This is a genomic window from Luteibacter sp. UNC138MFCol5.1, from assembly GCF_900110505.1.
Taxonomy (GTDB): domain Bacteria; phylum Pseudomonadota; class Gammaproteobacteria; order Xanthomonadales; family Rhodanobacteraceae; genus Luteibacter.
Genome location: NZ_FODZ01000001.1, coordinates 576,347 through 634,017, shown reverse-complemented (window position 1 = coordinate 634,017; position 57,671 = coordinate 576,347). Strand labels below are relative to the sequence as shown.

Below are 57,671 nucleotides of genomic sequence, written 5' to 3'. Positions count from 1 at the left end.
GGTATTTGAACGGTTCCAGATCGCGAGCTATGTCGTCCCGAAAATACATCGCATGCTCCAGTTCATCCGGCGTCACGACGACCCTGTAGCGATAACCGAACGACTCCTCGAAGGTGACCGATCCGGAAAAAGCGAGCAGCGTCACGAATGCGTCCTCACACCGCACGTGAACCTGAAGCTCCACCGACGTACGGTCATTGCCCATGGGCTCGATACGGCCAGGAACAAAGTCGATATTCCGTTGCGAGTCGTGCGCCGCTCGACCCTTCAAGATAAAACCCATCTATGTCTCCTCACTTCATCCGATCAACGGATCCATCGAACAGGCCCGTCAGTCCCACCACATACCGGGATTCGCGGCGCGTGCCAGCACGTAGCCGCCGGGCGGTTCGTCGTCGTGCGGTGCGGGCAGGCCGCAAAGGTCGAGGACGTCGCAGGTTACGGTGACGACGCATTCGGTCGCGTCGCGGTCGAGACCGGGCGCGCGATATGCGGCGGCGGTGCCGGTGGCGAGGTAGCGCAGGAACGCCGGTGCATCAAGGTCGGGCGCGACGATGTCTCGCGTCAGCAGGTTCGCGTGCAGGCTTTCGAGGTCGAGGCGATGGACGTGGCGGCGGATGGAACCCCTCGTCTCCGACACGTCGCATGCGAAGCCCCAGGCGGCGAGGGGCTGTCCGCGCCGGGTGACGTGGACTTCGATGCGGGTCGACGCGATGTCGCTCGTGGCGGGCACGACCCTCCCGCGGTGGACGAGGATGTCGCGCGCCGGGTCGTACGCGCGTCGCGGCATGGGAATGAAACTCATGCGATCTCCTTGCCTGGACGCGATGCCGCGCCCTTCCATGAATCACCGGCGCGCGCGCCCGGCGGGCCTCGCTACGCGTGCCCGTGTGCTCCCCACACCGGCATGGATGCGGAGACTACACGAGCGCCGCGAGGCGCGTATGAGAATGATCGCCCTTGCATTTTCCAGCGTTCAGCAAACTACGCCGTGACAGCGGTGGCGACTTTGGGCTGCGCGTCAGTCGACCTCGACGGGTACCGGCACGGTGTCCACCAGCCCGGCTTCGTACTCGCGCGCTTCCTCCAGCAGCCAGTCGCGCACCCGTGTCACGCCGGCGTGCGCCTCGGAGCGTTTCGGGTAGACGAGGTAATACGCTTCCGCGACGCGGAGGCGCTCCTTGCACAACACGGTCAGCGCGCCGCATTCGATCAGCGAGCGCGCCATGACCAGTCGGCCGAGGGCGACGCCGAGTCCTTCGAGCACCGCGCGTTGCAGATGTTCGGTGTTGTCGAAGCGCGCGACGTAGCGCGACGGCAACGGCATGCCGAACGCTTCGGCCCAGTCGTTCCAGCGGCCGGAGGGATCGCCGAGCAACGGCCACCCGTCGAGCGACGTCGTGGGCAGGCCGCCCATGCGGCGAACGAGCGACGGGCTCGCGATCGGGACGATGTATTCGTCGAACAGACGCTCGGCCTTCGTGCGCGGCCACGAGCCGAGGCCGTAACGGAACGCCACGTCGACATTCGGCTCGCGGTCGAAATCGACCACCGACACCGACGAGTGCAGGCTGAGTTCGATTTCAGGATGCTTGCCGACCAGGCGCGGCAGGCGAGGGACCAGCCAGCTCGATGCGACGGAAGGAAGCACGCTCAGCGTGACCGCGTCGTGGTGCCGTCCTTCGAAACGCCCCAGCGCGTGCTCGATGCCTTCGAAGTGATGCCCGATGGCTTCCAGCAGATGCGCGCCGTCCGCGGTCAGCGTGACCCCGCGCGGCCCGCGGTCGAAGAGCGTGCGGCCAAGTCGCTCCTCCAGGTTGCGGATCTGGTGGCTGAGCGCGCTGACGGTGAGGTTGAGCTGCTCCGCCGCGCGCGACAGCTTCCCCGTGCGGGCGACCAGGACGAACCCCTGAAGCAGACCGAGTGGCAGGCGGGACATGTGAATAATCCTCAAGGCCGGGTTGCAAACATATCGCTTTCTGCGCCCCCGCGGAAAGTGCACCCTTTAGCCCACGTTGAATCGCAGGCCCTTGCGACACGTCACCCGAGGGAGGTTGCCATGGCATCGATTTTCACCGGTCTTGCGTTCATGCACGGCCACATCGTCGATCGTGAACTGGTCCTTCGCCTTGGTCGCGACGAGGCCCCGCGCCCGCGCGAACGCTCGCCGCAGGCGGCGCCCCGCCCCGTCCAGGAACCGGCAGCCGTGGTGCCTTCGCGAACGGCCTGCGCCACCTGCTGACGGACACGCGGCCTGAACTTCGTTTGCGTCATGATGGATGTTTTCCACCCCATCGGAGATGACGCATGACCCTTCGACCACTTGGCCGTTCGCCGCTGAAGGTGGCTCCCCTCGCGTTCGGCGGCAACGTGTTCGGCTGGAGCGTCGACGAGGCCCGCTCGTTCGATCTGCTCGACGCGTTCGTCGACCACGGGTTCAACCTCATCGACACCGCCGACGTCTACGAAGCCTGGGTGCCCGGCAACGAAGGCGGTGAATCGGAAACCATCATCGGCAACTGGCTGGCGCGCAGCGGCAAGCGCGACAAGGTCGTGATCGCGACCAAGGTGGGCAAGTGGGCCAGGTATCCGGGTCTGTCGCCGGTGAACATCCATGAGGCCGTGGACGATTCGCTGCGTCGCCTGAAGACCGACTACATCGATCTCTACCAGTCGCACGAGGACGACCCGAAGGTACCGCTCGAAGAGACGCTCCGCGCGTTCGACGACCTGGTGAAGGCGGGCAAGGTGCGCGTCGTCGGCTCGTCCAACTATTCGGCGGAACGCCTGAGCGATGCGCTGAAGACGAGTCGTGAGAAGGACCTCGCGCGTTACGAGACCAACCAGCCCGAATACAACCTCATGGACCGCAAGGGCTTCGAGGACGGCCTGCAGAAGCTCTGCGTCGACGAGGACGTCGGCGTGATCAGCTACTACTCGCTCGCCAGCGGCTTCCTGAGCGGCAAGTACCGCGGCGAGGCCGATCTGGAAAAGAGTTCCGCGCGCGCGGCGAAGGTGAAGGCGTATCTCAACGAGCGCGGCTATCGCGTGCTGCGGGCCCTCGACGAGGTATCCGAAGCCCATGGCGCCACGCCTGCCCAGGTCGCCCTCGCCTGGGTGATGGCGCAGCCGGCGACCGCGGCGGCCATCGCCAGCGCGACGACGGTGGCGCAGCTGGACGAACTGGCGAAGGCGGCATCGCTGTCGCTCGGCGAGGCGGAGCTGGCGAAGCTGAAGGCGGCCGGGGACGAGTGATCCCCGCCGGTTCGTGGGAAGCGCGCCGGTGCACGACCGGGCGCTCGCGGCGAGCACCCTTCGCGCGCGAGCGCGCTTCCCACAGGCCGATACTCAGCGGGCGGCGTTCAGGGTATCGAGCGCGGCGTTGAGCGTCGGGCTCGGACGCATGGCCGCGCTGACCAGCGCCATGTCCGGGTGGTAGTAGCCCTTGATCTCGACCGGCTTGCCCTGCGCGGCGATGAGTTCCGCGTTGATCGTCGCTTCGTTCTCCGCGAGCGCCCTGGCCACGCCCGCGAACTTCGCCTTCAGCTCGGCGTCGTCGTCCTGCGCGGCGAGTGCTTCGGCCCAGTACAGCGCCAGGTAATAGTGGCTGCCGCGGTTGTCGATCTCGCCGACCTTGCGCGCGGGCGACTTGTTGCTGTCGAGGAAGCGGCCGTTCGCCTGGTCGAGCGTCTTCGCGAGCACACGCGCGTGGGCGTTGTCGTAGCGCTCGGCGAGGTGCTCAAGCGACGCGGCGAGCGCGAGGAACTCGCCCAGCGAATCCCAGCGCAGGTAACCCTCTTCCACGAACTGCTGCACGTGCTTCGGCGCGGAACCGCCGGCACCGGTTTCGAACAGACCGCCACCGGCCATCAGCGGCACGATGGAAAGCATCTTCGCCGAGGTGCCGAGTTCCATGATCGGGAACAGGTCGGTGAGGTAGTCGCGCAGCACGTTGCCGGTGACCGAGATCGTGTCCTCACCCTTGCGGATGCGATCGAGGGAGAACTTCGTCGCGTCGACCGGCGCCAGCACGCGGATGTCGAGGCCGCTGGTGTCGTGGTCCTTCAGGTAACGCTCGACCTTCGCGATCACCTGCGCGTCGTGCGCGCGCTTCGCGTCGAGCCAGAACACGGCCGGCGTCGACGACAGGCGCGCACGCTGCACCGCGAGCTTCACCCAGTCCTGGATCGGCGCGTCCTTGGTCTGGCACATGCGCCAGATGTCGCCCTGCTCCACCGCGTGCTCGAACACCACGGAACCGTCGTCGGCGAGCACGCGCACGGTGCCGTCGGCCGGGATCTGGAAGGTCTTGTCGTGCGAGCCGTATTCCTCGGCCTTCTGCGCCATCAGGCCGACGTTCGGCACGCTGCCCATCCTCGCGGGATCGAACGCGCCGTGCGCGATGCAGTCCTCGATCACGGCCTGGTACACGCCCGCGTACGAGCGATCGGGAATCACGGCCTTGGCATCCTGCAGCTTGCCTTCGGCGTTCCACATGCCGCCCGAGTCGCGAATCATCGCCGGCATCGAGGCGTCGACGATGACGTCGCTCGGCACGTGCAGGTTCGTGATGCCCTTGTCCGAATTGACCATCGCCAGCGCCGGGCGCTGCGCGTATTCCGCGGTGAGGTCGGCTTCGATGGCGGCACGCGTGTCCGCATCAAGCTTGCCCAGGCGCGCGTACAGATCGCCGATGCCGTTGTTGGCGTCGAAACCGACCTTCGCGAGCGCATCGGCGTGCTTCGCGAGCACGTCCTTGTAGAACTCGCGCACCACGATGCCGAACATGATGGGGTCGGAGACCTTCATCATCGTGGCCTTCAGGTGCAGCGAGAACAGCACGCCCTTCGCCTTCGCGTCGGCGATCTGCGCATCGATGAACGTCGCCAGCGCCTTGCGGCTCATCACCGCCGCGTCGACGATCTCGCCCGCCTTCACGGCGACCTTTTCCTTCAGCACCTTCGTGGCGCCGTCCTTGCCGGTGAACTCGATGCGCAGGCTGCCGGCCTTCTCGATCGTGGCGGACTTCTCGCTGCCGTAGAAATCGCCGCCGTCCATGTGCGCGACGTGCGACTTGGAATCGGACGACCACTTGCCCATGCGGTGCGGATGCTTGCGGGCGTAGTTCTTCACCGAGAGCGGAGCGCGACGGTCGGAGTTGCCTTCGCGCAGCACCGGGTTCACGGCGCTGCCCATCGCCTTGCCGTAGCGGGCGTTCGTTTCCTTCTCGGCGTCGGTCGCCGGGGCGTCGACGTAATCCGGAAGATCGTAGCCCTGCGACTGCAGTTCGGCGATCGCGGCTTTCATCTGCGGCACGGAGGCGCTGATGTTCGGCAGCTTGATGATGTTGGCTTCCGGCGTGGTGGCGAGCTCACCGAGTTCCGCCAGGTGGTCGCCGATCTTCTGGGCGTCGGTCAGGCGATCGGGGAACTGCGCGAGGATGCGGCCGGCGAGCGAGATGTCGCGCGTCTCCACGGCCACGCCCGCGGTACCCGCGAACGCTTCGACGATCGGCAGGAAGGAGGCGGTCGCGAGGAACGGCGCTTCGTCGGTGAGCGTGTAGATGATCTTGGGGGAGCTGGACATGATCGATCGAGCCTTATGCTTGAGTGGGCCAGGTCATGGAGCCGGCCGGCGCAGGCCTCGTGGGGCGCACCGGCGAGCGGAAACCCGCCCATTGTGGCGCGGAACGCGGCGGAGGGGGAAGCGAGCAGCCGGCACAGACCTTTTTCCGGTCCGGCACGAACCGGGACCGGCGCACGGCCTTTCGCCGATGCGATCGGCGATTCAGGCACGCGAAGCGCGCAGCGCGCGGCGCTCCTTGCGGCGCGCCTTGCGGGCCTTCCAGCGCTCGGAGAGGCAGGCGAAGATCACGTACAGGGCCGGCGTGGAGAGCAGCGTCAGGCTCTGCGAGATCACGAGCCCGCCGATCATGGCGATACCCAGCGGACGGCGCAGTTCCGAACCCTCGCCCAGGCCGATGGCCAGCGGGGCGGCGGCGAGGATGGCCACCATGGTGGTCATCATGATCGGCCGGAAGCGGACGAGGCACGCCTCGCGGATGGCCCCGCGGTAATCGAGGCCATGCTCGCGCTGCGCCACGAGGGCGAAGTCGATCATCATGATGGCGTTCTTCTTCACGATGCCGATCAGCAGCACCAGCGCGATCATCGCGATGACGGAAAGCTCCGTGTTCGTGATCACCAGCGCCGCGAGTGCACCCACGCCGGCGGCCGGCAGCGTCGAGAGGATCGTCACCGGATGGATCAGGCTCTCGTAGAGCATGCCCATCAGCAGGTAGACCGTGACGATCGCGGCGAGGATCAGCAGGGGCATGTCGCTCTGCGATTGCTGGAAGCGCCCGAAGTCGCTGCCGGCGTCGAGGCGGATGTCGCCTGGCAGGCGCATGCCGCTGATCGTTTTCTGGATGATCTCCATCGCCTCGCCCATGCTGACGTTCGGCGCGAGGTTGAAGCTGATGCCCATGCTCGTGTACTGGTCCTCGTGCACGATCTGGCTCGGCGCCAGCCCGGGCACCTGGCGGGTCACCGCGGTCATCGGCACCATCGCGCCGGAGCGCGAACGGATGTAGAGCTGGTTGAGCGATTCGGGCGTCGCCGCCATCTGCGGCAGCGCGTTGACGATCACCCGGTACTGATTGATGTCCGAGTAGATCGTGGACACGGCGCGCTGACCGAAGGCGTTGTAGAGCGCGCCGTCGATGTCGCCGACGGCGACGCCGAGACGGGCCGCGGTATCGCGATCGATGACGATGTTCTGGCGCAGGCCCTGCGCGTCGATGTCGCTGCCGACGTCGCGCAGCATGGGGTTCTTCTTCAGCGCGTCGACCAGCTTCGGCACCCACGCCTGTAGCTCGGCGAGGTCGTCGCCCTTGAGCGACACCGAGTACTGTCCGCCCTGCGTGTTGCCGCCGCCACCGCCGGTGGGAAGATCCTGGATCGGACGCAGGCGGAGGTTGAGGTCGGGATACTTGTTGGCTTTGGCCGACAGCCGGTCCAGCACTTCGAACGTCGTTTCCTTGCGTCCCTCGGCGCGCGTCTTCAGTTCGATGTTGAAGAAGCCGCTGGAGCCGGTGCGGCTGGTGCCGAGGCGCGAGCCGACGGCTTCCACCGCGGGATCGGCCAGCAGCATCTCTGTGAGGCGCGCCTGGCGCGTCTTCATCTCCCCGAACGACACCGTGGAGCTGGACGTCGCGCGCGCGCCGATCAGGCCGGTGTCCTGCGGCGGGAAGAAGCCGCCCTTGACCATGCCGAACAGCACGAATGTGACCGCGACGAGCACCAGCGGCGTGAGCGCCATGAGCAACGCGTGCCGCAGGGTCCAGTCGAGTGCGACGCGGTACAGGCCGAGCAGGCGCTCGTGACCGCGCTCCAGCGCGCGGCCGAGGCGCGACTCGGGCTTGTCGTCCTTGTGTGCGGTGAGGAAGTGCGCGCAGAGCGACGGCGTCAGCGTGAGCGACACGAGGGCAGACACGACGATCGCCGCGACCAGCGTCACCGTGAATTCCTTGAAGAACATGCCGATGATGCCCGGCGCCAGCAGCAGCGGCACGAACACGGCGATCAGCGAGCCGGTGATCGAGACGATGGTGAAGCCGATCTCCCGCGCGCCCAGGAGCGCGGCCTCGAAGCGGGGAATACCCTCGTCCATGTGCCGGATCACGTTCTCGATCACCACGATCGCGTCGTCGACGACGAAGCCGATGGCGATGACCAGCGCGAGCAGCGTGAGGTTGTTCAGTGTGTACCCGAACGCGTACATCACCATGAACGCGCCGGCGAGCGACATCGGCACCGCGAGACCCGCGATCAACGTCGGCGCCAGACGGCGCAGGAACAGCGCCATCGTCATGATCACCATGGCGAGGCTGATCAGGAGCGTGGCCTGCACCTCGTGCAGCGAGGCGCGGATGGTGGGCGTGCCGTCGAAAAACGAATGCAGCTGCACGCCGGCGGGCAGCCAGGTCTGCATCACGGGCATGAGCGTCTTGACCCGGTCGACCGTCTCGATGACGTTCGCGTCGGCCTTCTTGTAGACGTACATCAGGATGCCGGGCCGGCCGTTGAACCAGGCCGCCTGGTAGGCGTCCTGCTGACCGTCGTACACCTTGGCGATGTCGGAGAGGCGAATGGGCACGCCGTCCTTCACGCCGATGATGAGATCCGCGAACTCGGACGCCTTGTGCAGCGAGTCGGTGGCGGTGACGGCCATCGTCGTCTGGCCGTCGGTGAGGAAGCCCTGCGGCGAGGTCACGTTGGCGGCCGTCAGCGCGTTGCGCAGCTGGTCCGGCGACAGGCCCATCGAATTGAGGGCGCGGAGGTTCACGTCGACGCGGATCGCCGGCGTGGCGCTGCCGGCGATCTCCACGGTGGAGATGCCTTCCTGCTGACGCAGCCGCTGCGCGAGGATCGAATCCGCGATGTTGTAGAGGGTGGTGGGCGCCACCGAGTCCGACGTGAGGGCCAGCACGATGATCGGGTCGTCGTTCGGGTTGGCCTTCGTGTACGACGGCGCGCTGAGCAGGCCGCTGGGCAGGTCGGGCTGCGCGGCGTTGATCGCCGACTGCACGTCGCGCGCCGCGGCGTCGATGTTCACGCCATTCTGGAAGAACAGCAGCACGAACGTGCTGCCCTCCGAGCTGTTCGAACGCATCGACTCGACACCGGGCACCTGGCCCAGGTGGCGCTCCAGCGGCGCGGCGACCGTGGAGGCCATCGTGCTGGCGTCCGCGCCCGACTGCTGGGCCTGCACGAAGATCGCCGGGAACTGGATGTTCGGCAGCGCGGCCACGCCGAGCAGCGAGTAGCAGATGATGCCGATCACGAAAATGCCGATCGCCAGCAGCGACGTACCGATGGGGCGGCGGATGAACGGACCGGAGATATTCATCGAATGCGGGGACTTAGGTGAGCGCGGCGGCGCGCGGGCATCCCATCCCTAACGCGCCAGCCGGAAAAAGGTTTCGCCGGGCGGTGGGCCGCCCGGCGAATGAGGGTCGAGATGCGGTTGTGTAGCGGGGGCCCCATCAGCTCGCGACGTGGGGTTCGCCGCCGTGGGCCAGCGCGCGTCGTCGCTTGCGCTCGGCCAGCCAGTCGGAGAACCGTTCCATGTACAGATAGATCACCGGCGTGGTGTAGAGGGTGACCAGCTGGGAGAGCAGCAGGCCGCCGACGATCGAGACACCCAGCGGCTTGCGCAGCTCGGAACCGATGCCGTTGCCCAGCGCCAGCGGCAGCGCGCCGAGCAACGCGGCCGCCGTCGTCATCATGATCGGGCGGAAGCGCAGCAGGCAGGCGCGGCGGATCGCGTCGGTCGCGTTGAGGCCGGTGCGCTTCGCCTCGATGGCGAAGTCGATCATCATGATCGCGTTCTTCTTCACGATGCCGATCAGCAGCACGATACCGACGATGCCGTCCACCGACAGGCTCATGCCGCACATCAGCAGGGCCAGCAGCGCACCGACGCCGGCGGGCGGCAGCGTGGAGATGATCGTCAGCGGGTGGATGTAGCTCTCGTAGAGCACGCCCAGCACGATGTAGATCACGATGATGGACGCGAGCAGCAGAAGCACCTCGTCGCCGACCGACGACGAGAACTCCGCCGCCTTGCCGATGAACTGGCCGCGCACCTGCGGCGGGAAGGCGAGTTCCTTCTCCACTTCGTGGATGGCGTCCACCGCCGACGAGAGCGAGTACCCCGGCGCCAGGTTGAACGAGATGGTGACCGCGGGCAGCTGCTGCAGATGGCTGACGACCAGCGGCGCGCTCGTGACTTCCGCGCTGGCGAGCGCCGCGAGCGGGATCGTGCCGCCCGCGCCCACCTGGAAGCCGACGTTGCCGGTGTTGCCGATGCCCGCTGGCGTCGCCGAGTTGCTCGATGCGAGCTGGCCGAAGCTGGTGGCGTTCGAACCGGTCAGGGCGCCGTTGCCATTGCCGCGCACGGTGAGCTTGTTGAGCAGGTCGGTGCTGGTGCGGTATTCCGGCGACACCTCCAGCACGACGCGGTACTGGTTGAGCTGCGTGAAGATCGTCGAGATCTGCCGCTGGCCGTAGGCGTCGTAGAGGGTGTCGTCGATCGTCTGCACGGGCACGCCGAGACGGCTCGCGCTGTCGCGATCGATGGTGAGCTTGAGCGCGTTGCCCTTGTCGGCGAGGTTGCTGTCCACATCGGCGAGTTCGGGACGCTTGCGCAGCGCCGTCGTCATCTGCTGCGCGAACCCGGCCAGCTCCGCCGAGTTCACGTCGGACAGCGAGTACTGGTACTCGGTCGCGGACACCTGGCTGTCGAGCGTCACGTCCTGCACCGGCTTCAGGTACAGCGCGACGCCGGCGATGCCCGAGACCGCCTTCTGCAGTCGCGGCAGCACGTCGTCGAGACCGTCGCGGTCGCCGCGATCCTTCAACACCAGCGAGATCTGGCCCTGGTTGAGCGTGGGGTTCACCGAGCCGGCACCGATGAACGCGGCCACGCCGGACACGGCGGGATCCTTCGCGAGCGCATCCGCGACGGCCTTCGTGCGCAGCTCCATCTGCGGGAACGCGACGTTCTGGTCGGCCTGCACGACGGCGGTGATGAGGCCCGTGTCCTGCTCGGGCAGCAGGCCCTTCGGGATCACGATGTACAGCACCACGGTCAACGCGACCGTGAGGGCGGCCACGACCATGGTCAGCGGACGATGGTCGAGCACCCAGTCGAGGCTGCGGCCGTAGCCCTCGACGATGCGCGACCAGGTGGTGTGCTTGCCCGCCGCGGCGGCGTGCTCGTGGGCGTCTTCGGCGTCCGGGAGCTCATCGGCCTTCAGCAGGTACGCGCACATCATCGGGGTGAGCGTCAGCGAGACCAGCATCGAGATCGCCACGGCGATCGTCAGCACCCATGCGAACTCGTGGAAGAGACGGCCGGTGACGCCAGGCATCAGCAGCAGCGGCAGGAACACGGCGATCAGCGACACGGTCAGCGACAGGACCGTGAAGCCGATCTCCTTCGCGCCGACCTCGGCCGCCGTTTTGGCGTCCTGGCCCTGCTCGATGTAGCGGACGATGTTCTCGATCATCACGATCGCGTCGTCGACGACGAAACCCGTCGCGACCGCCAGCGCCATCAGCGAGAGGTTGTCGAGCGACATGCCCGCGAAGGCCATCACGCCGAAGGTACCCATCAGCGACAGCGGCACGGCCACGGACGGGATCACCGTCGCCCAGAGGCGGCGCAGGAAGACGAAGATCACCGCGACGACGAGGCAGATCGTCAGGATGAGCGTGAACTGGACGTCCTCGACCGACGCGCGGATCGTGATCGTGCGATCGGAGAAGACCTCCAGCTTCACGTCGGCCGGCAGCACCTTCTGCAGGTCCGGGATCGTCTGCCGGATCTGCTGCACCGTCTGCACGATGTTCGCGCCGGGCTGGCGGCGGATGTCGAGCAGCACGGCGGGCTTGCCGTTCGCCCACGCGGCGAGCTGGTCGTTCTCGACGCCGTCGATCACGTTCGCCACGTCGGACAGGCGCACGGGTGCGCCGTTCTTGTAGCTGATGATCGTGCCCTTGTACTCGGCGGCGTCGGCGAGCTGGTCGTTCGTGCCGATGCTGTAGGACTGCGTCTTGCCGTTAAGCGTGCCCTTCGGCGCGTTGACGTTGGCCTGGGTGAGCGCGCTGCGCACGTCCTCCATCGTCAGGCCGAGGTTCGCCAGCTGGGCCGGATTCACCTGGATGCGCACGGCGGGACGCACGTTGCCGGCGATGGACACGAGGCCCACGCCCTGCACCTGCGAGAGCTTCTGCGAGAGGATCGAATCGGCGAAGTTGTTGACGTCACGCAGCGAACGGGTGTCCGACGTGAGCATCAGCGTCATGATCGGCGCGTCGGCCGGATTGACGCGGTTGTACACCGGCGGGTACGGCAGGTTGTTGGGCAGCGTGCCGCGCGCCTGGTTGATCGCCGCCTGCACGTCCTGCGCCGCGATGTCGATGTCGCGGTCCATGTTGAACTGCAGGATGATCGTCGACAGGCCCGCCGACGAGTCGGAGCTCATCGAGGCGAGGCCCGAGATCTGGCCGAAGTTGCGCTCCAGCGGCGTGGTGATCAGCGCCGCCATCGTGCTTGCGCTGGCGCCCGGGTATTGCGTGGTGACGACCAGGCTCGGCGCGTCGATCTCCGGCAATGCCGAGACGGGCAACTGCCGGTAGCCGAGGATGCCGAGCAGGAGCACCGCCACCATCAGGAGCGAGGTGGCGATCGGCCGGCGAATGAAGAGTGTCGAGAAACCCACAGTCTGATCCTGGTGTCTGGACCTCGCGGTCCGTGGGCGGCGCGCCCGTCACCGGGCACGCCGCGCGCTGTCAGCCCCGGCGTCCGCCCTGGCGACCCTGGCCCTTCTTGGCCTTCTGCAGTTCTTCGGCCGTCGGCGCGGCGGGCACCTGGCCCGGCGCCAGCGGCTGCACCTTCGAGCCCGGCTTCAGGCGGAACTGGCCTTCCGTGACCACCTTCTCGCCGAGCTTCAGGCCCTTGCCGATCATCACGTGGCTGTCGCCCACCTCGCTGGCGGTCTCCACCGGCGTCATCTTGACCGTGTTGTCGCCCTGCACGAGGTAGACGTAATCGCCGTCCGGTCCGCGCTGCACCGCCTGCGCCGGCACCACGAGGCCGCCCTTGACGGTGCGCACCTGCAGGCGGGCATTCACGAACTGGCCCGGCCACAACTCGGTGTTCGCGTTGTCGAAGATCGCGCGCAGGCGGAACGTGCCGGTCGTGGTGTCGATGGTGTTGTCGATCACCTCGAGCTTGCCCGTCGAGACCACGTGCGAATCGATGCGGTCCAGCGCGTCGACGGTCAGCGGCGTGCCGACGTCCTCGCGGATCGACGTGCGGACGAGGTCGAGGTTCTTCTCGGGCAGGTTGAACGAAACGTAGATCGGGTGGACCTCGGTCAGCGTGACGATCGAATCGGTGGTGGACACGATGTTGCCCACGTCGACGGCGCGGATGCCGGCGAGACCGTCGATCGGCGCGACGACCTTGGTGAAGCCCAGCTGCACCTGCGAGGCGCGGATCGACGCCTGGTCGGCGACGACCGTGGCGTTGGCCTGGTCGAGCGTGTTCTTGAGGTTGTCCAGATCCTGCTTGGAGACGTACTGCTGGCCGCCCTTGCTGACGAGGTTCTGCGAACGCTCGAGGTTGTTCTTGGCGGTGGCCGCGAGGGCCTGGTCCTGGCGCAGCTTGGCCTGGGCCTGGTCGTACTGGGACTGGATGGTGCGCGGATCGATCTCGGCGATGACGTCGCCCGCCTTCACTTCCTGGCCTTCCTGGAAGTTCAGCTTCATGAGCTGGCCGCCCACCTGGGGACGCACCACGACCGAGTTACGCGCCTGGGCGGTACCGGTCGCCGTGAGGTACACCGGGACGTCCTGAGCGACGACCGGAACGACCGTGACCGGCACCGGCGGCTGGTCGGCCCCCTGACCGTCGCCATTCGCCTTGCCTCCCTGCGCGTTCGCGTCGCCATGGTTGCCCAGGCGGGGAACGACGAATATGCCGGCGATCACCAGAACCACGATGACGCCCAGCGCGATCTTCCAAAAACGCGACATGTAAAACTCCCAGATGAATAACCGGACGGGTTACCAGTTCCGACCGCGGCGCCTTGCACCACCCGGGGTTATACCCGGTTCCGGTGAACATTCGACGGCGCCAATATAGGTTTAGGGGAACGGCATTGAACAATGCCGGTTGACAGGGGTACAGCATGACTGACGGCATGTATCGGCGCATCCCGACCGCGGCCGTGACGGACTCCTGAATCGTCCGGAGGTTCCGCTATACTCGGGAAGTTCGACGCCGCGAAGCGGCCGGAAGGCAGCCGGATCCCGGGGAGGGGGCCGGCACACCCCAATCCAGTGGAGTCAATGCGTGAGCGGTTCTCCGAGCAAGTCCGACCAGAACTTCATGCGTCAGTTCTCGTGGCTGACCGCCGGCCTCAGCGTCCTGGCCGTCGTCCTGATGGTGATCGCCTATACCATCTACAGCAACATCCCCAAGGAACAGGATCCGGCGGTCGCGAAGCGCACCGAGGCCCGGATCGCCCCCGTCGGCGCCGTCTATGCCGGCGACACGGGCCGCGCGGCCATGCTCGCCGCGCAGGAAGCCGCCGCCAAGGCCGCTGCCTCGCAGGTCGCCTACGGCGGCAGCACCGACGGCAAGACGATCTACGACAACCTCTGCCACAGCTGCCACACCGCCGGCGTCGCCGGCGCGCCGAAGCTGGCGGACAAGAGTGCCTGGGGAAGCCGCATCGCCCAAGGCCTCGCCACCCTCACCAAGCACGCGATCGAGGGCTATACCGGCCCCGACGGCAACCACATGCCCGCCAAGGGCGGCAACCCGTCGCTGACCGACGAACAGGTCGGCAACACGGTCAAGTGGATGGTCGATCAGGCGAAGTAAGCGCGATGCGCTCCGCCGCCCACCCGGCGGCGAACCGGCGCAAGGCCGGAAAGAATTCGGCGAACGTCCCGCGCAACGCTTCGGCGTCCGCCAGCAGCACGGGCACACCGTCCGCCACGGGGTTCGCTCGCGACAGCCGTCGCGAGATGCCGGCGAAGGCGCCTTCGATCCGGTCGAGTCGCGCATAGCCTGCCGGCAGGTCATGCATGTCCATGTAGGCGAGGAATCGCTTGAGTCCATCCGGCAGGATGGCTTCCGCGGCGCGCAGCTCGGCGCGCAGGCCGTTCGAGAACACGTCGAGCGGCGTGTCGCTCCACGACGGGAAGTCGTTGGCGAGCAGGTGATCGAACCACACGTCGAGCAGGATGCCCGCGTAGCGGCGGAAGGGCGGCTGCATGCGCTCCCGGGCCGCGCGCACCGCGGGATGACTGTCGGTGAATACGTCGATCGCCCGGTGCAGGTAAATGCCGTCACGGACCCGCGCCGGCAGCGCGAGGTCGGGGGTGCCGTGGACGAAGTCGCCCATGACCCCGCCCAGCCGCAGGGCCGGGTCGTCACCCGCCAGCAGGGCGTGCGCCAGCACGTTCACGGGGTGGCCTGGCCGCGAGGACGGCGGGCAGCGGTTATCATGGCGGACATGAGCGATCTTCTACCGAGTGCGCCGGAACATTTCCCGGCCGAAACCCTGAGCTTCGCGCTCGCGGGTCCCGCAGGCAAGCTGGAATGCGAGGCGAAGCCGGCCGACGCCGACGTGTCCCGCGACGTGGTGGCCGTGATCTGCCACCCGCTGTCCACCGAGGGCGGCAGCATGCACAACAAGGTGGTGACGATGGTGGAGCGCGCGCTGCGCGAGTCCGGCGCGGACACCGTCGTGTTCAATTTCCGCAGCGTCGGCCGCTCCGAGGGCGAATTCGACCACGGCAATGGCGAAGGCGAGGATCTCGCCACCGTCGTGGCCTGGGCCCGCAAGGCCCGACCGGGCGCCGCCCTCTGGCTCGCCGGGTTCTCGTTCGGCAGCTACGTCACGCTGCGCAACGCCGTTCGCCTGGACGCCCGCGCGCTGATCAGCATCGCGCCGCCGGCCGCTGGCCGCGGCTGGGATTTCGGTCCCATCGACCTGCCCCGCGTGCCCTGGCTGGTCGTGATGGGCGACGCCGACGAGATCGTGGAGCCGCAAGCGGTGTACGACTGGGTCGAGAGCATTCCCGAGGACCAGCGCCCGCAGCTCGTGAAGATGGAAGACACCAGCCATTTCTTCCACCGTCGGCTGATGGACCTGCGTGGCGCCATCAAGCACGCGGTGAAGGACTGGCCGCCGGAGCCGCGCCAGGCATGAACTGCACGGAATCGACGCCCGGCGAACGCTACCGGGACGGCATCGCGGGCCATCGCTGGGAATCGGATCCCGCGCAGCTGCCCGTGATCGCCGAGTTCGACCGCCTGCACGCGGCGCTCTGCGCGCCCGAGCCCTCGGGCGGCGGCCTGTTCGGGCGCCTACGCAGCATGCTCGGCAACGAGCCGCGGCAGCCCGTGCCGGGACTCTACCTCTGGGGCAGCGTCGGACGCGGTAAGACCTTCCTTATGGACCTCTTCGTGTCCAGCCTCGCGCCCGGTCTCGCCCTGCGCCGACACTTCCACCGCTTCATGCTCGAGGTGCACGCGACGCTGCGCGAACTCGGCGAGCGGCAGAGCCCGCTGGACGAGGTCGCCGCGCGTCTCGCGGCCAAGCACCGCGTGCTGTGCCTCGACGAGTTCCTGGTGTCGGACATCGGCGACGCGATGATCCTCGCGGGCCTGCTCGACGGCCTGTTCGCACGCGGCGTGACCCTCGTCACCACGTCCAACACCCCGCCGAAGGGCCTCTACAAGGACGGCCTGCAACGCGCCCGCTTCCTGCCCGCCATCGCGGCGATCGAGCGCCATTGCGTGGTGCACGAGATGGTCTCGCCCCGCGACTGGCGCCTGCGCGCGCTGAGCCAGGCGTCCGTGTTCCTCGTCCCGCCCGGCCAGGAAGCCGAACGTTCGCTGGCGAAGATCTTCGCCGGCCAGGCGGAGGGCGACGTGACGGACGGCGGGTCGATCGCGGTGAACGGTCGCGACATCGCCGTGCGCAAACGCGCCGAGGGCATCCTCTGGTTCGATTTCAGCGCTCTGTGCGAGGGGCCACGCGCGGTCGCCGACTACATCGAACTGGCGAAGGGCTACCCTGCCGTCATCGTCTCCAACGTCCCGCAGTTCACCATCTACACGGAGAACGAAGCCAAGCGCTTCGTCCTCATGGTCGACGAGTTCTACGACCGTCACGTCAAGCTGATCCTCTCCGCCGCCGCGCCGATCACCGAACTGTACGATGGTGCGAAGCTGCGCGCCGAATTCGGTCGCACGGAATCGCGACTGATCGAAATGCAGAGCGAGGACTACCTTGGGCGTGACCATAAACCCTGACACGGCACGGACGGAACCGGCTGTGCGGCCGGGTCCGTCGTCGTCCATGCTTGATAGGCGGGTCACCCGCGCCACTGACGAGGTACGCCATGGAACATTGCGAGCTGGTTCCCGGCCGCGGCATCCGCCGAGGCAACATTGACATCTTCTTCGGCATGCCGCGGAAGAAACTGCGCGACGCGCTCGGCTGGAAGTCCTCCGGCGAGAACATCTGGGACGACGAGGACGAATACAGCGACGAAGCGGGCCACGAATGGCTGCGCCTGCGCTTCCTCGACGACAAGCTGTGCGATGTCGAGGTGCTGCACGGCCGCCTGATGCACGAAGGCATCGAGCTGCGCGACACCACCATGTCCGCGCTGCGGGCGGCGCTGAAGCAGGGCGGCATGGCGCTCGAGAAAACCGAATGGCTCTCCGAAGGCCATGACTGCGTCGACCTGCAGATCGTCGTCGCGTCGAAGGAAGACACCGGCGACGTCGGCGATGAGATCGACTGGGTCATCACCAGCTGCGATTTCCGCGTCGAATGACGCCGCGTCACGCCATCGTCGCGCGGCGAACCGTCCGGGCGGCGGTCGTGCTGGCGATGGCGACGCTGGCCGGCTGCGCCAGCGCGCCGCGCGTGGCGCCGCAGCGCAGCCCGATCGCGCACTGGACGCCCTCGCCCAACTACAACGCGCGCAAGGCGCAGATCATCGTGCTGCACCACACCTCGATCGGCAACGCGACCGAGGCCTTGCGGGTGCTGAGCACGCGCAACAGCGAAGGCCAGGTCAGCGCGCATTACCTCGTCGAGTCCGACGGCCGCATCGACCAGCTCGTGGACGACGGCGATCGTGCATGGCACGCCGGCGCGTCCCGCTGGGGCGACATGACGGACCTCAACTCCTCGTCGATCGGCATCGAGATCGACAATGACGGCGAATCGCCCTTCACCGACGCGCAGATCCAGGCGCTGATCCGCCTGCTCGCGGATCTCACCTCGCGACTCGGCATTCCGCGGCAGGCCGTCGTCGGCCACGGCGACATCGCCCCGGGCCGCAAGACCGATCCGAGCGCGCAGTTCCCGTGGGCCACGCTGGCCCGCTATGGTTTCGGCCTCTGGCCGGATGCCGTGCTCGTGCCCGCACCGCCGGGTTTCGACAGCCTGGCGGCGCTGCGCCTCGTGGGCTACGACGTCTCGACGCCACGCACCGCCATCGCGGCGTTCCATCGCCATTACCGCGCGATGGAGACCGACACGCTCGACGCCACGGACGCCGCGATCCTCTACTCGCTGCAACGCAAGCTGATGGCGCCGCGTCAGTAGGCGAACGACGCGAACGCGGCGATCGTGCGTTCGATCGCCGCGTCGTCCACGTCCAGGTGCGTCACGAGGCGGATCGACGGCAGATAGCCGATGCTGAGGCGAATGCCCTGCTCCGCCATATGCGCGGCGAGGTCCTTCAGCCTCGCCGCCGGCACGTCGACGAACACCATGTTGGTGTGGCACCCCTTCACGTCGAGACCCTCGATCGCGCGCAGGCCATCGGCGAGACGCGCGGCACGCGCGTGATCGTCGGCCAGCCGCTCGACATGATGGTCCAGCGCGTGCATCGCCGCCGCGGCGAGCATGCCCGCCTGGCGCCAGCCGCCACCGGTCACCTTGCGCCACCGGCGCGCGCGGTGGATGAGTTCGCGGCTGCCGAGCAGCACCGAACCGACGGGTGCGCCGAGGCCTTTCGACAGGCATACCGACACGCTGTCGAAACCTTCCACGACGTCGCGCGCCGGGCGACCGTACGCGATCGCCGCGTTGTAGAGGCGCGCCCCGTCGAGATGGAAACCGAGCCCGCGCCGCGTGGCGAGCTCGCGCGCCTGCGCCAGGTAGCCGAACGGCAGCGCGCGGCCGTGCCACGTGTTCTCCAGCGCGATCAGTCGCGTGCGCGCGAAGTGCGGATCGTCCGGCTTGATCGCCGCTTCGATACGGTCGAGCGGCAGCGTGCCGTCCGCGTCCTGGGGGATCGGCTGGGGCTGGATGGAACCCAGCACCGCGGCGCCACCGCCTTCGAAGCGATAGGTATGCGCGTCGGCGCCGACGATGTATTCGTCGCCGCGCTCGCAATGGCTCATCAGGGCGAGCAGGTTGCTCTGCGTGCCCGTGGGCACGAACAGCGCGGCGGCGAAGCCGAGCTCGCCGGCGAGCCGCTCCTGCAGCGCGTTGACCGTGGGATCCTCGCCGTACACGTCGTCGCCGACCGGCGCGCGCAGCATCGCCTCGCGCATGGCGTCGGTGGGCTGGGTGACGGTGTCGCTGCGCAGGTCGACGATTCGCATGGTCCGGGCTTCGATGGGGATGACCGGACGATGGTACGTGATGGCGTTCACGAATCCATGGCCTGGCTCGCGGCATGCTGCCGCGCATGATCACGATCGTCATGGGTGTCTCCGGCAGCGGCAAGAGCACGATCGGCGAGGCCCTCGCCACGCGGCTCGGCCAGGATTTCGTCGACGGCGACGATCTGCATCCGTCCGCGAACCGCGAGAAGATGGCACGCGGCGTGCCGCTCGACGATGCGGACCGCCAGCCGTGGCTGGAGGCGATCGTGGCGACCATGGACGCTTACCGGGCCCGCGGCGCATCGCTCGTGCTGGCCTGTTCGGCGCTGAAGCGCCGCTATCGCGATTTCCTGCGCTCGGGCCACGACGACGTCGCGTTCGTCTATCTGCACGGAACGCGGGAGCTGCTGGCGGAACGCCTGCGGGCACGGTCCGGGCATTTCTTCGACCCTGCCCTGCTCGACAGCCAGCTGGCGACGCTCGAGCCGCCGGGCGACGACGAAGCGCTGGCGGTCGCGATCGGCCCGGCGCCTGCGGAGGTCGTCGAGTGCATCATCCGGGCCGGCTGCCGCGAGGCCTCCTGACGCAGGAGCGGACCTGGACGCGACCGCTCTTCGCGTCGAGCCAACAGGGCCTGTGACGCCTCGCGAAACGATGTCGCGGCCGGGGCCGCTCCCACGGACCTTGCGGAGCGGCCCCAGGCGCGCGGTTTCCGTGTTCTCATAGGCGCTCCCCGAATCCGAGAACGCCCATGCAAGCCCCCGCCGAAGCGGCGCTGGATGGCCCCCGCGCGGACACGACCGTCTACGGCGTGATCTTCGCGATCAGTTTCTGCCATCTGCTCAACGACATGATGCAATCGCTGCTGCCGGCGATCTATCCGGGACTCAAGTCCGAGTTCTCGCTCGACTTCGGGCAGATCGGCCTGATCACGCTCACCTGGCAGATCACCGCGTCGATCCTGCAGCCGATGGTGGGCCTCTATGCCGACCGACGCCCGACGCCGCTCGCCCTGCCCGTCGGCACGTTGTTTTCGCTGGCCGGGCTGCTGGTGCTTTCGCAGGCGCATGCGTATCCGCTCCTGCTTGCCGGAGCGGCGTTGCTGGGCGTGGGTTCGTCGGTGTTCCATCCGGAATCGTCGCGTGTCGCGCGCATGGCCGCCGGCCGGCGCCATGGCCTCGCGCAGTCGCTGTTCCAGGTGGGTGGCAACGCCGGCCAGGCACTCGGCCCGCTCGCCGCGGCGCTGGTGGTGGTCCGCTGGGGCCAGTCGAGTCTCGCGTTCTTCGCGTTGCTCGCGCTTCTTTCCGCCGCCATCCTCTGGAACGTCGGCCAGTGGTACCGGCACTACGGGCTGCCGCGGCTGGCCCGCGGCGGCGCGAAGCATGGCGACGCCGCACCCGTTAGCCGCCGCGCGCGTCGCGGGATCGCGGTGCTTCTCGCGCTGATCTTCTCCAAGTACGTGTACCTCGCCAGCCTCACCAGCTACTTCACGCTCTTCCTCATCCATCGCTTCGGCGTGTCGGTCGAAAGCGCGCAGTACCACCTGTTCGCGTTCCTCGCCGCCGTCGCGGTAGGCACGATGCTCGGCGGGCCGCTGGGCGATCGCATCGGCCGCAAGCGCGTGATCTGGTTCTCGATCCTCGGCACCTTGCCCTTCACGCTGCTGCTGCCCTACGCGAGCCTGTTCTGGACGGGCCCGCTCACCGTGGCGATCGGGCTCATCCTGGCGTCGGCGTTTCCCGCGATCGTGGTGTTCGCGCAGGAGCTGGTCCCGGGCAAGGTCGGCATGATCTCGGGGCTGTTCTACGGTTTCTCGTTCGGCATGGGCGGCATCGGCGCCGCCGTGCTCGGCGAACTCGCCGACCACATCGGTATCGAGGCCGTGTACGGCATCTGCGCGTTCCTGCCGTTGATCGGGCTGCTCACGGCGTTCCTGCCGGACGCGGCGAAGGACTGACCGGCGCGGTTCCCTTCGGCAGCGCATAGGCGATGACCCAGTCGCCCTGCTTCGTGCCCAGCGAGCCATGGCCGCCCGCGGTCACGAGCAGGTACTGACGACCCGATGCATCCGCGTAGGTCATCGGTGTCGCCTGGCCGCCCGCGGGCAAGCGCGCCTGCCACAGCTTCCGTCCGGTTCTCACGTCGTAGCCGCGCACGTAGTAGTCCAGCGTGCCGGTAAGGAAGGTCACGCCACCCGCGGTGGTCACCATGCCGCCGAGGCTCGGGACACCGAGCGGCATCGGAATGGGCAACGGCGCGCTGTCGACGATGGTGCCGTTCTTGTGCCGCCACGCCATGGTGCCGGTGCGCAGATCCACGCCCGCGACATAACCCCACGGCGGTGCCTGGCACGGGATGCCCAATGGCGAGAGGAACGCGGAAAGTTCGATGCCATAGGGGATGCCCTTCGCGAGCTTCACGCCTTCCGTTTCGCTCTTCGCGGGGCCGACTTCCATCTTCTCGAGTTTTTCCTTCGGGATCAGCCGCGACTGGAAAGCCATGTAGCTTGGATTGATGAGCATCAGCTGGCGTGCCGGATCGACCGAGATACCACCCCAGTCGAACACGCCGAAGTTGCCGGGGAACACGAGCGAGCCCTGCTCCGACGGCGGCGTGAACATGCCTTCGTAGCGCAGCGAACGGAAGCGCACGCGACACCACAGCTGGTCCAGCGGCGTCGTGCCCCACATGTCGCGTTCGCGCAGGTCGGGCGGCGCGAAGTTCAGGTCCGACATCGGCTGCGTGGGCGACGTATGATCCCCGGGCACGGCACCCTGCGGCCGCGGCACTTCGCGTATGGGAACGATGGGCGTGCCGTCGCGGCGATCCAGCACGTACACGCTGCCCTGCTTCGTCGACGCGAGCAGCGCCGGCCTCACCCCGTCGGCGGTCTGCAGGTCCATCAGCGTCGGCTGCCCTCCGATGTCCATGTCCCAGAGATCGTGGTGGGTGAACTGATAGTTCCAGCGCACCTTTCCGGTCGCGACGTCGAGCGCCACGATGCCCGCGCCGTAGGTTTCGGAAGTCGGCGTTCGCCCGGCCGCGAACTGGTCGGGCGTCTGGTTGCCCATCGGCAGGTAGACGATGCCGAGCCCTTCATCCACGCTGAAGAGCGACCACACGTTCGGGGAGTTGCGCGTGTACGTTTCGCCTGGCGCGATCGGCGCCGTCGCCTCGGGGTTGCCCGGATCCCAGTTCCACACCAGATGGCCGTCGTGCACGTCGAACGCGCGGATCACGCCGGACGGCTCGTTCGTGGATTCGTTGTCGGTGACGTGGCCGCCGATGATCACGAGGTCCTTCGTCACCGCCGGTGGCGACGTCGAGTAGTAGCCGCCGGGCGTGAAAGGACCGATGTTCGCGCGCAGGTCGACGCTGCCGGCGTTGCCGAAGTCCGGGCAGGGTTTGCCGGAGTCCCCATCGAGCGCGATGAGTCGCGCGTCCGCCGTCGGCAGGAACAGCCGACGCGAGCAGGTCGCCTGGGGTGCCGCGGTCCCGTACTTCGCGTCGTCGTGATACGACACGCCACGGCAGGTCATGTGTTCCCAATGCTTGAAGCCGACCGGGCTGCGTATTTGCGGATCGAACCGCCAGCGCGTCGCGCCCGTGGCCGCGTCGACCGCGATCACCCGGCTGTGCGGCGTGCACAGGTAGACGGTGTCGCCGATCTTCAGCGGCGTGTTTTCCGACGTGGTTTCGGTCGGATCGTCAGGGCCCGGCGTGTCGCCGGTCTGGATCTTCCAGGCCACCTCGAGCCGCGAGACGTTCTCAGGGGTGATCTGCGTCAGCGGCGAGTAGCGCTGGCCGAACGGCGAGCCGCCGTAGTCGGTCCAGTCGGCATCCGGACGCATCGCGGCATCCGCGCTCTCGCCGGCGACCCGCGCCATCGGCAACTCGCCGGCCAGGTCGTGGTCACCATGGACCGCCCCGGCGATGCCGACGGCGGCGACCACCAGAAGCCCGACGAGCAGGACGGCGGATCCAGTCCGGCGCGACGCGCCGGACGCGTCGCCCAGACCCCGCCGCACCCAGGGAAGGAGCAGCCACAAGCCAAGCACGAACCACACGTCGAGGCGTGGCAGAAGCTGCCAGAAGTCCCAGCGCACTTCCCAGACCGACCAGGCGGCCGTCGCGACGAGGAGGACACCGTAGGTCGGCAGCGCGAGGCGCGACCGGAACGCGACGAGCAGGGCGACGAGCAGGGTCCACGCGCCCGCCACCGCGTAATAGGGCGAGCCACCAAGACCGACGAGGCGAATGCCGCCGATCAGCACCGCGGCGCCCAGCACCGCGAAAACGACCGTCGTGACGATGATCGCGGGGTGGAACCGCCTCGCTGCACTCACCTGGGTTGCTCCTGCCGACACCGGATGCCTTACGTTGCACCAGGCGATGAGGCCGGCGCGTGAATCCCGGGTGGAGGGCTGTGCATCTTTCGCATCGCACTTCCCCGGCTAGGGCGCTGCCGTCCGCGCGAGTTCCGCCACCATCGCCTCACGCATCAGGTACTTCTGTACCTTGCCCGTCACGGTCATGGGAAAGGCGTCGACGAACCGTACGTAGTGCGGCACCTTGAAGTACGCGAGGTGCCGACGGCAGTAATCCTGCACCGAGGCGACCGTCAGTCGCGCGCCGTCGCGCATGCGGATCCACGCGCAGACCTGCTCGCCGAACTTCGCGTCGGGCACGCCGAAGACCTGCACGTCCTGAATGTCGGGGTGTCCGTAGAGGAACTCCTCGATTTCGCGTGGATATATGTTCTCGCCGCCACGGATGATCATGTCCTTCAGGCGCCCGACGATGCTGCAGTAGCCGTCGTCGTCGAGCACGGCCAGGTCGCCGGTGTGCATCCAGCGCGCGTCGTCCAGCGCGCGTCGCGTGTTCTCGTCGTCGTTCCAGTAACCGCGCATCACGGAATAGCCGCGCGTCAGCAGCTCTCCGGGCGTGCCGCGCGGAACGACGCGACCCGCCTCGTCCACGATCTTCACTTCCACATGCGGATGGACGCGGCCGACCGTCGATACGCGCAGGTCCAGCGGGTCGTCCGTCACCGTCTGGAAGCTGACGGGGCTGGTTTCCGTCATGCCGTAGGCGATGGTCACGTCCGCCATGTGCATGTCGCGGACCACCCGGCGCATCACTTCGATCGGGCATGGCGAACCCGCCATGATCCCGGTGCGCAGGCTCGTGAGGTCGAACTCGCGGAAGCGGGGATGTTCCAGTTCGGCGATGAACATCGTCGGCACGCCGTGGAGGGCGGTGCAGCGTTCCTCGGCGACGGTTTCGAGCGTCGCGAGCACGTCGAAACCTTCTCCCGGGATCACCATGCAGGCGCCGTGCGTCACGCAGGCGAGATTGCCCAGCACCATGCCGAAGCAGTGATAGAACGGCACGGGAATGCACAGGCGGTCTTCCTCGGTGAGGCGCATCGCTTCGCCGATGAAGAAGCCGTTGTTGACGATGTTGTGGTGCGTGAGCGTTGCCCCCTTCGGCGCGCCCGTCGTGCCCGAGGTGAACTGGATGTTGACCGGGTCGTCGAACGACAGCGCCGCCTCCACGGCCAGCCGCTCACGCGCCGCCGCGTCCGCTGCGATGTCCTGCCAGCGCAGCGTGCCGGGCGCGGCCTCGTCGTCGAGCAGGATCACGTGGCGCAGGTCGGGCAGAGCGGCGGCGCGCCAGCGGCCCGCCGGTGCGGTCGCCAGTTCGGGCGCGAGGCCGAGCAGGATCTCCAGGTAATGCGACGTCTTGAAGTTGCGCGGAAGGATCAGTGTGCGACAGGCGACCTTGTTGAGCGAATACGCCAGCTCGTGCGAGCGATAGGCGGGATTGATGTTGACGAGGATGAGGCCGGCCTTGGGCGCGGCGAACTGCGCGACGACCCACTCGGCGCGGTTCGGCGCCCAGATGCCCACCCGGTCGCCTGGCTCGAGGCCCAGCGCGAGCAGCCCGGCGGCGACCCGCTCCACCTCCTCCGCGAACCGCGCGTAAGTCCAGCGAATGCCCTGGGCGCGCACGACGAGTGCGGGGCGTTCAGGCCAGCGGGCGACGATGCGGTCGAGAAGCGCGCCGACGGTTTCGCCCAGGAGGGGCGTATCGCTCGCGCCGTGGACGTAGCTCGGAGGGTGGAGCATCCTGGGTTCCTTCTTCAGATCATGAGCCGGCGTGGTCGATCGTAACGGCGCGCGATCAACGCGAGGCGAGGTGATGCCTGCCCGCGCCGACGACGCGATCCGGCGCCCCGGGCAGCACGATGGTAGCCTCGGTGCCGACCGGTACCACGACATCCGCCTCCACCTTGCCGCGCGTCTTGCGCCACGCGACCGATGCCTCGCCATGCGGCGTCATCACGCTGGCCGAGGCGTGGTCGAGGAATGCCGTCAACTGCGGCCGCACTTCGAAACGGCGCCAGCCCGGTTCGAGCGGACGCAGGCCGGCGACGTCGCCGTAGAGCCAGTCGTCGATCGTGCCGAGGAAGTAATGGCCGCGCGAGCGCGAGGCGAGCTTCCAGTGTTCCCAGAGGCTCGTCGCGCCGTTCGCTCGCCAGAATCCCCAGCTCGGGAACGTCACCTGCGTGGCGATCGCCCATGCTTCGTCCTGGTGTCCGGTGGCGGTGAGCACCGGAAGGATGACCTTCGTCGCGAGCGCACCGGTGCTGAGGTGGTCGCCGCGCGCTCTCGCATCGGCGGCGACGCCATCGGCCACCCGCGCCCGCAGATCGTCGGGCACGAGACCGAACGCCAGCGCGAGCAGGTTGTGCGCCTGCCGATAACCATCGTCGCCCTCACCCCGGTAGCGCGCGGCCTCGCGATCGAGGAAGCGCGCGTTGAACGCGTCACGCACGCGCGCCGCCTTCGCGTCGAACGCGCGGGCCCCGGCTTCGTTGCCGGTGAGCCTCAGCATCGCGGCGGTCGTCTTTTCCATGCCGTAGAGATAGGCCGTGGCGGCGATCCGCTTGTCTTCCGGCGCGTTGCCGCCGCCCGGATCGCTCTCCGGACTGACCCAGTCGCCGAGGTCGGTATCCGCGATGCCGCCCGGCGAACGCGCATCCTCCAGCGCCACATAGCGTGCGATGCCGTCGATGTGCTCGTCGATCGGCCGACGATCGCCCGCGAACATCCACAAGGACCACGGCACGAACACATAGGCCGAGTGCCAGGTCGGTGCCCGGCCCGTGCCCCAGCCCGGGTTCGGTGCGATGAGCAGCGGCGCCCCTTCGGCGTTGCGCGTGTCCGCGATGTCGCGCACCCATTTCGCGAGCAGACGATCGGCGTCGACGTTGCGCAGGAACATGTCCGCCGCGAGCATGCCGTCGCCGGTCCAGCCGTTCTTCTCGTACATCGGTGTATCTGTCGGGATGCCGTGGAGGTTGTTCAGCATCGTGTCGACGGTGGCGCGATGGATCCAGTTCAGCAGCGCGTTCGAGCTGTCGAAGCGCCCGGTGATCGCGACGTCGGTGTGGACCACCTGCGCCGTGATGGCCTCAGGCCGTGGCTTGCCTCCCGGCCAGCCTTCGAGTTGCACGTAGCGGAAGCCCTTGTACGAGAACTTCGGATGCCAGCGCAGAGGGCCGCCAGCGAGCGTGATCCGGTCCGTCTGGAAGTCGCCTTTCACGTAGTGGTGTTCGTCACGCCATTGCACGGTGCCGTCGGGCGCGAGCGTCTCCCCGTAATGCGCGACGACCGTCGTGCCCGCCGGACCACTCAGGTCGAACGTCGCCCATCCCGCGATGACGCGCGGGAAAGCGACGACGTAGGTTCCGGGCACGGGCTCCGTGACCTCGCTCGCTTTCAGCGTCTCGATCACGCGGATCGGTTGCTCGGTCTGCGCGACGAGGCGTCCCGCGGGCGCGGGTAGCGCGGCGGCAGCCGACCATCGCGCTGGCGTAGCGGCGCGCGCATCGTACGTTTCGCCGCCGTAGAGGTCGTCCAGGCGCGTCGGACCGTCCGCCACCTGCCAGCTTTCGTCCGTGACGACGTCTTCGCTGCGGCCGTCCTCGTAACGCACCCGAAGCAACGCGCGGATCCTCGGCTTGCCGTGCCAGGGCGCCTTCTCCCAATGCCACACGTTGACGTTGGTCAGGCCGTAGAAGCCCCGCCCGAGCTCCGCGGTGAGGGTGTGGTCGCCGGGCGCGAGGGACACATCGTGCGCGACCACCTCGACACGCTTCCCATAGTCGGTGAACCCCGGCGACAGCACGGCGTCGCTGACGGGCTGGCCGTCGATCGCGACGTCCGCGTAGCCGCCGGCGGCGACGTACAGCGTCGCGCGCTCGACCACGCCGTCGATCGCGAACGGCTTTCGCAGCAGCGGCGCGGGCAATGTGTCGGCGGGCTTGCCGATCCATCGCGCGCCGCGCCAGCCCGGCTCGTCCAGCGCCGTGTCGAAATACGACGACGCCTCGGCCTTACCGTGGTTCGTGCGGACCGCGACTCGCCATGTATAGCGTGTGCCTGGTTTCAGCATGGGTCCCGCATACGCGATGTCGAACGATCGGGGATCGTCGACCTCGCCGCTATCCCATACGATGCCGCCCCCGGCCGATACCACGATGCGATAGCCCAGCTGCACGGTGCCGTTCCGGTGGTCGCGCACGACCCACGAGAAGCGCGGTGCGGAGACATCGACGTAACCGGGGGTGTCGCTGCGCTCGACGCGTGGCAGGGACAGCGTGACCGCCGCGGTGGCGAGGGGCGACAGGACGAGCAGTGCGCCAGCGAGGGCGACATGGCGTTTGCGCAAGGCGGGGGCCTTTTTTCATCTTCGGTCGTCGTCGAGCATAACGCGGCGGCGTGGCCGTCCATACATCCATCTAACGCGCGACGCGGTATCCCATCCGCACCTTCGACCATGGAGCACGCCATGAAGACGCTGATCGCCGGGATCGCCCTCGCCTCCGCCTGCGCCGCCCTGCCCGCGACCGCCGGGCAACTCGATAGCCTCAAGGGGATGATGGGTGGAGGCGGCTCGCTGACCTCGGCCAGCAAGGGCAACGCCGCCGGCATCCTGCAGTACTGCGTGACGAACAATTACCTGGGCGGCGACAGCGGCGCGTCGGGCATCAAGGACCAGTTGCTCGGCAAGCTGGGCACTCACGCCGGGAGCGACGGTGCCGACGGCATTCCCACCGGCGACGTGCAGAACCGCAGCGCGCCCAAGCCCACCGAGGGCAGCTCCGCGGCGGCGCCTACCCAGGACAAGGGGTATCTCGACGGCGCGAAGGGCCTGCTGCGGACGTCCGGCGGCAAGACGCTCGATCTTGGCAGCGCGGGTGGCGCCACCGGCGGCGCGGGCGACGTGAAGGCCCAGCTGACGCGCAAGGTCTGCGACGCCGTCCTCAAGCAGGGCAAGGGCATGCTCGGCATGGGCAAATGACATGACACGACGTGGACGGGACATGGACGTCCCGGCACGTAAACAGGAAGGCCTCCTCCCCACGACCCCGAGGCTTCCCCCATGTCGAAAGCAGCCGCCAGCGATCCGTACGCGATGCGCGATCCACGCACGCAGTATCCGCAGCCCGATTTCTCCAAGCAGCCGCAGCCGGTACCCGGCCTCGCGCGGGAAATGGTGCCCAAGCCGGACCACGGCGAGACCAGTTACCGAGGCAACGGACGCCTGAAGGGCCGGAAGGCGCTGGTCACCGGCGGCGATTCCGGCATCGGTCGCGCTGCCGCCATCGCGTTCGCGCGCGAAGGCGCGGATGTCGTCATCAACTACCTGCCGGAAGAACAGAAGGACGCCGACGAGGTCATCGCCCTGCTGAGCGGCGAGGGTCATACGATCATCGGCGTGCCCGGCGATCTCGCCGACGAGGCCTTCTGCAAGGAACTGGTCGCGACCACCGTGAAGGAGCTCGGCGGCCTCGACATCCTCGCGAACGTGGCAGGTCGCCAGCAGTTCGCGAAGTCGATCGACGAGCTCGACAGCGAGTCGTTCGAGTCGACCTTCCGCACGAACGTCTTCGCGCTGTTCTGGCTCACCAAGGCCGCCATGCCGCACATGCCGCCCGGGGCCGCGATCGTGAACACCGCGTCGATCCAGGCCTATGAGCCGTCCGATATCCTGCTCGACTACGCGCAGACGAAGGCGTCCATCGTGGCGTTCACCAAGGCATTGGCGAAGCAGGCGGCCGAGAAAGGCATCCGCGTGAACGCGGTCGCCCCCGGTCCGGTGTGGACGCCGCTGCAGCCGAGTGGCGGTCAGCCGCAGGAGAAAGTCGTCGAATTCGGCAAGAACGTGCCGCTCAAGCGGCCCGGACAGCCGGTGGAATGCGCGCCCGTCTACGTGCTGCTGGCGAGCCAGGAAGCCAGCTTCATCACGGGCGAGACGTATGGCGTGACCGGCGGGCACATGTTGCCCTGAGGAACAGTGGCTAAGCCGCGGTGGGAGCACGCTCCCACCGCGATGAGAATGCCTCAACGACGCGCGATGCGGTCGATCGCCTGCATGAGATCCGCGACGCCATACGGTTTCACGATGATCGCCGTGCGCTCGTCGCGGACGACGCCATTGGCGAGGTGATCGCCCGTGGCGTAGAGCACCGGAAGCGTCGGTTGGGATTTCCGAAGTCGCGCGGCGAGTTCGACGCCGCTGATACCGGGAAGGCCGACGTCGGCCAGCAGGACATCGATCGTCTCCGACGCGTGCAGCCGAGTGGCCTCGGTGCCGTCGCCAGCCTCGAAGACGATGTGCCCGCGGCTCTCGAGCATTTCGCTGATCGACATGCGGATCAATGCGTCGTCCTCGACCACGAGCACGCGCAGTGGCGCGACCCGGTCCGATTCCGACGGAGCCACCGCCGCGATGGGATCCGCCGGGCGCTGCCGCGTGGCAAGCACGTGGCGGACGCGGCGTGCGAGCTGGTCGCGCGTATAGGGCTTGCTCAGCAGCTCCACGCCTTCGTCGAGACGGCCGCCGTGGACGATCGCGTTCTCGGTATAGCCGGAAGTGAAGAGCACGGCGATGCCCGGCTGCCGCTCGACCGCCTTTCGCGCCAGCTCGGGGCTGCGCAGCGTGCCGGGCATGACGACGTCGGTGAACAGGAGATCGATCGCGATGCCGCTTTCGATGATCGAGAGCGCGCTCTGCGCGTCGCGCGCCTTGAGCACGCGATAGCCGAGATCGCCGAGCATGCCGACGACGGTCTCGCGCACGGCGTCGTCGTCTTCCACGACCAGCACGGTTTCGTCACCACCACGCACGCCTTCCTCCTCGACCGCGACGACGCGGTCCTCGCTCTGCGTCGAACGCGGCAGGTAGATCTTCACGGTGGTGCCGTGGCCGGGTTCGCTGTAGATCTTCACGTGACCGCCGGACTGCTTGACGAAGCCGTAGACCATGGACAGGCCGAGGCCCGTGCCCCGTCCTTCGGGCTTGGTCGTGAAGAACGGTTCGAAGACCTGCTCGATGATCTCCGGGGGAATGCCGGTGCCCGTATCGGTGACCGCGATCATCACGTACTGGCCCGGACGCAGGTCGCCATGGGCGTCCGCGTACGTCGCGTCCAGCAGCGCGTTGCCGGCCTCGATCGTGAGCTTGCCCTGCCCCTCCATCGCGTCGCGGGCATTGATCGCCAGGTTGAGCAGCGCGTTCTCCACGTTGCCCGGATCGATGAGCGTGTTCCACAGGCCGCCCGCGACCACGGTTTCCACCTCGATGGCCTCGCCGAGCGCGCGCCGGAGCAGGTCGTCCATGTCGCGGACGAAGCGGCCGATGTTCACCACCTTGGGCGCGAGCGGCTGGCGTCGGCCGAAGGCGAGCAGCTGGGCGGCGAGCTTCGTGCCGCGCGTGACGCCGGCCATGGCGTTGGCGACGCGGCGCTCGGCGCGCGCGTTGCCGGCGATGTCCGCCCCGAGCAGCTGGAGGTTGCCGCTGATGACCTGCAGCAGATTGTTGAAGTCGTGCGCGACGCCGCCGGTCAGTTTGCCGATGGCGTCCATCTTCTGGGCCTGGCGGAGCTGGCCGTGGGTGATCCCCAGTGCCATGTCGCCGTCGCCCTGGGTCCAGCCACCATCGACGGCGCCCGCGGGCTGGAAGGTCCCGAGCACCACCGGCCCGAGGGCCTGATCGTTCCATGCTTCGAAAGCGACCCGCCACGGGCCGCCGGTCGCCGTCGCGATCTGGAAGCCGCGCGCGGTCTCTTCGCCTGGCACGGCCAGAGCCGCTTCGACGCGTTCGCGCCCCTCGGCGTTCCACATCGACAGGAAGCCCCCTTCGGGCATCCGGCCGGCGGCCCACGCGTTCGCGTACAGGATGTCCCCGGCGGGAGAAAGCGCCACGAATCCATAAGGAAGCGAATCGAGCGACCGGGAGATGAGGCTGTGGTCCTGCAGCGCGAGCGACGGGGGCATCGGGCCTCTATGGGTCCGCAAGAAGAAGTTCACAGTTTATCGTCGGACCCCGGTCAACTTTGTGTAGACGACCTTCACATCGCGCGAAGGGCGGCAGGGCACGGCGTATCAGGGACATGGCAGGTGACCCCACATCTTGTGTTGACCCACCGCAGGTCCGCCTATATCGTGTGTCGCGTTGGTGTCCAGCGAGGCGCGACTGCCCGTCGGACTTAAAAGGGAATCCGGTGCGAATCCGGAACTGCCCCGCAGCGGTAAGTGGAAACGACCCCGTCATCAGCACTGGCCCTCCGGGGGCTGGGAAGCGACGGGCTAGGTCGGCCCGAAGGCCCTCGTCCACGAGTCCGAAGACCTGCCGACAATCGGTGCCCAGCGCGGCGCCGATTCGTGGTGACGGCTTCCGCGGGGAGGCACGTCGCGGACCGGAGCGCCTTCGTGCGCGCTCCGTCGCGACCCTTTCCGCCCGGCCCGAACCGCGTCGAGACCCGTTCGAGGGAACGGGAGTCCGGACACGGCCCTGGGGCACGCCAATGACGATCACGATGGATTCCTCCGCGCGCGAGCGCACCGAGACGGCCGACGCCGCCGTCACCACTTCGACCACGGCCGCCGGCACGGCGCCGGCCGCCGGCTACCGCAACGACGCGCCGCCGGCCTTCACCCTGACACCCCCGCACAACCCGGGCCAGATGCGCGTGACCAAGCGCAACGGCGGCCAGGAAGCCGTGGACGTGAACAAGATCGTGCGCGCGGTGACGCGCAGCGCCGACGGACTGTTCGCGGTCGACCCCATGCGCGTGGCGCTGAAGACGATCGGCGGCCTCTACGACGGCGCGACCACCCAGGAGCTCGACCAGCTCTCGATCCGTACCGCCGCCGCGCTCACCGCCGAGGAGCCGGAGTACGGCCAGCTCGCCGCGCGCCTGCTCGCCGCCTTCGTCGACAAGGAAGTGTCGGGCCAGGACATCCACTCGTTCTCGCAGTCGATCTCGACCGGTTTCGAGCTGGGCATCCTCAACGAGCGCCTCCGCGATTTCGTGCAGGTGAACGCGCGCAAGCTCAACGACGCCGTCGATACCTCCGCCTCGCGCCGCTTCGAATACTTCGGCCTGCGCACGGTCTACGATCGCTACCTGCTGCGCCACCCGACGAAGCGCTTCGTCATCGAGACGCCGCAGTACTTCTTCATGCGCATCGCGTGCGCGCTCGGCGGCAACGACGTGGCCGAGACGCTCGAGCTGTACCGCATGCTCTCGTCGCTGGAATACCTCGCCAGCTCGCCGACGCTGTTCAACGCCGGCACCGCGCACGAGCAGCTCTCGTCGTGCTTCCTGCTCGATTCGCCGCAGGACGCGCTGGAGTCGATCTACGCCAAGTACGGCGACGTCGCGCAGCTGTCCAAGTTCGCCGGCGGCATCGGCCTCGCCTACTCGCGCATCCGTTCGCGCGGCTCCCTGATCAAGGGCACCAACGGTCATTCGAACGGCCTCGTGCCGTGGCTGAAGACGCTGGACGCTTCCGTCGCCGCCGTGAACCAGGGCGGCAAGCGCAAGGGCGCCGCCTGCGTGTACCTCGAATCGTGGCATGCCGACATCGAGGAATTCCTCGAGCTGCGAGAGAACACCGGCGACGACGCGCGCCGCACGCACAACCTCAACCTCGCCAACTGGGTGCCCGACCTCTTCATGCGCCGCGTGGAGACCGACGGCGACTGGTCGCTGTTCGATCCCAAGATCGTGCCGCACTTCGTCGACACGTGGGGTCCGGCGTTCGACGCCGCCTACGAGAAGGCGGAGGCCGACGGCCTCGCCGTCAAGTCGATCAAGGCACGCGAACTCTATGCCCGCATGCTGCGCTCGCTCGCGCAGACGGGTAACGGCTGGATGACGTTCAAGGACCGCTCGAACGCCACCAGCAACCAGACGGCGCTGGCGAAGAACGTCATCCACCTGTCGAACCTGTGCACCGAGATCCTCGAGGTGACCAACGAGAACGAGACCGCGGTGTGCAACCTCGGCTCCGTGAACCTCGCCCGCCATGTGGTCGACGGCGCGTTCGACTTCGACAAGCTCGCCGCGACCGTGCGCACCGCCGTGCGCCAGCTCAACCGCGTGATCGACCTGAACTTCTATCCGATCGCCACGGCGAAGACGGCGAACCTGAAGTGGCGCCCGGTCGGCCTCGGCGTGATGGGCCTGCAGGACGTCTTCTTCAAACTGCGCCTGCCGTTCGATTCGGACGAGGCACGCGCGCTGTCGACGCGCATCCAGGAAGAGATCTACTTCCACGCGCTGTCGATGTCGAACGAGATCGCCGAACGCGACGGCGCCCACCCGGGCTTCGACGAGAGCCGCGCCGCCAACGGCGAGCTGCAGTTCGACTACTGGCCGGCAGCGACGCCGACCGGAAAGGACGACCGCTGGGCGAAGCTACGCGAGAACATCAAGGCGAAGGGCCTGCGCAACTCGCTGCTGATCGCCATCGCGCCGACCGCGACGATCGCCTCGATCGCCGGCTGCTACGAATGCATCGAGCCGCAGGTGTCCAACCTCTTCAAGCGCGAGACGCTGTCGGGCGACTTCCTCGTCGTCAACCGCTACCTCGTCGAGGAGCTCAAGACGCTCGGCCTGTGGACCGCGGACATCCGCGACCAGATCAAGCTGGCCGAAGGCTCCGTGCAGGGCATCGCCGCGATCCCGGCCGAGCTGCGCGCGGTGTATCGCACCACGTGGGAGCTGCCGCAGAAGGCCCTGATCGACCTGGCCGCCGCGCGCGGCGCATACATCGACCAGAGCCAGTCGCTGAACCTGTTCATGGAGAACCCGAACATCGGGCAGCTGTCGTCCATGTACATGTACGCGTGGAAGGCCGGCATCAAGACGACCTACTACCTGCGCTCGCGGCCGGCCACCCGGATCGCGAAGACGACGGTCAGCTCCGCGGCCGCCGCGCCGGCACCCGTCGCGCCGTCGAAGGACGCGCAGGAACAGGCGGAAGCCGCGGTGTTCTGCTCGCTCGAGAACCCCGAATACTGCGAAGCCTGCCAGTAAAGCCGGGCTGGGGGATGGGAATGGGGGGCGCATGGACGATCGCCCGAGGGTTCCGGTGAGGCTCATGTAGCGCCACCGGCCCCGTCGGACTGCCGAGCGCAGCGCCCCCACTTCCTTCCCCCATCTCCCAGCAGCACCCTTTTCGAATTCCGAGGCCCCACATCCATGTCCGCTTCTCCCATCACCCGCGACACCCACATCCTCGATCCCGGCTTCGAGCTCACGCTGCGGCCGATGAAATACCCGCAGTTCTACGAGATGTATCGTGCCGCGATCCGCAACACGTGGACGGTGGAGGAGGTGGACTTCTCGCTCGACGTCACCGACCTGAAGTCGAAGATGTCGGACGCGGACCGTCACCTGATCCATCGCCTCGTGGCGTTCTTCGCCACGGGCGACACGATCGTGTCGAACAACCTGGTGCTCAACCTGTACCAGCACGTGAACTCCCCCGAGGCGCGCATGTTCCTTTCGCGCCAGCTGTACGAGGAAGCGCTGCACGTGCAGTTCTACCTCACGCTGCTGGACACCTACATCCCCGAGCCGGCCGAGCGAAACAAGGCGTTCGCGGCGATCGAAAGCATCCCCTCGATCCGCCAGAAGGGCGAGTTCTGCTTCAAGTGGATCGACTCGATCCAGGACCTCAACCGCCTGGAGACGCGCGAGCACCGCCGTCAGTTCCTCCTCAACCTGATCTGCTTCGCCGCGTGCATCGAAGGCCTGTTCTTCTTCGCCGCGTTCGCCTACGTGTACTACCTGCGTTCGCGCGGTCTGCTGCACGGCCTCGCCTCGGGAACCAACTGGGTGTTCCGCGACGAGTCCGGCCACATGGCGTTCGCGTTCGAGGTCGTGCGCACCGTGCGCGAGCAGGAACCGGACCTCTTCGACGACGCGATGCGCCAGCAGGTCGAGGCGATGCTGGAAGACGCGATCGCCTGCGAAACGCAGTTCGCGGCCGACGTGCTCTCGGGCGGCGTGGCCGGTCTTTCGGTCAACGACATGCGCCAGTACCTCGAATACTGCGCCGACCAGCGCCTGGTCCAGCTCGACATGCCGAAGAAGTACGGCGCGAAGAACCCCTTCGACTTCATGGACCTGCAGGACGTCCAGGAACTGACCAATTTCTTCGAGCGACGCGTCTCCTCCTACCAGGTGGGCGTGCAGGGCGAGGTGGCGTTCGACCAGTCGTTCTGATGCGCCGGGATCCACCCCTTCGCATGCTGGCTACCGAAGGGGTGGGAGCCGATCGTATCGGCGAAAGCCGACGGAGCGGCGACGCAGGGCAGCTCATGCCGCAGTGCAGCATTTCACGGTAGAATCCGCCCACCATGACCGAAAACGTCCCCAACCTTCCCGTCGCCCGCCCCACCGAGGCCCGTGTCCTCGAGATCGTCTTTCCGGACCACACCAACCACCTGGGCACGCTCTTCGGCGGCCAGGCGCTGGCGTGGATGGACAAGGCGGCGTTCCTCGCCGCCTCGCGCTACTCGCGGAAGGTCGTGGTCACCGCCCGCTCCGAGCAGGTCGATTTCCACGTCCCGGTGCGCAAGGGCCAGATGGTGGAGCTGATCGCCACGGTCGTCTCGGTGGGCCGCACGTCCATGAAGGTGGACGTCGCCATGTACACCGAGGACCTCATCACGGGTGAGCGCGAGCTGTGCACGCGCGGCACCTTCACGATGATCGCGCTGGACGCCGAGCACAAGCCCACGCCGGTCCACTGACCAGCACCGGGGCCCCGGACAGGGGCCTTGACCTCGAGTGCACTCGAAGGGGTAGGCTCGTCGAATGCCTACCTCGATGACCATCGCCGAGGCCGCGCTCGCGACCGGCCTCACGGCGTACACCCTTCGCTATTACGAACAGATCGGCCTGATCGATCCCGTGCCCCGGCGCGGCGGCCAGCGCGTCTACGGCGACACCGACCTGCGCCTCATCGGCTTCGTGGTCCGGCTGCGCGGCACCGGGATGTCCATGCGGGACATCCAGGAATACGTGCGGCTTCGCCGCCTCGGCGAGACGCCCGAGAGCATCCGCCTGCGCGGCGACCTGCTCGCCCGCCACGCCGCCTACCTGCGCGGCCAGCTCGTCGACCTCACGGAAACCATCGCGCGGCTGGACGAGAAGATCGCCCTGTACCGCGCGATCTACCCCGATGAACCCCTCCCCACGCCCGACACGACGGTCCCGCCGGCGTCGACGGCGGACACCCCCTCGAACCGGAGGAAACACGCATGAAGACCCGCCAACTCGGCAAGAACGGACCGGCCGTATCGATCCAGGGACTCGGCTGCATGGGCATGAGCGAGTTCTACGGCCAGGGCGACGAGAAGGAATCGATCGCCACGCTGGAACGCGCGCTCGATCTGGGCATCACGTTCTGGGACACCTCCGACGCCTACGGTCCGCACACCAACGAGGAGCTGATCGGCCGCACGCTCAAGGGCCGCCGCGACGCCGTCTTCCTCGCCACCAAGTTCGGCATCGTCCGCGACCCCGCCGACCCGACGAAGCGCGGCATCAGCGGCCGGCCGGAGTACGTCCGGGCCTCCGTCGAAGGCAGCCTGCGCCGCCTCCAGACCGACCACATCGACCTGTATTACCAGCATCGTGTCGATCGCACGGTGCCGATCGAGGAAACGGTCGGCGCGATGGCCCGCCTCGTCGAGGAAGGCAAGGTGCGCTATCTCGGCCTGTCGGAAGCGTCGGCCGAGTCGATCGCACGCGCGGCGAAGGTGCACCCCATCGCCGCGTTGCAGAGCGAATACTCGTTGTGGACGCGCGACCCGGAGACCACGGGCACGCTCGCCGCCTGCCGCGAGAACGGCATCGCCTTCGTCGCCTACAGCCCGCTGGGTCGCGGCTTCCTGACCGGCGCGATCACGAAGCCGGAGGACTTCGCCGAGGACGACTATCGCCGCGTCAACCCACGCTTCACCGGCGAGAACTTCACCAAGAACCTCGCGATCGTGGAAAAGGTGAAGGCCTTCGCCGCCGACAAGGGCTGCACGCCCGGGCAGCTGGCGCTCGCCTGGGTCATCGCCCGGGGCGACGACGTCGTGCCGATCCCGGGCACGAAGCGCGTGAAGTACCTCGAGGAGAACGCCGCCGCGACGGACGTGGTGCTCAGCGCTGGGGAAATCGCGGAGATCGACGCGGTGTTCCCGCCCGATTCGGCCGTGGGCGACCGCTACGCGTCGAACATGATGGGATCGATCAACGCCTGACGTTCGCCGGATCCAGGGGCGAACCGGCAGGTGGCCTATAATGGCGGTTTGTACGCAGCTGCAAACCGCCATGTCGTCCCCCGAACACTCCCCGCTGGGCAAGACCACGACCTACGCCGACCGCTACGACGCCGGCCTGCTGTTCCCGATTCCCCGCCAGGGCAAGCGCGACGAGATCGGCGTCGATGGTGCCGACCTCCCCTTCCACGGCGTGGACGTCTGGAACGGCTACGAGCTGTCGTGGCTCGACATGCGCGGCAAGCCCGTCGTGGCCGTGGCGGAGTTCCGTTTCCCGGCGACCACGCCCAACATCGTCGAATCCAAGTCGTTCAAGCTGTATCTGAACAGCTTCGCGCAGGAGCGCATGGCGGGGCCGGACATCGTCCACGGCACCCTGCAGCGCGACCTGTCCGCCGCGGCCGGCGGCCGAGCCGAAGTGTGGCTTCGCGCTCCGAACGAGCTGGACGGCTGCCCGCTCGGGGAGCCGGAGGGCCAGCTCCTCGACGACCAGGACCTCGATTTCGACAGCTACGGTCCGCCCCGCGCCGATTTTCTCGGCACGCTGGACGGCGATGCGAGCGAGACGGTCGTGTCCCATCTGCTCCGTTCGAACTGCCCGGTCACCGGGCAGCCGGACTGGGGCAGCGTGCAGATCGCCTATGCGGGCCGCCGCATCGATCACGCGGGGTTGCTCCGCTACCTCGTCTCGTTCCGCAACCACACGGAATTCCACGAGCAATGCGTCGAGCGCATTTTCATGGACATCCGCGCGCGCTGCGCCCCGCGCGAGCTCTCCGTGTACGCGCGCTACACGCGCCGGGGCGGACTGGACATCAACCCGTTCCGCAGCACCGACGCGAACGCCGTCCCGGGCAACCCGCGCGGGGCGCGCCAGTAAGGATGAATGGCGCATTCATGCGTTCTTCATTGGTCTTGCCTTTAGTTGTATAGCCTGTAACCTGCCGCGGCGACGGGATGCACGCGCGCAGCTCCCGATCCTGTTATCCAAGCACTCTTTGACGGAATCCAAGACATGAAGCTTTCCATGCGTTCGTCCGCCCTCGCCACGGCCACGGTCGCCGGCCTGCTGGTCCTCACCGCCTGCGGCAAGAAGGACGAACAGCAGAACGCCCCGGCCCCGGCGGCCACCGCTCCGGCGGCTGCGACCCCGGCACCTGCCGCCACCGCGCCCGCGACGGCTCCGGCGCCCGCCGCCACCGCCGCCGCGGCGCCCTCGGCGCCGGCCGCCGCCCCGGCCGCTCCCGCCGCCGCCAGCGAATCGCTGAAGGTCGGCTCGGTAACGCTCGGCAACGCCGTCGGCGCGGACAAGAAGGTCGCCAAGGCTAAGAGCGCTTTCGCCCCGACCGACAAGACGATCTACGCGTCGGTCGCGACGGAAGGCACCACCGCCGGCGCCACCCTGAACGCCAAGTGGACGTTCCAGGACGGCGACACCGTCACGACGGTGAGCGACATCAGCCAGTCCATCAGCACCGATGGCCCGGCCGTCACCACGTTCAAGATCCAGAACCCGAACGAGTGGCCGGAAGGCAAGTACAAGGTCACCGTCTCGCTCAACGGCCAGGCCGCGGGCAACGAGGCGTTCGAGGTCAAGAAGAAGTAAGCGCCCTCACCGGCGGTACGACGAAAGGCGCGGCGAAAGCCGCGCCTTTTTTCGTTTCGACGCAAGATTCGTGTAGGCGATGCATAAACGCGGTGAGACGGCGCCTCACCGCTCCGAGACATCTCGTTCAACCCGCCGATGATCGAATGTCGACCGACCTGTCGCGGCAAGCGCGCACAGGCAGACACCGATCGAGGATCCGCCATGAACGAAGACACCCTCAAGGGCAAATGGAAGCAGTTGGAGGGCAAGATGAAGGAACAGTGGGGCAAGCTGACCGACGACGACTTCAAGGTGGCCGAAGGCAACAGCGAGTACCTCGCAGGCAAGGTCCAGGAGCGCTATGGCGTGGCGAGGGACGAAGCGGAACGACAGGTCAAGGATTTCCGCGACCGCATCGATCGGAATTACTGAGCGTCACCCTCCACACCACTCGCCAGGAGAACATCATGCTGCATTGGGCCGTCATCTTTTTCGTGATCGCGCTGATCGCCGCGATCTTCGGTTTCACCGGCATCGCCGCGGGCGCTGCCAGCATCGCGAAGATCCTTTTCGTGGTCTTCCTGATCCTGTTCATCCTTTCCCTGCTCTTCGGCGGCTTCCGTCGCGGTCCCAGGGTGTAGTACGCGACACCCGCTTCGCCTTTGAAAGCCCCGGCCCCAGACCGGGGCTTTTTTTCGCCACGAAAAACGCGCCGGTACGGCCTATGATCCGCGTCATGTTTGGGAGAGCCCGTCCATGACCCTGTTGCCCACCCTCGACACCATCGCCCGCGTCGACCTGCTCGACGGGCCGACCTCGATCCAGCGCCTGACGCGCATCGAGGAGGCGCTCGATCTCGCCGGCCGTGGCATACGCCTGTTCGCGAAACGCGACGACACCATGACGCTCGGTGGCGGCGGCAACAAGCTGCGCAAGCTGGAGTTTCATCTTGGCCACGCGCGCGCCATCGGAGCGGACACGCTCATCAGCACCGGCGGCCTGCAATCCAATCATGCGCGCCTGACCGCCGCCGCGGCGGCGAAGCATGGTTTCGCGTGCGAGCTCTACCTGTCGCGCATGGTGCCGAAGGACGGCGTCGACTACGAAGCCAATGGCAATGTATTGCTCGACGACCTGTTCGGTGCGAAACCCGTGCTGCTCGCCCATGGCGTGAACGGCCTCGCTGTCGCGGAGGCTCGCACCGCGGAGCTCGGGCGCGCGGGACGCAAGGCTCTCGTGATCCCCCTCGGTGGATCGACACCGACCGGTGCTCTCGGCTACGCGCGCTGCGCGCGGGAGATCGCGGAGCAGGAGGCGTCGATGGATCTTCGCTTCGATCGTGTCGTTGTGCCGAACGGAAGCAGCGGCACGCAGGCCGGGCTCGTGGCGGGCTACGTGGCGATGGAACGCGATCCGTCCGTCGTTCGCGCCTACTCGGTGCTGGCGGACGCGGCGAAGGCGCGGGAGTCGACGGTGTCGCTCGCGCGCGAGACGCTCGCGTTGCTCGGCCTGCCACCGACCGTGGCCGGCGACGACGTCCGGATCGACGACACGCAGCTCGGCGCCGGTTACGGCGTGCCGACGGATGGAATGAAGGAAGCCGTGCGCGTCGCCGCCAGCCACGAAGGCCTGCTGCTGGATCCCGTGTACTCGGGCAAGGCGTTCGCCGGCCTGCTGCACGACCTGCGCTCCGGCGCGGTGCGCGATGGCGAGACGGTGCTGTTCGTCGTCACGGGCGGCGTGCCGGGGCTCTTCGCGTATCGGGAAGACCTGGCGAGCTGACGAGATCGCTGCTTCCCACACGCGCGCTTCAGCAAACTTGCTTCAGGGCAGTACCACCGTCGCTACCAGGCCACCGCCTTCTCGGTTGGCCAGCGTCAGGTTGCCGCCGATCGAACGCATCAGCTGCAGGGCGATGGCCAGTCCGAGGCCTGCGCCACCGGTGTCGCGATTGCGCGAGGCTTCGAGACGGTAGAACGGCTGCATCACGTCGTCGAGTTCGCCCTCGGGAATGCCGGGGCCACGATCCGATACGGTGATGCACAGACTTCCGCCATCACGGCACACGCCGACTTCGGCAGATCCACCGTACTTCACCGCGTTGTCGACGAGGTTGCCGAGGACGCGGCGCAGCGCGCGCGGGCGCACGGTGGCGACGCCCTCGATGCGTCCGGTCAACGTGACGGGCTTGCCGGTGTCCTGGTAGTCGAACACGAGACTTTCGAGGAATGCGTGCGCGTCGATGCGTACCGGCGTCTCGTCGCCGCCGTGCGCGCTGCGCGCGTAGGCCACGCCTTCGCGGACGAGGTGCTCCATCTCGGCGAGGTCGGCGAGCAGGCGATCGCGCTCCATGCCCTCGTCGAGCGATTCCGCGCGCAGGCGCATGCGCGTGATCGGCGTCTGCAGGTCGTGCGAGATCGACGCGAGGATGTGCAGGCGCTCCTTGAGGTACTGGCCGATGCGATCCTGCATCGCGTTGAACGCCGACGCCGCGTGGGCGACCTCGGTCGGCCCGTCCTGCGCCATGCGCGGGCCGTCGACCGACGGCGTGATGCCATCCGCCGCGCGCGCGAGCCTAAGCAGCGGTCGCGTCGCCTGGCGCACGGCGAACCAGCCGCATGCGAGAAGCACGGCCACCTGCAGCACCAGCACGGCGGGCAGCCAGTCGGCCACCGGCATCACCCCCCGCGGCGTGATCTCGAGCGTCAGCGGCGAGCCATCGTGCAGCGTGAAATGCACCTGGTAGCGTTCGGGCGAGCGCGACACGGTTTCGCCACGCACGTGGTAACCGGCACCGACTTCCCTGGCGATCATCTGCGTCACGTCGCGGGCGCGGCGCGTGGTCAACGGCTCGCCCGGATCGCCCGGCCCGAGGATGAAACGGTAATTGTCGCGACGCAGCCGCGGCAGCCAGCTCGCGCGTACCTCGGGCGCTTCCCGGTCCAGCACGGCCACGGAGGTGCCGACGTCGTTCTCCAGGGTGTTGAGCATGACCGAGGTGGCCGACTGGAAACGCTCGTAAAGCACGAGCGCCACCGACAGCGCCTGCGCGAGAAGCAGGCCGGTAAAGATGATGAGGTACAGCCGCGAGGCCATGCTGCGCGGCCACGGACGCCAGCCGGACACACGGCGCGCCGCCTCGCTCATGGAACGTCCCCGTGCACGGTCACGGGCATCGAGAACACGTAGCCCTCGCTGCGGACGGTCTTGATGTACGCCTGCTCCCTGGCATCGTCGCGGAGACGCTGGCGAAGACGGCTCACCATCAGGTCGATCGAGCGATCGAACAGTTCGGCGTCGCGGCCCTGCGTGAGGTTGAGCAGCTGGTCGCGGGAAAGCACGCGCTGGGGATGATCGAGGAACACGCGCAGGAGCCGGAATTCCGCGCCGCTCAAGGACACCACCGTGCCATCGGCGTCGAGGAGGTGGCGCGCCGTCGTGTCGAGCCGCCACTGCCCGAACGAGATCGTGTCGCTGGTCTCGGTGATGCGCAGGTTGGGCGGAAGCATGCGCGTGCGGCGGATCACGGCCTTGATACGCGCCAGCAACTCGCGCGGTGAGAAAGGCTTGGTGACGTAATCGTCCGCGCCCATCTCCAGGCCGATGATGCGATCGGTCTCGTCGTCGCGCGCGGTCAGCAGCAGCACCGGCACGGCGCGATGCTTGCCGGCGCGAAGGTTGCGGCACAGCGCGAGGCCGTCTTCGCCCGGCATCATGATGTCCAGCACGATGAGGTCGAAGGCCGACGTTTCGAGCTGGGCCATCATGTCGCGGCCGTCGGCCGCCGCGCTGGCGCGCAGGCCGTTCTTGCGCAGGTAGTCGACGACGCCGGTGCGGATGCCATGGTCGTCGTCGACGACGAGGATGTGATCGATGTGTTCCACGCCTGCCAGCTCTCCGCTTGTATCGATGCGTTCGGGATCGGCCTCGGCCCACATCATGCCTTCTCCTGCAGGAGCTGGCGCACGCGGTCCTCGGTCTGCTCGTAGTTTCCCTCGCCGAAGTGGCGATACACCACCTTTCCGTTCTGGTCGATCAGGTAGAGCGCCGGCCAGAACTGGTTGCCCCAGGCGTTCCAGGTCGCCAGCTCGTTGTCCTGGGCCACCGGCCAGGTGATGCCGAACCGGCGGATGGCGGCCTGCACCGTCGCCGGATCGCGCTCTTCGTCGTATTCGGGCGTATGCACGCCGACGACCACAAGGCCTCTGTCCTTGTACTTCTCGTAGAGCGCCCTGGTGTGCGGCAGCACGTGGATGCAATTGATGCATTCGTTCGTCCAGAACTCCACGAGCACGACCTTGCCGCGCAGGCCCGCCACGGTCAGCGGCGGCGAATTGAACCAGCGGTCGATGCCGGTGAATTCCGGGGCGGGCGTGGCGGCGGTCGATTCGCCCGCACGCGCGGTCTGCCAGTTACCCGGCCACGCGGCGATCAGCGCGATGGCGACGACGAGCGAAGCGGCGAGGAGACGGAACGATTTCATGGGAAGCACCTCGGATATCAGGGAGGGCGCATCGGTTCTGCGGAGGGTGCCCATTCAACGCCGCGCCGTTATCCGTGGCGTGTCCGCCGGGGTGGCTTTTTGTATCGATACGTACAAGACGCGGACGGCCGCTCCGGGGGCCGGAGGCGCGTGATTTGTACCGCAATGTATCCGCGCCGATCCGCTACACGTTTCGATGCGCTTGCGCCGCCGCGGGGACACAGCCCGGATACGCCGCCACGGTCTCCTTGTCACACCGGCTGATCCGCAGCCGACACTTCCCAAGGGAAACAGACCATGGCTCAGATCACGAACGTCCTCTACACCGGCAAGACCCACATCACTGGCGGCCGCGACGGCCAGGCCCGCAGCGACGACGGCCGCCTCGACGTCAGGCTGACGCCTCCCGGCGGCCATGGCACGGGCACCAACCCCGAGCAGCTGCTGGGCGCCGGCTGGTCCGCCTGCTTCATCGGCGCGATGGGCCTGGCCGCGGCCGAACGCAAGATCGCCTTGCCCAAGGGTACGGCCGTCGATGCCGAGATCGACCTCGGCACGGGCGAAGGCGGCTACTACCTCCAGGCGCGCCTCAACGTGACGCTGCCCGGCCTGGCCACCGACGTCGCCAACGCGCTGATCCAGGCCGCGCACCGCACCTGCCCGTACTCGAAGGCGACGCGCGGAAACATCGATGTCGAGATCCACCTCGTCGAAGACGTCGCCGCCTGACCCCTCCCCGCCCCCGGTCCGCCGCCACGAACGCCGACGCTCTGCGGCACGCGCTCGCTGGCGGCACCGAGGCTCCCCGGGGTGGGTCGCCTACGTCGAAGACCCATTCCGCTGCATCACGTGCAAGGCACGAGAAGCCTCGACATGCCCCTGATCGATTCACCAAGACGCATCGCTCTACCGCTGCCACCCTGATCCCAGGCGTACCCACTCCGCGTTACCACCCAAGCGAGTACACGACCATGCCCTACCGCCTCCTGCTCGTCGCCGCCATGGCACTCATCGTGGGTGGCATCATCACCCTCGGCGCCTTCGCCAGCGAACCGGCGGTCCGACACGGCGACACATCGCGCTCGCCCGTCTTCGGCGTCGCCCTTCCCGAGGGGTATCGCAACTGGCAGACCATCAGCGTCGCGCACGAGGCGGGCAACAACAACGACATCCGCGTCATCCTCGGCAACGACATCGCCATGAAGGCGTTTCGCGCGGGCACGCTGCCCTATCCCGACGGCACGATCATCGCGCGCCTGGCGTGGAGGTACGAATCGTCCGCACGCAACAACGCGATCTTCGGCCGCGACCAGTCGTTCGTCGCCGGCGATCCGATCAACGTGCAGATCAGCGTGAAGGATTCGAAGCGCTTCCCCGACACCGACGGCTGGGGCTACGCCCAGTTCGAGAACGACGGCAAGGCCAACCAGAGCGTCGCGCTGGTGAACGCGTGCTACGCATGCCACAAGAAGCTGCCGGCTGCCAGCGATCTCGTCTTTACTTCTTATTCGAAGTGAACCGCGGGAACCACGGAGGGGAAGAATGGCGCGCCTGGAGGGATTCGAACCCCCGACCAATGGCTTCGGAAGCCACTACTCTATCCGGCTGAGCTACAGGCGCGTAACAGCGGACGGGCATTGTAGCGGGTATGACCCCGGCGGCCTAGCCTCCGGATCCGGCCCGGGCGCGGGCCGGCTCGGCGCCCGCCGCCGCGGCGCGCAGGCTTTCCCTGTAGCGGCGGCTGCACGGCAGCACCGTGCCGTCGGCCATGTGCAGGCGGGCGTCGCCGGAGTCCACCGGCTCGATCGAGGTCACCTGGGACAGCTGCACGATGTAGCTGCGATGCGCGCGCACGAACACGGCGGGGTCCAACCGTGCCTCCAGCGCCGCCAGCGTGCTGCGCAGGGGATAGTCGCGACCGCGCACCCGCAGGTTCACGTAGTTGCCGGACGCCTGCGCCCATTCGATGTCGGCGGTGGCGACGAGGAAGTCGCGGCCGAGCTTGCGCACGAGGAAGCGATCGGGGCGATCGACCGGCTCGACGGCCGGCGCGTCGTCGGGCGCCACCAGCAGGTGCGCCTCGCCTTTCACCTGCCGGCCCACCCACGCGACCATGTGCCATAGCGCCACGACGATGAAGAACGTACGGACGTCCTTCAGGTATTCGTAGACGACCTGTAGCCACAGCGAACCCGGGTCGTAGCCGATGCCCGTCGCGGAGAAGATCGCCAGGCGCAGCAGGTCCATGCCGGCGATGTGGCCGATGCACCAGACGATGCTGCCGGCGACGTAGAACGGTAGACGACGACGCCACGTCTCGGCGTGCAGCGGCCATCGGTCGCAGGCGCGCAGAAGGAACGGCAGCATCGCCAGCGACACCGCCATGCTGGTGAACTCGTTGGTCGCGATCTCCCATGCCGACGCCGCGATGCCGTGGCGCTCGGCGTCGATGCGCAACGTCAGCGTGTTGCTGATCGCGGCGCTGCCGAAGGCCAGCAGCCAGAAGGCGAACATGAAACGCCGGCGGCGCGCGTGGGCGCGATCGAGTTCCATTCCTGGAGGCGTGGATCGGGAGGTCATGGCAGGGATGGTAGCGTGCGCCGATGTGTGCCGAAGGGTGGGAGCCGATCGCATCGGCGATCCCGCGGCAGCGGGCCCGATGGACGGTGACGTGGCACGCTGAAACGAAGAAGGGCGCCTTCCGGCGCCCTTCCCTGTCGTGCCTACTTCGCCTTGTACAGCTCGCCCAGCCAGTCGGGCTTGCTCTTGTCGCGCTCGAGGTGCGGGTACTTGAGGCCGTCGTGGTAGTCGATGCGGATCGTCTTGTACTGGTCGAAGTTCTTCACCAGCAGCTCGATCGGTGCCTTGTCGGTCTTCGCGGCGGTCACGGCATCCTTCAGCGCGTCGCCGTCGAATTCCTTGTTGTTCACCGCGACGATGTGCATGCCCGGCGCGAGGCCGGCATTGAAGGCCGGGCCATCCCAGCGCACGTCTGCGATGTCGCCCTTCGACGACACGGCGAAGCCGGCCGAGTAGGTCAGGTCGACGTAATGGCGGCGCGCCTCGATGGCCTTCGACGCTTCCGACGGCTTGTCGTTGTAGACGAGCTTCCAGCCGCCGCGCTCGATGCCTTCCAGGTCGCCCTTGTGGCCGTCGACGCGGTCGCGCAGGTACTTCGCCCAGTCGTACGGCGCGATGCCGTTGAGCGTCGAGACCACTTCCTCGAACGTGTACGGATTGACCTTCCAGTCACCGTCCTTCATGCCGAAGAACGCCTTCGCGAAATCGTCCAGCGAACGCTTGTTCTTCGTCAGCTCGCGCAGCTTGGTGTCCACGTCGAGCCAGATCATCTGGCCGCCCGAATAGTAATCCTCGCTCATCGAGTAGTTGCGGTACGAGAGCGGGCGACGCTGGGCGATCGTGGGATCGTTCGTCGTGTCCTGGATGTTGCGCCAGGCGAGACCCGGGCGGCCCTTGTCGTACGTGGCGGCGACGAACGCGAGCATGTCGCGCGCCTGGTCCTGCGAGAGCAGGCCCGAGCGGGCGGCGACCACGTTGCCCCAGAACTGCGTCTGGCCTTCGTAGACCCACAGGAGGCTGTCGCCCATCGGCACGTTGAAGTTCGGCGTGGCGAGATCGGCGCCGCGACGGTACTTGCCGTCCCACGAGTGGTTGTACTCGTGCGCGAGCAGGTCGCGACCCACCCAGCTCTTGTCCCACTCGGTGAAGTAGTTGGGCGACGCGCTGTTCTCGGACGAACGATGGTGCTCGAGACCGATGCCGCCGAGCTTGTCGGTCAGCGCCAGCAGGAAGTCGTAGTGGTTGTAGTGACGCGCGCCGTAGAGCTTGTCCATCTGCTGGACGAGCTTGCGATGGATGTCCAGCGCTTCGGGCTTGATCTCGAGCGACTTGGCGCTGTCGGCGACGATGTTCAGGTGCACCGGCGAGCGGCCGTTCGGGTCGAGGTCGACGCGCTTGAAGTAGCGGCCGGCGAAGATCGGCGAGTCGACGAGGTTGTCGTAGTCGATCGCCTTGAACGTGACGGTGTCGCCGCTCTTGCTGGCCTGTTCGAGCGCGGTACCGAACTGGAAACCGGCCGGGAACTTCACGGTCGGCTCGACCTGGATGCGGTCGGCGCGGTAGCCCGCCGGATACAGCGAGACCTGGTTCCACTGCACGTTGACGATGTCGGGCGTCATGACGATGCGGCCGCCGCGGGTGTCCTGCGGCGTCAGCGTCTGGAATTCGACGTCGACGGACGTCGCGCCCGCCGGTACATCGATGTGGAACGCGTACACGTTGTACTCGTCGCGCTTCCACTCGATGCGCTTGCCGCCGGCGGTGACGATGAGGCCGGCGAACTGGTCGATCGGGCCGCTCGGCGAATGGTGACCAGGGATCCACTCGGGGAACAGCAGCGTCAGCGGGCCCGGCTTCGCGGGAACGGTCTCATGCACGCGGAAGATGCGGCGATCGAGATCGGTCGCGTCGACCGTCACCTTCAGCACGCCGTCGAAGGCGACGTCCTGCGGCGCCGGCACGGTGGAAAGATCGTCCGCGCGAACGGCGGTGGCGCCGACGCCCGCGAGGGCGGCCAGCAGCGCGGAGGCAAGCATGGTGGATTTCAAGTCGTTCTCCCCTGGGGAAAATGGTGGTCGCCCTTTCTTCCCTGCGAGCGGATCGGCGCCGCCCCGAGGGCCCTGCGCAAGCCCTCGATCCTAAACGGCGGGGAGGGGGGTGCCCCATGCCAGAGGTCACGGTCGGCCCGCGCGGATCTGTCGTAAGATTCAGTGCCCGCGCGAGCGGGACCGCACGGCGCAGGAGCCGGCGGACATCATCAGGAACAGGGAAACCCATGCAAAAGGTATTGTGTCTGGCGGCGCTGGCCGCCGTTCTCGGCGCGGCCGCCGCGCCGGTTTGTGCTCGTGGCGTAGGGTTCATCGCCGTCTCGGCCGGGCAGTCCCGTACCTCTATCGACAGCCCGTCCAGCGGCTTCGGTCTTTCCGAGGATAGCTCCAATTACCGCGCCGACAAAAAGGACACGATGTTCGGCGTGATCGGCGGCTATCGCTGGATCATCGACGACGCCTGGTCGATCGGACCCGAAGCGGGCTACGTCGATCTGGGAGGCGCCGACTACAGCGGGTCGAACGGCAGCATCATCCGGCCCATCGGTATAAGGGCCAAGCTCACCAATAAGGCGGTCCTGCTGGGCGCAAACTCGAAGTGGCTCATCGGCGACGGCTGGTCGCTGACGCTACGTACGGGCCTGGCACGCGCCCGCAGCGAACAGAAGTCCAGCTACGAGCACGTGCCTACCTACGGGGGCGGGCTCGTCCTGCCGGCCCCGTATACCGAATACGACCGCAGCACGTCGAACGACACCGGTTTTTACGGCGCGCTTGCCGTTGGCTATGACTTCACAGACCACTTCGGCGTGACGCTCGGGTACGAGCACTACAGCTTCCGCTTCAACCGTCATAGCGAACGTTGGCCGGACTTCGACCAGAACATCGGAGTGTGGGCCGCGGGTGCTGAATTCCGGTTTTGATAGCTTCCTGACATCCCCACGACGACGGGCCGCTCACGCGGCCCTTTCTTTCCAGCAAAGATGTGGCAGGAAAGGCGGAACCGAGGCCTGCGCTCAGTCCCTCGACGGTATCTTCAGCCCACGCTGCACCGCCGGACGCGACATGCCACGTTCCAGCCATGCGGCCACGTTGGCGAAGGCGTCGAATCCCACCAGTTCCCGCGCGCCGTAGAACGTGATCAGGTTGTTGACCCAGCCGAGCGTGGCGATGTCGGCGATGGTGTACTCGTCGCCGACGATCCAGTCGTGCCCTGCCAGCTGCCGGTCGAGCACGCCGAGCAGACGCTTCGACTCGTCGACGTAGCGCTGGAGGGGCCGCTTGTCTTCGTACTCACGGCCGGCGAACTTATGGAAGAAGCCCACCTGACCGAACATCGGACCGATGCCGGCCATCTGGAAGAAGAGCCACTGGATGGTCTCCCAGCGCTTCGCCTCGTCCTTGGGCAGGAAGCGTCCGGTCTTCTCGGCGAGGTAGAGCAGGATCGCGCCGGATTCGAACAGGCCGATCGGCTGCCCGCCCGGGCCGTCCGGATCGACGATCGCGGGAATCTTGCCGTTCGGGTTGAGTGATTCGAATTCGGGCGCCTTGCTTTCGTTCTTGCCGATATCGACGAGATGGGCTTCGTAGGGAAGGCCAAGCTCCTCCAGCATGATCGAGACCTTCACGCCGTTGGGCGTGTTCAGCGAATAGAGCTGCAAGCGGTCCGGATGTTTGGCGGGCCAGCGGGAAGCGATGGGAAACGACGAAAGGTCGGTCATGGGAAAGCCTGATTGGCGGATCGAAGTTTCAAGGTAGGTGGTGGGGTCCGCCGTTTCAATGCCGCCGCGTCCCATGCGCGTTATTTCCGCCGGTACACCACGACGCGTAGGGTTTCGACATGGCGCGCGATTCCGGCCCCCTCCCGCGTGAGCGGCGAGCTATCTTCCCCGCCCCGCGTCGCCACGACGCCTGCAGGGAAAGGAATCTCCCCATGACGGCAACACCCTCGCGCAGCTCGCTCGCCTGCCTGATTGCGACGCTCGCCTGCTCGCCAGCGGCGGCGAGCGATGTCCTCGATCGCTTCGACGCCGCGGTCCGCGGCGGCTTCCCCGCCACGGTCGTCCTGCCCTCACCCGCCGACGACGCGAGAGGTGCAACGGCGCGCGCGGGCGACGCGTCCCTTACCATCCGTGCGCCGCTCGACGTCGATGTCCGCTTTCCCGACGGCGAGCCGGTGACGACGTTCGTCGGCACCTGGCAGGGCGAACCCGCCGTGATCACTCGCTCCACCGGGCACGTGGACATCACCGTGCCGCGCGGCGATGGCGTCGACGTCGTCGGCTACAGCGACGATTCCGAACAGGCACACCAGCTCCCGGCCGCCGAACCGGTCGGGCTGGAATCGACCGTCGCATCCGCCAGCGGCCGGACCGCCCGAGCCGACAACGCGACGAGCACCACGTCGCCGGGCAAGCCCCGAACGGCACCCGTGCTGGAGTTCTGGATGTTCCTCCACGACGACACGGCCGGCACGTCGCGGCGACATATCCACGCGCGTTACGTTGCCTGGTGGATCGCGGATATGCAGCGCATCCTCCCCGCCTATCGGCTCCGCACGTACTACCTTCAGAACCGCCCCGGCATGACCGACCTGACCTATGGACGCGAGGCGTCGATGTGGAAATGGACGCTCGCGGCACAGGAATACGCGACGAGAGGAAAGCTGCACTACGAGCCGGGCAGGTTCGAATACAAGTTCATGCTCGTCACGAAGAATGCCGTGCGAGAAAACACGAGCGGCCTCGCGTGGCTCGGCGGCGACCAGGCCATGGCGGCGCTCTCCGGCGCATACAACGTGATCGCGCACGAGTTCGGACACACGCTCGGCGGCGTGCACGACGACTCGGCGATCTGGTGGTCCTATGTCTGGCCCTGCGAGACGAATCTGTACCCTCGCGACGTCGCCGTGCTTTCCAACTGCTACCGGTATACCGCCGCGAACGAAGACCGCATGCGCGCGTATCTTTCGCGGCACGCCGATGGTCCGGCGCTTCTCGACCCGTCGTCGCTCAGCCTGCCGCTGGTGGACTGACATGGCCAAGTCCGGATCACCGACCTTGAAGATCCTCGCGGTATGCACCGTGGTGCTGGCCGCCCCCGCGATCGCGAACACCTCCGGTCCGCTCCGCGCGTTCGACGAGGCCGTCGCCGCGGGTTTTCCGCAGCGCGTCGCGCTCCCGGCGGGAGACGCCGAAGCCCGCGACGCCAGCAGCGGCGAGCTCGTGGTGACCTCGCTCGTCGAGGGGCTCGACACCGTGTTTTCCGATGGCACGCGTGGCACGCATTACACGGCGACGTGGCAAGGCAAGCCGGCCGTCGTCGTACGATCGGCCGGCCACCTGGACATCACCGTGGCCGACGCCACCGGCGTGTCGATCACCGGTTACTCGAGCGACACCGGGCGCCCCCATCGTCTGCGTCGCGATGGTTCCGCCGCAAGCGCCGCGACGACGACGCGAGCGGTGGCGCCCGTCGCCGACGAGCCGCCGACGACATCCGGACTCTCGCCGAACCCGCACGAGGGACTTTCGACGGTCGGATTCCACATGTTCGTGCACGACGACGTCGAAGGAAGTTCCGATCAGCACATCCACGCCGGCTACGTCGCGTGGTGGGCCGTCGACATGCGACGCGTCCTGGCGGTCAGGCGCGTCCAGACCGTCTACCGGCGCCGCATGCCGGGCCTCACGGACATCCCGCGCCACGATGCCGATCTTCTTGGCCGCTGGACACTGTCGACGCAGCGCATGGTGATGCGCGAAGGACTCCTACCCATCCCCGGCCACTCGTGGTTCAAGTTCATGCTGCTGACGCCGGACGCCATCGAGCCAGGGTATTACGGTCGGGCGTGGCTCGGCGGCGATCACGCCGTCGCATCGCTCAAGGGACCCTATACGGTCATCGCGCACGAATACGGTCACACACTGGGCGGCGTGCACGAGGACGCCAGCGTCGAATGGTCCGGCATCTGGCCGTGCGAGACGAATCTGTACTCGCACTCGAACGCGTTGCGGAGGAACTGCTATCGGTACACGCCCGCGAACCAGCGACGCATGCGCGAGTACATGGCAGGCGCCCTCCCGGACGAGGGGGAGCGCCGCCTGGAAATGGTTTACTGACTCGCGCCGTTGAGCTTGCTGTGGCGCACGCCATAGGTGAAGTACACGATCAGGCCGATCGCCATCCAGATCGCGAAGCGCTCGAACGTGATCCACGGCAGGCCCCAGATCAGCGCGAGCGAGAAGAGGATGCCGAGCGGTGCGACGAACCACACCGCCGGCGTCCGGAACTTGCGCTCAAGGCCGGGCTTGCGCACGCGAAGCACGAGCACCGAGGCGCAGATCAGGATGAAGGCGCTGAGCGTGCCGATGTTGACCAGCTCGGCCACTTCGCCGATAGGCAGCAAGCCCGCGACGATCGCGGTGAAGATACCGAGGATCATCGTCGGACGGGCCGGCGTGCCGAAGCGCGGGTGCACGCGGGCGAACCACGCGGGCAACAGGCCGTCGCGCGCGAGCGCGAACCAGATGCGTGCCGCGCCGAGCATGAAGGCGAACAGCACGCTGATGACGCCGATCACGGCGGCGACGGCGATGACGTTGCTGATCCACGGCAGGCCGATCGCGTTGAAGGCGTCCGAAACGGACGCCTCGCCGCTGAGGCTCGCATACGGCACGATGCCGGTGAGCACGAGCGACACGGCGATGTAGAGCACCATCGCCACCGCCAGCGAGAGCAGCACGGCGCGCGGAAGGTCGCGCTGCGGGTTACGGGCTTCTTCCGCCGCCGTGGTCAGCGTGTCGTAACCGAACACGGCGAAGAACACCACGCTGGCACCGGTGAGCACGCCATGCCAGCCGAAGTGACCGACGCCCTTGTCGTCGAAGACGCGTTCCGGGATGAACGGGTGCCAATTCGCCGTGTTGATGAAGAACGCGCCCACGCCGATCACCAGCGCCACGCCGAGCACCTTGATCGCGACGATGAGCGTGTTCAGGCGCGCGCCCCACTCCGTGCGGACCGAGAGCAGGATCGCCACCAGCAGCGAGATACCCGCCGCGATGACGTTGAAGCGGTGGCCGTCGGTCGGTGCCGCGACGGGGTTCGCGTAACTCACGCCCAGCGAGCCCATGGCGTGCTGCCAGTAATACTTCATGGTGTCGGCGCTCATGCTCTTCTGCGCCCATTCCGGCAGGTGCACGCCCGCCGTGGCGAGCAACACCTGCACGTAGCCGGACCACCCGATCGCCACCACGGCGACCACCAGCGCGTACTCCAGCAGCAGGTCCCAGCCGATGATCCATGCCGCACCCTCGCCGAGCACCGCGTAGCCATAGGTGTACGCGCTGCCGGTTACCGGGATGAGCCCGGCGAATTCCGCGTAGCAGAGGGCGGCGCACGCGCTGCCGAAGCCCGCGATGATGAAGCTGAGGGCGACGGCCGGGCCGGCGTTGAGCGCCGCCTGCTGTCCGGCCAGCACGAAGATGCCGACGCCGATGATGCCGCCGATGCCGATCGCGGTCAGTTGCCACAGGCCGAGGACGCGCCGGAAGTCCTTCCGCTGGCCGACCTCGGCCTGCAACTGCTCGACGGACTTGTGGCGGAGGAACCTGGCTAACGACATGAGGATGACCCTGGGCTGGCTGACCCGGGATCATAGCGGGAGGGGCTGGCCCTGTCCCCGGCGGACGCTCACACAGCGTGTAGGCGTCCGCCTCGTGGAACGCCGAATCGCCGGCAGCCCAAGGGTGGGAGCCGATCGCATCGGCGATCCCCGCGGCAGCGGGCACGGGGCGGGAGAAGGATCAACGCCCGTCGACGGCCCTGCGCCCCAGCGCCGGATCGTCGGTGAAGAACGCATCGATACCCGTGGCGAGGTAGGCGCGGATCTCTGCCACCGAGCCCGCCTCGTTGCGCGTGGCGTCGCCGGCCGCGTTGCGGAAATCGGCCGCCAGGAAATGGTTCTCGGGACGGAACGTGTAGGGATGCACCTCGAGTCCCGCCGCGTGGGCGTCACGCACGAGCGTCGTCGGCGCGGCGAGCCGGCCATCCGCACCCAGCGGGATGATGCTGCGCGTCGAGGGTCCGATCGCATCCGCGTAGGCCGCGACGGCCTTCAGGCCGGCGGGGCTCATCATCGCGGCATAGGTCGTCGACGGCTCGTCCGCGGGATGCTCCGCCCCCGCCTCCATGAGCTGCAGCAACCGGATGTTCGGACGCGACGCACCCAGCTTGCCACGGAGGTACTTCAGGTTGCCGACCTCGAACGACTGGATCTCGACGGGCGCCGTGCGCGTGTAGGCGTGCGCGGCGAGCGTCGCCAGCACCTTGTCTTCCATCGGCAGGCCGATGCCGCGGAAATAGGTGGAGTGCTTGATCTCGGGAATGATGCCGATGATCCGGCGCCTCGCGGACGCCTCCGCGGCCACGAATTCGATCATCTCGTCGAACGTGGGCACGCTGAACTGGCCGTCGAACGCCGTGTTCGCCTTGCGGATGTCCGCCAGGCGCTCGCGGGCGCGCAGCGTCTTCAGTTCCACGAGCGTGAAGTCCTCGGTGAACCAGCCCGTGATGGCGACGCCGTCGACCTTCTTCGTCGTACGCCGGGCCGCGAACTCCGGGTGGCTCGCGACATCCGTCGTGCCCCCGATCTCGTTCTCGTGGCGCACCACCAGGACGCCGTCCTTCGTCGAGACCAGATCGGGCTCCACGACATCGGCGCCATCCTCGATCGCCACCGCGTACGACGCCAGCGTGTGCTCGGGACGCAGCGCGCTCGCGCCGCGATGGCCGATGACGAGGACCTTCGACGCGATGGGCGTCGCCGTGGCGGCGGGGGTGGACATCGGCAGCGCTCCGAGCAGCAGGGCAAGAGCGCACGAGGATAGACCAGTTGCCCGCATCAGAAATCGGCCGTCAGGGTGACGAAGCTCTGCCGCGGCGCACTCGCGTGGAAGGCCAGGGCACGACCCTGCGCATCCGTCGCGGCGAACGCCGTGAGGTTCGTCGCGTAGCGGTGGTCGGTGAGGTTCGTGATGTTCAGGGCGAGGGTCAGGGCCTTCAGGCTCGCGACGGGTCCGAAGTCGTAGCTTGCACCGAAATCGAATGACGTGGCACCCGCGACGCCCTGGTCGTTGGTATAGGTGTAGTAGCGGCGGCCGGTGTACTTGCCGCGCAGGCTGGCCGACCACGGTCCCTCGCGCCAGCTGATCTCGCTGGCGAACATGCGCTTGGGCGTGTCCACGGTGGTCTTGTCCTTCACCGGGACGACCTGGCCGTTGGCGACGTAGTCGTCGTCGTAGGTCGAGCGGTTGAACGAGGCCGAGTTGTACCACTCGAAGCCGCGGACCGGCTTCCAGATGAAGGTGAACTCCGCGCCGCGGCTGCTCACCGAGCCTACGTTCACGAACGCCGTGTTGCATTCCGGTCGCGTGCCCACCTCGATGCTCGGGCAGGGGTTGAGGGAAAGCAGGCGGTTGTCGAACTTCACGTCGTACAGGGCGACGGAGGCCTCGTACCCTTCGCCGACGCTACGGAAGCCGCCGTCGATCGAGCGCGATTCCTCCGGCTTCAGGTTGGACTTCGTTCCGTCGAACGCGGCCTGCGACACGGAGAGCGGACCGCCCGCGCCGCCGCCCTGGAACGCGGCGATGTTCTTCGCGTACGACAGGAACACTTCCTGCCCCGGCGCCAGCTGGAAGGCGAGGCCCGCCTGCGGGAGCAGCGACTTGCCGGCCTTCAGCGTGCCGTTCGCGTACGGGCTCTCGACACCCGGAAGCTCGCGCGCCGTCATCGTCGTGTGCGGGCTCTTCACGCCGACGTCGACGCTGAGGCGGTCGTCGATCGCCTTGAAGCTGTCCTGCAGGTACGCCTGCTTCGTCGTGATCGTATAGTCCTGCGAGAAGAGACGACGGTTCGGATTCTTCAGGTAGTAGTCGTCGCTGACCGGGCCGTCGATGTAGTAGAAGTTGCGCTCGACGTGGTGGTCGTTCTTCTCGTACCACACCCCGCCTTCGACATGATGGGCCCCGATGTCCCACGACAGCGATGCGATCGCGCCGTTGCGATTGATCGTGTAGTTGGTGCTGCGGATGGAGATCGGAAGCTCCTGCGGCGTGCCCGGGAACGACTTCTGGCCGGGCGACCACCAGTGCCCCTGCCCCGCGTTCTCGTGGTGGTAGACCTGCGTGTGCAGCGTCGCCGCGTCGGCGACCGCGAAATCGCCCGCCAGGTAGTAGAGGTCGTCGCGACGCAGTGCGCGGCTCTGGTAGTAGGCGTCGTCGATGTTGTCGACACCGCCGGAGAAGCCGCAGCGCGGATCCTTCACGCCACCCTTCGTATAGGCGGGCGCGCAATACGCCGCCGCCAGGGCGCGGTTCCAGTCGGGCGCGTAGAGGTTCCAGTCCCAGCCGAGCCCGCGGCGCAGGCCGCTCTTCGACAGATACGCGTAATCGGCCTGACTCGTGCGCGAGGTATCGACGAAACCGGTGATGCGGTTGCCCTCGCCGAACTCGTACACGCCCTTGCCGTTGAACTGCTTCGTGTTCGTCGGCGAGTCGGGGCGCGTCCACATGTCCGCATCCGCGTGCACCCCGGACAGGTACATCGAAAAGCCCTTGTAGTCGCCGGTGTCGATGCGTGCGTAGGTGCGGCGATTGTGATCGCTGCCGAAGGTCTGCGCGACCCTGCCGCCGAACGTCTTCGCCGGGTCGGCCGAGAAATACTGGATCGCGCCGCCGAGGTTGCTGGTGGATGCCGTGCCGAGCGCGCCGATACCTTCGGAGAGCTCCACCGTGGCCATGTTCTCGGCGATCAGCGCGCGCGAGATGTTCAGGCCGTTGTAGTTGCCGTACGCGTTGTCGCCCAGCGGTAGCCCGTCGAGGGTGTAACCGAGGCGCGTGGTATTGAAGCCGCGCAGCGTGATCGACTGCGACTCCTCGTTGGCGCCGAACGCGTCGTTCGACTGCACGGAAACGCCGGGCAGCCGGTTGAGGATCTTCTGCGGGCTGGTGCCCGGCGGCAGCACCTTCTGGTCGTCGGGCACGATGCGCTGCACCTGGCGTGTCTCGCCCTGGCCGATCACGGACACGGCCTCGAGATC

At 67.6% G+C, this 57,671-nt stretch carries 47 protein-coding genes, 1 tRNA gene, 1 pseudogene and 1 riboswitch (2 of these 50 running past the window's edge); of the genes and pseudogenes, 26 read left to right on the top strand and 23 right to left on the bottom strand.

Annotated features, from left to right (window positions below):
* From BMY69_RS02705 to BMY69_RS02695, 3 genes are all read right to left on the bottom strand, one after another.
* Window positions 1-283, bottom strand: partial view of a hypothetical protein gene (locus BMY69_RS02705; protein WP_090175248.1) — the 5' portion only. It extends 200 nt beyond the left edge of the window; 283 of the gene's 483 nt are visible here — the first part of the coding sequence; the start codon lies at window positions 281-283; its stop codon lies beyond the left edge, outside the window.
* 48 nt (window positions 284-331) lie between these two features.
* Entirely contained in the window at window positions 332-805 is a 474-nt protein-coding gene (locus tag BMY69_RS02700; protein ID WP_090175247.1) for a hypothetical protein, read from the bottom strand.
* A gap of 216 nt (window positions 806-1,021) precedes the next feature.
* The gene (locus BMY69_RS02695; RefSeq protein ID WP_090175246.1) at window positions 1,022-1,939 is read right to left on the bottom strand and encodes a LysR substrate-binding domain-containing protein; all 918 of its coding nucleotides are present in this window, start codon (window positions 1,937-1,939) and stop codon (window positions 1,022-1,024) included.
* Window positions 1,940-2,059: 120 nt separating this feature from the next.
* Between BMY69_RS02695 and BMY69_RS02690 the strand changes: the two genes are divergently transcribed.
* The gene (locus BMY69_RS02690) at window positions 2,060-2,242 is read left to right on the top strand and encodes a hypothetical protein (protein WP_090058523.1); all 183 of its coding nucleotides are present in this window, start codon (window positions 2,060-2,062) and stop codon (window positions 2,240-2,242) included.
* Between the two features lie 65 nt (window positions 2,243-2,307).
* The gene (locus BMY69_RS02685; RefSeq protein ID WP_090175245.1) at window positions 2,308-3,255 is read left to right on the top strand and encodes an aldo/keto reductase; all 948 of its coding nucleotides are present in this window, start codon (window positions 2,308-2,310) and stop codon (window positions 3,253-3,255) included.
* Between the two features lie 93 nt (window positions 3,256-3,348).
* Here BMY69_RS02685 and BMY69_RS02680 read toward each other — a convergent pair whose 3' ends face one another.
* The 4 genes from BMY69_RS02680 to BMY69_RS02665 form a co-directional block, all read right to left on the bottom strand.
* Complete coding sequence (locus tag BMY69_RS02680) at window positions 3,349-5,586, bottom strand: NADP-dependent isocitrate dehydrogenase (protein WP_090175244.1); 2,238 nt, start codon at window positions 5,584-5,586, stop codon at window positions 3,349-3,351.
* Between the two features lie 201 nt (window positions 5,587-5,787).
* On the bottom strand, window positions 5,788-8,910 hold the full coding sequence (locus BMY69_RS02675; protein ID WP_090175243.1) for an efflux RND transporter permease subunit: 3,123 nt from the start codon (window positions 8,908-8,910) through the stop codon (window positions 5,788-5,790).
* Between the two features lie 136 nt (window positions 8,911-9,046).
* Window positions 9,047-12,289: an efflux RND transporter permease subunit gene (locus BMY69_RS02670; RefSeq protein ID WP_090175242.1), complete on the bottom strand. Its 3,243-nt coding sequence runs from the start codon at window positions 12,287-12,289 to the stop codon at window positions 9,047-9,049.
* Between the two features lie 70 nt (window positions 12,290-12,359).
* The gene (locus BMY69_RS02665; protein WP_090058536.1) at window positions 12,360-13,607 is read right to left on the bottom strand and encodes an efflux RND transporter periplasmic adaptor subunit; all 1,248 of its coding nucleotides are present in this window, start codon (window positions 13,605-13,607) and stop codon (window positions 12,360-12,362) included.
* A gap of 355 nt (window positions 13,608-13,962) precedes the next feature.
* On the opposite strand from BMY69_RS02665, the gene BMY69_RS02660 reads away from it, so the two are divergent.
* Entirely contained in the window at window positions 13,963-14,460 is a 498-nt protein-coding gene (locus tag BMY69_RS02660) for a c-type cytochrome (protein WP_090059034.1), read from the top strand.
* Here the strand turns inward: BMY69_RS02660 and BMY69_RS02655 are convergent.
* Window positions 14,432-15,049, bottom strand: coding sequence for an acyl carrier protein phosphodiesterase (locus BMY69_RS02655; RefSeq protein ID WP_090175241.1), 618 nt, complete (start codon window positions 15,047-15,049; stop codon window positions 14,432-14,434). The genes BMY69_RS02660 and BMY69_RS02655 overlap by 29 nt on opposite strands.
* 48 nt (window positions 15,050-15,097) lie before the next feature.
* Here BMY69_RS02655 and BMY69_RS02650 point away from each other — a divergent pair, with 48 nt between their 5' ends.
* From BMY69_RS02650 to BMY69_RS02635, 4 genes are all read left to right on the top strand, one after another.
* Window positions 15,098-15,796, top strand: coding sequence for an alpha/beta hydrolase (locus tag BMY69_RS02650; RefSeq protein WP_090175583.1), 699 nt, complete (start codon window positions 15,098-15,100; stop codon window positions 15,794-15,796).
* A complete protein-coding gene (zapE, locus tag BMY69_RS02645; RefSeq protein WP_090175240.1) occupies window positions 15,793-16,905 on the top strand; it encodes a cell division protein ZapE in 1,113 nt (370 codons plus the stop codon). Before BMY69_RS02650 ends, zapE begins: the two co-directional genes overlap by 4 nt.
* 89 nt (window positions 16,906-16,994) lie before the next feature.
* Window positions 16,995-17,435, top strand: coding sequence for a hypothetical protein (locus BMY69_RS02640; protein ID WP_090175239.1), 441 nt, complete (start codon window positions 16,995-16,997; stop codon window positions 17,433-17,435).
* Entirely contained in the window at window positions 17,432-18,214 is a 783-nt protein-coding gene (locus BMY69_RS02635; RefSeq protein WP_090058547.1) for an N-acetylmuramoyl-L-alanine amidase, read from the top strand. Before BMY69_RS02640 ends, BMY69_RS02635 begins: the two co-directional genes overlap by 4 nt.
* On the opposite strand, the gene ltaE is transcribed toward BMY69_RS02635, so the two are convergent.
* Window positions 18,208-19,221 (bottom strand): low-specificity L-threonine aldolase, encoded by a 1,014-nt coding sequence (ltaE, locus tag BMY69_RS02630; protein WP_090175582.1) that lies wholly within the window; start codon window positions 19,219-19,221, stop codon window positions 18,208-18,210. The two genes, BMY69_RS02635 and ltaE, sit on opposite strands and share 7 nt — an antisense overlap.
* Before the next feature lie 74 nt (window positions 19,222-19,295).
* On the opposite strand from ltaE, the gene BMY69_RS02625 reads away from it, so the two are divergent.
* Window positions 19,296-19,808, top strand: a complete 513-nt coding sequence (locus tag BMY69_RS02625; RefSeq protein WP_255364437.1) for a gluconokinase — start codon at window positions 19,296-19,298, stop codon at window positions 19,806-19,808.
* Window positions 19,809-19,975: 167 nt separating this feature from the next.
* On the top strand, window positions 19,976-21,181 hold the full coding sequence (locus BMY69_RS02620) for an MFS transporter (RefSeq protein ID WP_090175238.1): 1,206 nt from the start codon (window positions 19,976-19,978) through the stop codon (window positions 21,179-21,181).
* On the opposite strand, the gene BMY69_RS02615 is transcribed toward BMY69_RS02620, so the two are convergent.
* The 3 genes from BMY69_RS02615 to BMY69_RS02605 all read right to left on the bottom strand — a co-directional run bounded on the left by BMY69_RS02615 (window position 21,147) and on the right by BMY69_RS02605 (window position 27,963).
* Window positions 21,147-23,570 carry a glucose/quinate/shikimate family membrane-bound PQQ-dependent dehydrogenase gene (locus BMY69_RS02615; RefSeq protein WP_090175237.1) on the bottom strand — a complete coding sequence of 808 codons (2,424 nt, stop codon included), beginning with the start codon at window positions 23,568-23,570 and terminating at the stop codon, window positions 21,147-21,149. The two genes, BMY69_RS02620 and BMY69_RS02615, sit on opposite strands and share 35 nt — an antisense overlap.
* 108 nt (window positions 23,571-23,678) lie before the next feature.
* Window positions 23,679-25,355, bottom strand: coding sequence for an AMP-binding protein (locus tag BMY69_RS02610; RefSeq protein WP_090175236.1), 1,677 nt, complete (start codon window positions 25,353-25,355; stop codon window positions 23,679-23,681).
* A gap of 55 nt (window positions 25,356-25,410) precedes the next feature.
* Entirely contained in the window at window positions 25,411-27,963 is a 2,553-nt protein-coding gene (locus BMY69_RS02605; protein ID WP_090175235.1) for a family 78 glycoside hydrolase catalytic domain, read from the bottom strand.
* A gap of 120 nt (window positions 27,964-28,083) precedes the next feature.
* Here BMY69_RS02605 and BMY69_RS02600 point away from each other — a divergent pair, with 120 nt between their 5' ends.
* Complete coding sequence (locus BMY69_RS02600) at window positions 28,084-28,596, top strand: DUF2501 domain-containing protein (RefSeq protein WP_218143110.1); 513 nt, start codon at window positions 28,084-28,086, stop codon at window positions 28,594-28,596.
* 81 nt (window positions 28,597-28,677) lie between these two features.
* Window positions 28,678-29,586, top strand: a complete 909-nt coding sequence (locus BMY69_RS02595) for an SDR family oxidoreductase (protein WP_090058566.1) — start codon at window positions 28,678-28,680, stop codon at window positions 29,584-29,586.
* Window positions 29,587-29,639: 53 nt separating this feature from the next.
* On the opposite strand, the gene BMY69_RS02590 is transcribed toward BMY69_RS02595, so the two are convergent.
* The gene (locus tag BMY69_RS02590) at window positions 29,640-31,574 is read right to left on the bottom strand and encodes a response regulator (RefSeq protein ID WP_090175233.1); all 1,935 of its coding nucleotides are present in this window, start codon (window positions 31,572-31,574) and stop codon (window positions 29,640-29,642) included.
* 162 nt (window positions 31,575-31,736) lie between these two features.
* A riboswitch (cobalamin riboswitch) is annotated at window positions 31,737-31,949 on the top strand.
* Window positions 31,950-32,116: 167 nt separating this feature from the next.
* Here BMY69_RS02590 and BMY69_RS02585 point away from each other — a divergent pair.
* The 10 genes from BMY69_RS02585 to BMY69_RS02540 all read left to right on the top strand — a co-directional run bounded on the left by BMY69_RS02585 (window position 32,117) and on the right by BMY69_RS02540 (window position 41,239).
* Window positions 32,117-34,624, top strand: a complete 2,508-nt coding sequence (locus tag BMY69_RS02585; protein ID WP_090175579.1) for a ribonucleoside-diphosphate reductase subunit alpha — start codon at window positions 32,117-32,119, stop codon at window positions 34,622-34,624.
* 165 nt (window positions 34,625-34,789) lie between these two features.
* Window positions 34,790-35,818: a ribonucleotide-diphosphate reductase subunit beta gene (locus tag BMY69_RS02580; RefSeq protein WP_090175232.1), complete on the top strand. Its 1,029-nt coding sequence runs from the start codon at window positions 34,790-34,792 to the stop codon at window positions 35,816-35,818.
* Between the two features lie 134 nt (window positions 35,819-35,952).
* A complete protein-coding gene (locus tag BMY69_RS02575; protein WP_090058578.1) occupies window positions 35,953-36,348 on the top strand; it encodes an acyl-CoA thioesterase in 396 nt (131 codons plus the stop codon).
* Between the two features lie 64 nt (window positions 36,349-36,412).
* Window positions 36,413-36,862: a MerR family transcriptional regulator gene (locus tag BMY69_RS02570; RefSeq protein ID WP_090175231.1), complete on the top strand. Its 450-nt coding sequence runs from the start codon at window positions 36,413-36,415 to the stop codon at window positions 36,860-36,862.
* Window positions 36,859-37,851 (top strand): aldo/keto reductase, encoded by a 993-nt coding sequence (locus tag BMY69_RS02565; protein WP_090175230.1) that lies wholly within the window; start codon window positions 36,859-36,861, stop codon window positions 37,849-37,851. The genes BMY69_RS02570 and BMY69_RS02565 overlap by 4 nt, the downstream gene beginning before the upstream one ends.
* A gap of 70 nt (window positions 37,852-37,921) precedes the next feature.
* On the top strand, window positions 37,922-38,749 hold the full coding sequence (queF, locus tag BMY69_RS02560; RefSeq protein ID WP_090175578.1) for an NADPH-dependent 7-cyano-7-deazaguanine reductase QueF: 828 nt from the start codon (window positions 37,922-37,924) through the stop codon (window positions 38,747-38,749).
* Between the two features lie 135 nt (window positions 38,750-38,884).
* Window positions 38,885-39,475: a hypothetical protein gene (locus BMY69_RS02555; protein ID WP_090175229.1), complete on the top strand. Its 591-nt coding sequence runs from the start codon at window positions 38,885-38,887 to the stop codon at window positions 39,473-39,475.
* Window positions 39,476-39,679: 204 nt separating this feature from the next.
* A complete protein-coding gene (locus BMY69_RS02550) occupies window positions 39,680-39,889 on the top strand; it encodes a CsbD family protein (RefSeq protein WP_090058589.1) in 210 nt (69 codons plus the stop codon).
* Between the two features lie 35 nt (window positions 39,890-39,924).
* On the top strand, window positions 39,925-40,098 hold the full coding sequence (locus tag BMY69_RS02545; RefSeq protein ID WP_029213207.1) for a DUF1328 domain-containing protein: 174 nt from the start codon (window positions 39,925-39,927) through the stop codon (window positions 40,096-40,098).
* Between the two features lie 115 nt (window positions 40,099-40,213).
* Window positions 40,214-41,239, top strand: coding sequence for a D-cysteine desulfhydrase family protein (locus BMY69_RS02540; RefSeq protein ID WP_090175228.1), 1,026 nt, complete (start codon window positions 40,214-40,216; stop codon window positions 41,237-41,239).
* A 42-nt stretch (window positions 41,240-41,281) separates the two neighbouring features.
* Here the strand turns inward: BMY69_RS02540 and BMY69_RS02535 are convergent, their stop codons facing one another.
* Genes BMY69_RS02535 through BMY69_RS02525 form a run of 3 tightly spaced genes read right to left on the bottom strand, consistent with a single transcriptional unit; the run spans window position 41,282 to window position 43,940 of the window.
* Window positions 41,282-42,604, bottom strand: a complete 1,323-nt coding sequence (locus BMY69_RS02535; protein ID WP_090175227.1) for a sensor histidine kinase — start codon at window positions 42,602-42,604, stop codon at window positions 41,282-41,284.
* Window positions 42,601-43,341, bottom strand: coding sequence for a response regulator (locus BMY69_RS02530; protein WP_090175576.1), 741 nt, complete (start codon window positions 43,339-43,341; stop codon window positions 42,601-42,603). Before BMY69_RS02530 ends, BMY69_RS02535 begins: the two co-directional genes overlap by 4 nt.
* Before the next feature lie 53 nt (window positions 43,342-43,394).
* Window positions 43,395-43,940: a thioredoxin family protein gene (locus tag BMY69_RS02525; RefSeq protein ID WP_090175574.1), complete on the bottom strand. Its 546-nt coding sequence runs from the start codon at window positions 43,938-43,940 to the stop codon at window positions 43,395-43,397.
* A 297-nt stretch (window positions 43,941-44,237) separates the two neighbouring features.
* Between BMY69_RS02525 and BMY69_RS02520 the strand changes: the two genes are divergently transcribed.
* Window positions 44,238-44,669, top strand: coding sequence for an organic hydroperoxide resistance protein (locus BMY69_RS02520; protein ID WP_090175226.1), 432 nt, complete (start codon window positions 44,238-44,240; stop codon window positions 44,667-44,669).
* Between the two features lie 242 nt (window positions 44,670-44,911).
* Complete coding sequence (locus BMY69_RS02515) at window positions 44,912-45,457, top strand: cytochrome P460 family protein (protein ID WP_090175225.1); 546 nt, start codon at window positions 44,912-44,914, stop codon at window positions 45,455-45,457.
* Between the two features lie 26 nt (window positions 45,458-45,483).
* Here BMY69_RS02515 and BMY69_RS02510 read toward each other — a convergent pair.
* The 3 genes from BMY69_RS02510 to BMY69_RS02500 form a co-directional block, all read right to left on the bottom strand.
* Window positions 45,484-45,560 (bottom strand) — tRNA-Arg (locus tag BMY69_RS02510).
* A gap of 42 nt (window positions 45,561-45,602) precedes the next feature.
* On the bottom strand, window positions 45,603-46,454 hold the full coding sequence (locus BMY69_RS02505; RefSeq protein ID WP_090175573.1) for a LytTR family DNA-binding domain-containing protein: 852 nt from the start codon (window positions 46,452-46,454) through the stop codon (window positions 45,603-45,605).
* A 209-nt stretch (window positions 46,455-46,663) separates the two neighbouring features.
* Entirely contained in the window at window positions 46,664-48,568 is a 1,905-nt protein-coding gene (locus BMY69_RS02500) for a M61 family metallopeptidase (RefSeq protein ID WP_090175224.1), read from the bottom strand.
* A 227-nt stretch (window positions 48,569-48,795) separates the two neighbouring features.
* Between BMY69_RS02500 and BMY69_RS02495 the strand changes: the two genes are divergently transcribed.
* Window positions 48,796-49,491: an outer membrane protein gene (locus tag BMY69_RS02495; RefSeq protein ID WP_177191053.1), complete on the top strand. Its 696-nt coding sequence runs from the start codon at window positions 48,796-48,798 to the stop codon at window positions 49,489-49,491.
* A gap of 93 nt (window positions 49,492-49,584) precedes the next feature.
* Here the strand turns inward: BMY69_RS02495 and BMY69_RS02490 are convergent, their stop codons facing one another.
* Window positions 49,585-50,289 (bottom strand): glutathione S-transferase N-terminal domain-containing protein, encoded by a 705-nt coding sequence (locus BMY69_RS02490; protein ID WP_090175222.1) that lies wholly within the window; start codon window positions 50,287-50,289, stop codon window positions 49,585-49,587.
* A 212-nt stretch (window positions 50,290-50,501) separates the two neighbouring features.
* On the opposite strand from BMY69_RS02490, the gene BMY69_RS02485 reads away from it, so the two are divergent.
* The gene (locus BMY69_RS02485; RefSeq protein WP_090175221.1) at window positions 50,502-51,602 is read left to right on the top strand and encodes a reprolysin-like metallopeptidase; all 1,101 of its coding nucleotides are present in this window, start codon (window positions 50,502-50,504) and stop codon (window positions 51,600-51,602) included.
* A gap of 25 nt (window positions 51,603-51,627) precedes the next feature.
* Complete coding sequence (locus tag BMY69_RS02480; RefSeq protein ID WP_143070368.1) at window positions 51,628-52,689, top strand: hypothetical protein; 1,062 nt, start codon at window positions 51,628-51,630, stop codon at window positions 52,687-52,689.
* Here BMY69_RS02480 and BMY69_RS02475 read toward each other — a convergent pair.
* The 3 genes and pseudogenes from BMY69_RS02475 to BMY69_RS02465 all read right to left on the bottom strand — a co-directional run.
* Window positions 52,683-54,194: an amino acid permease gene (locus BMY69_RS02475; RefSeq protein ID WP_090175219.1), complete on the bottom strand. Its 1,512-nt coding sequence runs from the start codon at window positions 54,192-54,194 to the stop codon at window positions 52,683-52,685. The two genes, BMY69_RS02480 and BMY69_RS02475, sit on opposite strands and share 7 nt — an antisense overlap.
* 181 nt (window positions 54,195-54,375) lie before the next feature.
* Entirely contained in the window at window positions 54,376-55,416 is a 1,041-nt protein-coding gene (locus BMY69_RS02470; protein ID WP_090175218.1) for a glycerophosphodiester phosphodiesterase, read from the bottom strand.
* 56 nt (window positions 55,417-55,472) lie between these two features.
* Window positions 55,473-57,671, bottom strand: a pseudogene (locus BMY69_RS02465) (TonB-dependent receptor) (its annotated part continues 3 nt past the right edge of the window); the annotation flags it as partial.

Coding starts and splice junctions, on each gene's coding strand:
- BMY69_RS02700 (WP_090175247.1), bottom strand. CDS start 805: ATGAGTTTCATTCCCATGCCGCGACGCGCGTACGACCCGGCGCGCGAC.
- BMY69_RS02695 (WP_090175246.1), bottom strand. CDS start 1,939: ATGTCCCGCCTGCCACTCGGTCTGCTTCAGGGGTTCGTCCTGGTCGCC.
- BMY69_RS02690 (WP_090058523.1), top strand. CDS start 2,060: ATGGCATCGATTTTCACCGGTCTTGCGTTCATGCACGGCCACATCGTC.
- BMY69_RS02685 (WP_090175245.1), top strand. CDS start 2,308: ATGACCCTTCGACCACTTGGCCGTTCGCCGCTGAAGGTGGCTCCCCTC.
- BMY69_RS02680 (WP_090175244.1), bottom strand. CDS start 5,586: ATGTCCAGCTCCCCCAAGATCATCTACACGCTCACCGACGAAGCGCCG.
- BMY69_RS02675 (WP_090175243.1), bottom strand. CDS start 8,910: ATGAATATCTCCGGTCCGTTCATCCGCCGCCCCATCGGTACGTCGCTG.
- BMY69_RS02665 (WP_090058536.1), bottom strand. CDS start 13,607: ATGTCGCGTTTTTGGAAGATCGCGCTGGGCGTCATCGTGGTTCTGGTG.
- BMY69_RS02660 (WP_090059034.1), top strand. CDS start 13,963: ATGCGTCAGTTCTCGTGGCTGACCGCCGGCCTCAGCGTCCTGGCCGTC.
- BMY69_RS02650 (WP_090175583.1), top strand. CDS start 15,098: ATGAGCGATCTTCTACCGAGTGCGCCGGAACATTTCCCGGCCGAAACC.
- zapE (WP_090175240.1), top strand. CDS start 15,793: ATGAACTGCACGGAATCGACGCCCGGCGAACGCTACCGGGACGGCATC.
- BMY69_RS02640 (WP_090175239.1), top strand. CDS start 16,995: ATGGAACATTGCGAGCTGGTTCCCGGCCGCGGCATCCGCCGAGGCAAC.
- BMY69_RS02635 (WP_090058547.1), top strand. CDS start 17,432: ATGACGCCGCGTCACGCCATCGTCGCGCGGCGAACCGTCCGGGCGGCG.
- ltaE (WP_090175582.1), bottom strand. CDS start 19,221: ATGCGAATCGTCGACCTGCGCAGCGACACCGTCACCCAGCCCACCGAC.
- BMY69_RS02625 (WP_255364437.1), top strand. CDS start 19,296: ATGCTGCCGCGCATGATCACGATCGTCATGGGTGTCTCCGGCAGCGGC.
- BMY69_RS02620 (WP_090175238.1), top strand. CDS start 19,976: ATGCAAGCCCCCGCCGAAGCGGCGCTGGATGGCCCCCGCGCGGACACG.
- BMY69_RS02610 (WP_090175236.1), bottom strand. CDS start 25,355: ATGCTCCACCCTCCGAGCTACGTCCACGGCGCGAGCGATACGCCCCTC.
- BMY69_RS02600 (WP_218143110.1), top strand. CDS start 28,084: ATGAAGACGCTGATCGCCGGGATCGCCCTCGCCTCCGCCTGCGCCGCC.
- BMY69_RS02595 (WP_090058566.1), top strand. CDS start 28,678: ATGTCGAAAGCAGCCGCCAGCGATCCGTACGCGATGCGCGATCCACGC.
- BMY69_RS02590 (WP_090175233.1), bottom strand. CDS start 31,574: ATGCCCCCGTCGCTCGCGCTGCAGGACCACAGCCTCATCTCCCGGTCG.
- BMY69_RS02585 (WP_090175579.1), top strand. CDS start 32,117: ATGGATTCCTCCGCGCGCGAGCGCACCGAGACGGCCGACGCCGCCGTC.
- BMY69_RS02580 (WP_090175232.1), top strand. CDS start 34,790: ATGTCCGCTTCTCCCATCACCCGCGACACCCACATCCTCGATCCCGGC.
- BMY69_RS02575 (WP_090058578.1), top strand. CDS start 35,953: ATGACCGAAAACGTCCCCAACCTTCCCGTCGCCCGCCCCACCGAGGCC.
- BMY69_RS02570 (WP_090175231.1), top strand. CDS start 36,413: ATGCCTACCTCGATGACCATCGCCGAGGCCGCGCTCGCGACCGGCCTC.
- BMY69_RS02565 (WP_090175230.1), top strand. CDS start 36,859: ATGAAGACCCGCCAACTCGGCAAGAACGGACCGGCCGTATCGATCCAG.
- queF (WP_090175578.1), top strand. CDS start 37,922: ATGTCGTCCCCCGAACACTCCCCGCTGGGCAAGACCACGACCTACGCC.
- BMY69_RS02555 (WP_090175229.1), top strand. CDS start 38,885: ATGAAGCTTTCCATGCGTTCGTCCGCCCTCGCCACGGCCACGGTCGCC.
- BMY69_RS02550 (WP_090058589.1), top strand. CDS start 39,680: ATGAACGAAGACACCCTCAAGGGCAAATGGAAGCAGTTGGAGGGCAAG.
- BMY69_RS02545 (WP_029213207.1), top strand. CDS start 39,925: ATGCTGCATTGGGCCGTCATCTTTTTCGTGATCGCGCTGATCGCCGCG.
- BMY69_RS02540 (WP_090175228.1), top strand. CDS start 40,214: ATGACCCTGTTGCCCACCCTCGACACCATCGCCCGCGTCGACCTGCTC.
- BMY69_RS02535 (WP_090175227.1), bottom strand. CDS start 42,604: ATGAGCGAGGCGGCGCGCCGTGTGTCCGGCTGGCGTCCGTGGCCGCGC.
- BMY69_RS02525 (WP_090175574.1), bottom strand. CDS start 43,940: ATGAAATCGTTCCGTCTCCTCGCCGCTTCGCTCGTCGTCGCCATCGCG.
- BMY69_RS02520 (WP_090175226.1), top strand. CDS start 44,238: ATGGCTCAGATCACGAACGTCCTCTACACCGGCAAGACCCACATCACT.
- BMY69_RS02515 (WP_090175225.1), top strand. CDS start 44,912: ATGCCCTACCGCCTCCTGCTCGTCGCCGCCATGGCACTCATCGTGGGT.
- BMY69_RS02505 (WP_090175573.1), bottom strand. CDS start 46,454: ATGTTCGCCTTCTGGCTGCTGGCCTTCGGCAGCGCCGCGATCAGCAAC.
- BMY69_RS02495 (WP_177191053.1), top strand. CDS start 48,796: ATGCAAAAGGTATTGTGTCTGGCGGCGCTGGCCGCCGTTCTCGGCGCG.
- BMY69_RS02490 (WP_090175222.1), bottom strand. CDS start 50,289: ATGACCGACCTTTCGTCGTTTCCCATCGCTTCCCGCTGGCCCGCCAAA.
- BMY69_RS02485 (WP_090175221.1), top strand. CDS start 50,502: ATGACGGCAACACCCTCGCGCAGCTCGCTCGCCTGCCTGATTGCGACG.
- BMY69_RS02475 (WP_090175219.1), bottom strand. CDS start 54,194: ATGTCGTTAGCCAGGTTCCTCCGCCACAAGTCCGTCGAGCAGTTGCAG.
- BMY69_RS02470 (WP_090175218.1), bottom strand. CDS start 55,416: ATGTCCACCCCCGCCGCCACGGCGACGCCCATCGCGTCGAAGGTCCTC.